Raw genomic sequence first — 55,211 nt, 5'->3', positions numbered from 1 at the left:
TCCCGGGAATTGTTCGCGGAGGACCTGTTCCTCACCGATTCGGATATGTCCTGGTTCGAAGGACATTACGTGCCGAAGGGCACCGATCTGTACAACCCGAAACTCTCCCCGTTGCACGGCGACGTTTCCGGATTACCGCCCGCCTATATCGCGACGGCCGGATTCGACCCGTTGCGCGACGAGGGCGAGGCGTACGCGGAGAAATTGCGGAAGGCCGGGGTGCCGGTGGCGCTCAGCCGCCAGCCGGACCTGATCCACGGGTACCTCAACTTCCTCGGTGTCGGACGGCGGTTCCGCGAGGCGACGGCCGAGGCGGCGGGAGCGTTGCGGGTGGGCCTCGCGCCCCGGTGACGGCCAGAGCCCGAGTGAGGAGAAATGTCCCCACTCGGGCCCCGGCCCCCATTTCGTGGCCCGCCGCCCTGCACGGCGGAACCTGACGACAACTCCCTCGGTCTCCTAGGGCGTGGGAAGTGGTACCGGCGGTACCGGAAGCGGCGGGACGGGAAGTCCGCCGAGCAGGCCGGCGAGGATGCCGGTCACGGCCGTGAGCAGCGCTTTCACCAGGTCGCTGACGATCTTCAGCGGTCCGGGAAGGTCCGGCAGCGACGGGATCGGCACCGGCAGCGGCGGCAGCTGACGCGCCTTGGCGGTCGGGTCGGCCAGCAGCCTGCTGGACTCGACGGAGCGGCCCTGGGCCAGGTCGCCGAGCTTCTGTGTTTCGGTCTGGATCTGGTAGCGCTTGCCCGCGGCGATGTCACCGAGGACGGGGCTCAGCTTGTCCAAGTCCGCCCGCGTCTTGGCGACGTCACCGGCGTAGGCCACCTTGGTGAGGCCGTCCCGCATCTGCAGCACCTGCGCGGCGAGCGCCTGCGTGTTCGACGAACCCTTTCCACCATCGGTACCAGCCGTCGCGGCGCCGGCCGAGGCCACCGCCAACAGACTGCCGGTGGCGACCACGGCAATCATCCGGGCAATGTTGCCTTTCATTCCTTACCTCCTGGCCTCTGGGACCTGACGAGGTAAATCGATACCCGCCGTATCGGCCGAACACCACCCGATCACCGGTTGGAACACTTTTCTAACCCTTACGTGCCGGATTCATTCCCGGGGAAGACCCCCGCAATTGATTAACGTCGAAATCTTGTGCTTCCCCCTGAAGATCATCCTTTTCCCGCCGATTTATGACCACCTGTGACCGATCTCCACCGTGGAGCGGCTCGTTCACCCACAGCGGTGTAAACGGTGATCGTTTGGCTTCATCACTCCGTCGGACAGGCGTGTCGCACTGCTCCACTCGGGGTGTCCCCCACGCACGCCACGCCACCTTCTGGCTTCACATGCGAGTGGGGACATGGGAACGCCCCCGGTGCGGGCACCGGGGGCGTTCCGTGGTGGGAGCAGCCTCTCGAAAGAGGTCCTTCTACTCGCGGAAGGCGTCCGCGACCTTGTCGCCGAGGTCCTTGTCGACGTTCCGCCAGTACTCGAAGACGCGTTCCAGCACCGGCCGGGAGACGTCGTTCGAAGCGTGGCCGATGATGTTGTTCGCCAGCCGCTCGCGCTGCGCGTCGTCCATCACCTCGCGGACGAGAGTGCCTGGCTGGCCGAAGTCGTCGTCCTCGGCGTGGAGCTTGTACGCCGACCGGATGACCTCGTCCTCGACGCCGTAGCCCGAGGCGGTCTCGGAGGCGATCTCCGCGCTCGCGTGCGGGCCGCCGTAGGAGTTCGGCGCGTACACCGGGTCGCCCGGGTTGTTGTAGCGCATCGCACCGTCGCGCGAGTAGCTGTTCACCGGCGACTTCGGCGCGTTGACCGGCAGCTGCGTGTAGTTCGCGCCGATCCGGTAGCGGTGCGCGTCCGGGTACGCGAACAGGCGGCCCTGCAGCATCTTGTCCGGCGACGGGCCGATACCCGGCACCAGGTTGGACGGCTCGAACGCGGCCTGCTCGATCTCCGCGAAGTAGTTCGCCGGATTGCGGTCGAGCACCCAGCGGCCGACCTTGATCAGCGGGTAGTCGCCCTTCGGCCACACCTTGGTCAGGTCGAACGGGTTGAAGCGGTAGTCCGCGGCCTCCGCGTACGGCATCACCTGGACGTACAGCGTCCAGCTCGGGTGGTTGCCCTGCTTGATGTTCTTGAACAGGTCGCGGATGTAGTAGTCGGAGTCTTCGCCCGCGATGCGGTCCGCGTCGGCCTGCGACAGGTAACCGATGCCCTGGTCGGTCTTGAAGTGGTACTTGACCCAGAACTTCTCGCCGCCGGCGTTCTCCCACAGGTAGGTGTGCGAGCCGAAGCCGTCCATCTCCCGCCAGTTCGACGGGATGCCGCGGTCGCCCATCAGCCAGGTGACCTGGTGCGCGGACTCGGGCCGCAACGTCCAGAAGTCCCACTGGATGTCGTGGTCGCGCAGGTGGTTGTCGGCGCGGCGCTTCTGCGAGTGGATGAAGTCGGGGAACTTGATCGGGTCGCGGATGAAGAACACCGGGGTGTTGTTGCCGACGAGGTCGTAGTTGCCCTCGGAGGTGTAGAACTTCACCGCGAAGCCGCGCGGGTCGCGCCACGTGTCGGGCGAGCCGTTCTCGCCGGCGACCGACGAGAAGCGGGCCAGGCTCTCGGTGCGCACGCCGGGCTGGAACAGCGCGGCCTTCGTGAACTGACTGACGTCCTCGGTGACCTCGAGGAAGCCGTGCGCACCGCCGCCCTTGGCGTGGACGACGCGCTCCGGCACGCGTTCACGGTTGAACTGGGCGTTCTTCTCGATCAGGTAGTGGTCCTGGAGCAGGATCGGGCCGTTGGCGCCTACCGTCAGGGAGTCGTTGTCGCTCGCGACGGGGATGCCCACGTTGTTCGTGGTCGGCAGGGTCACGCCGGTGCCTCCTGGTTCGTGGTGGTGAGCGGTCAGTCCCCACCACCCTCTCGTCTAATCTGGAATCAGTCAAGAAAACCCCCCGGACCGGGTGACCCGTACCTCGCGAAAAAAACTTGCACGCGCGTACCAAGTTACGTTCTCATCGGTTCCATGGCCCTCGCTCCGTATCGTCGCGTGTTAGCCGTGCCCGGAGTTCCCAGCTCGATGCTGCTGATGTTCCTGGCCCGGCTCCCGATGACGGCCATGGGCGTGACGATGACGCTGTACGTGGTCAACGACCTCGGCCGCGGTTACGGCGCGGCCGGGCTGATCGGCGCCGCCACCACCCTCGGCAGCGCGATCGGGGCGCCGCTCGTCGGCCGGTACGTCGACCGCTACGGGCTGCGGCCGGTGGTCGCGATCTGCGGGGTGGCCTCGTCGACGTTCTGGATCAGCGCGCCGCATCTGCCGTATCAGGTGCTGCTCGCGGTCGCGCTCCCCGCGGGCGTGCTGTCGGTGCCCGCGGGAACGCTCGCGCGGCTGGTGCTCACCGCGCTCGTGCCGCTGGAACAGCGGCGCGCGGCCTACTCGCTGGACACGATCCTGGTGGAGGCGTCGTTCATGATCGGGCCGTCGGCCGGGATCATGGCGATCACGCAGCTGCCCGCGGTCTACGCGCTCACCGGTATCGGGGTCTGCTTCGCGCTTTCGGCGACGTTGATCTACCGGCAGAACCCGCCGATCCGCGCCGAGGCCGACGCCGAGGTGTTCACCGGGGAGCGGCCGCCCGTGCGGAGCTGGCTCACCGGACGGCTCGTGATGGCGATGTTCATCGCCGCGGGCGCGTTGTTCTGCCTGGTCGGCATGGAGCTCGCCGCCTTGGCGACCCTGCGCGCGAGCGGGGACATCGCCTGGTCGGGGCTGCTGATCACGCTGATGTGCGTCGCGTCCGTGCTCGGCGGGGCGATCCACGGCGCGGTCCGGCGGTCGCTTTCGCAGGGCACGCTGATGGTGCTGCTCGCGGTGCTGACGCTGCCGGTCGGGCTGATCGACCACCCGTGGTGGCTGCTGGCGATCGTGCTCTTCCCGAGCAACGTGCTGTGCGCGCCGACGCTCGCGGCGAGCACGGAGACGGTCAGCGCGGCGGCCCCGCCCCGGGTGCGCGGCGAGGCGATGGGCCTGCTGGACGCGGCCAGCCGGATCGGCTTGGCGATCGGGAGCCCGATCATCGGGTTCGTGATCGACCATTCGACCCCCGGCTGGGGGTTCACGGCCTCGGCCTTGGGCGCGCTGGCGATCGCTTCGGTCGGCCTGTTCTGGCGCCGGTCCCGGACGCCCGCCCGGGTGCCCGCGCTCACCTCCTCCTGATGCGTTTCGTCCTCTGAACGCGGTCGTTGGCATCGCCAACTACCGCATTCAGAGGACGAAATGCGAGAGGGGGCTAGGCGCAGACCTTCCGGAGGGCGTCGAGCCGGTCGAGGTTGCGCTTGGTCCAGTCCGCGATCTTGCCCGCGTCCTGGATGTTCTCCTTCTGCACCTGCAGATACGAGTCGGCCATGCCGGTGAGCGCGCTCGCGACGTTCTGCTCGCCGACGCTGTTCGCCAGCTCACGCAGCCGCTTCTCCTTGTCCGCGGCGCGTTCCTTGATCGTCGCCGGGTCCGGATTGAGGTCGGCGAGGCTGAGCGCCTCGGCGCAGGCACCGACCTTCGTCGCTGCCTTGTTCGTCTGATCGACGGCGTTCGTGACCTCGCTGCAGCCCGCCAGCGCGAGTCCGGCGGCCGCCAGGAGCGCCGCGATTCCCAACCTCTTCATGAAGACCACATTAGCGAGAAACGTGGGTGGTATGTCGGGTTCCCCGGCACACCACCCACGTTTCAGCCCTTCACGCAGACGACCTGCTTGAGGTGCGCGACCACCTCGACGAGATCCGTCTGCGCCTTGATCACCGTTTCGATGTCCTTGTACGCGGCCGGGATCTCGTCCACCACACCGGAGTCCTTGCGGCATTCCACGCCGGCGGTCTGCGCCGCGAGGTCCTCGGCGGTGTACAGCTTCTTGGCCTTGTTCCGCGACATTCGGCGGCCCGCGCCGTGCGACGCGGACTGGAAGGACGACGCGTTCCCGAGGCCGCGCACGATGTACGAACCGGTGCCCATGCTGCCCGGGATGATCCCGAGGTCACCCGAACCCGCGCGGATCGCGCCCTTGCGGGTCACCAGGAGGTCGACGCCGTCGTAGGTCTCCTCGGCGACGTAGTTGTGGTGGCAGCTGATCGCGTCGTCGAACGTCGTCTGCGGCACGACGTCCTTCAGCGCCTGCTTCACGAGCGCGACCATGGTGGCGCGGTTGCGCGCCGCGTAGTCCTGCGCCCAGAACAGGTCGCGCCGGTACGCCTGCATCTCCGGCGTGCCCGCGACGAACACCGCGAGGTCCGGATCCGGCAGATCCGCGTTGTGCGGCAGCTTCCGCGCGACGGCCATGTGCCGTTCCGCGAGTTCCTTGCCGATGTTGCGCGAGCCGGAGTGCAGCATCAGCCACACGCGGCCTTCGTCCTCGCCGCCCTGTTCGAGGCAGACCTCGATGAAGTGGTTGCCGCCGCCGAGGCTCCCGATCTGGCGCGACGCGCGGTCGTGCAGATCCTGGACGCCGGGATGCAGGTCGCCGAAGGACTTCCAGAAGGCGTCCCAGCCACCGACACCGTGCACCTTCGCCGGGTTCACCGGGGTCTTGTGCAGGCCGAACCCGACCGGGACGGCCGATTCGATCCGGCGGCGGAGCTTCAGCAGGTCGTCGGGCAGGTCGGCGGCGGTGAGCGAGGTCCGCACCGCGCTCATCCCGCAGCCGATGTCCACGCCGACGGCGGCCGGGGACACCGCGTCGCGCATCGCGATCACGCTGCCGACGGTCGCGCCCTTGCCGTAGTGGACGTCGGGCATGACCGCGACGCCGTGCACCCACGGCAGGTTGGCGACGTTGTGCAGCTGTCGCATGGCCTGGTCCTCGACCGATGCGGGGTCCGCCCACATCCGGATCGGAACCCGCGAGCCTTCGACCGCCGTGTACATGACTTTCCTTTCGTGGAAAACGTTTTGTCGTCGTCGAGAATGCACCGATCGGGCGAACCGGACAAGGCAATTATCCGCTCCACAATGGACAGTCCACATGCGACGACGCGCGCCGGGGTGATGTTCATCCCGAAGTCTTCGATCGTATTCGAAAAGTGATCGGCCGCGAGAGGCGCTTCGGGCACAATGAGCGCTCGGTGTCGGGGGTACACCAACTCTGGGGAAGGTCCGTTTCACAGTGAAGTCTTTTCGTGGGCTGCTCGCTGCCGTCCTGCTGGCGGGGTTCCCGCTGCTCGTGCTCGCGTTCGTGGGCGGGATCGTGGCGCTCGAAGTGCTGGCTTTGCGGCACAACGTCATCGCGGCGGTGAAGCTCGGCATCATCACCGTGCCGGTCGGCTGGATCCTGCTGAAGACCCTGCTCACCGTCGAGCGGGCGACCGACGACGACGTACCCGGCGTCCAGGTGACGCCGGAGTCCCAACCCGCCCTCTGGGCGCTGGTCCGGGAACTCGCGGCCGAGGCGGGCACCCGCCCGCCGGACGAGATCTACCTCGATCCGGACGTCAACGCCGCGGTCACCGAGCGCACCTCGTGGCTCGGGCTGCGGGTGCTGCGCCGCCGCATGATCATCGGGGTCCCGCTGATCATGGGCCTGCGCCAGGACCAGTTCCGCGCCGTGCTCGCGCACGAACTGGGGCACTACAGCAACAAGGACACCCGCTTCGCCGCGCTGACCTATCGCGGGCGCAAGTCGATCGCGCGGGTGGTCAACGGCCTCGACCGCGACGGCTACTTCGAACGCTTCGTCGGCTGGCTCTTCAAGCAGTACGCGAAGCTGTACTTCGTCGTCTCGATGAGTGTCTGCCGAGCTCAGGAGCTCGCGGCCGACGCCGTTTCGGCACGGCTCGCGGGTACCGACGCGGCGACCTCGGCCCTGCGCGAGATCGAAGCGCTGGCCGTCACCTGGCGGTTCTTCATGAACAACTACGCCGCGATCGGCTGGGAGGCTGGGTATCTCCCGGACCGGTTCGGCGAGGGCTACCGCGCGCTGCTCACGGACCCGACCAGGGCGGAGCAGATGGAGGAGATGCGCCGGAACCCGTCGGAGGACGAGACCTCGCGGTGGGACACGCATCCGGCCACCCGGGACCGGGTCGCGACGCTCGAAGCGGGCACCCGCTTCCCGGTTCGCCCCGGCGGCGAACGTCCGGCGACCGAACTGCTGACCGGTGCCGAGAAGATGCTCGACGAGGCGCTGTTCACCGTCTTCTCCGACGAGGCGCGCACGAAACGGCGGACGGACTGGCAGTCGCTGGTCGCCATCGGCCGTCGTCACGCCGCCGCCGAAGCCGCCGCGGAGATCCTGGGCGAACGCACCCTCGACATGGCGCTGGACCTGCTCGACGCGGGCAGGCACGAGGAACTGGCCGATCCGGACGCGGCGCCACCTGCCGGCGCCGGTCCGCGCGCCCGCCGGGAGTTCGCCGTCGTGTCGGTCCGCCGTCGGCTGGCGGTCGTCGTCCACGCGGCGCTCACCGACGTCGGCGCGGGGCGATGGTCGCTTTCGTGGTCAGGACCGGCGCCGTTCACCGTGGACGAGCCGCTGGAAGACGGGCTGGAGCCCGCGCTCGACCAGGCCACCGCCGCCGAATCCGACACCGCGCCGCTGCGTGCGCTGCTGACAGCCGCCGGGGTGCCCGCCGGCTACCGGCCGACTCTCACCCTTGTTCGTTCTTAAGGAGTTTTCATGCTTTGGCTGCTCAAATCCCGTCAGCGCAAGGCCGTGTTCGCCGTGATGAAGGAGGCGAAGCGGCGCGGCGTCAGCATCGACGAACTCAACAACGTGCTGACGCCCGAAGAGTTCGCCGCACTGCTGCCGCCGGAGAAGCCCAAGTTCAAGGGCAGGATCCCGGACGTCACCCGCTGGGGTCTCCCGGCCGACGGCGAGGTGTCGGCCAAGGAGTACTGGACCGACGGGGAGATCCTCGCCGTGCAGGAGTCGACCGCCCGCGGCGATTGGGAAGGCGCCGCGGCGCTGCTGGCGTCGACCTGGGGGAACTGGGCTCGCCGCGATCAGGTGACCGGCGCGCTCGGCGAGGCCGCCGCGAAGGACGACGAGTGGCTGCGCGCGTGGCGCAAGGCTCGCCCCGGCGACCCGGGCGCGGCGCTCGTCAACGCGGCGTCGCTGGTGGACGTGGCTTGGGAGGTGCGCAGCTCGCTGCAGGCGAAGCATGTCACGCAGGAGCAGTTCGCCGCGTTCTTCCGGGTGCTGGAGCAGGCCGAGGAGGCCGTGCACGAGGCGGCCGGGCTCGCTCCCGAAGACCCGACGCCGTGGGTGACCGCGCTCACGATCGCGATGGGGCGGCAGTACGAGAACGACGAGTACCGGAAGGTCTGGGCGGAACTCGTCGCCCGCGACCCGCGGCACCGCGGCGCGCACTCGCGGGCGTTGCAGTACTGGTGCGCGAAGTGGTTCGGCTCGAACGAGCTGATGTGGGAGTTCGCCGAGACCGCGGCCGCGGAGTCGCCGAACCTGGCGCCGCTGCTGCTGGTCGCGGCGCACGAAGCCGAGTTCCAGGACGTTCCCGCTTGGCGTTCGCCGCGGGTGTCCGGCGCGCTCGACGGGATCCTGGCGTTGCTCGACGGCGAAGACTATCCGGAGAAACGGGGAGACCGGGCGTACCTGGCGAAGGCGCTGGTGGAGAACGGGCGCTTCGACGAGGCCGTCGAGCAGTTCCGGCACTTGGGGACGCGGGCGGACGGCGGGGTGTGGTCCTACAGCGGGGATCCTCGGGGCGAGTTCCTCGCTACGCGGTATGCGGCCTGTGCGGGGGCCACGCGCGTTTAGTCCTCTGAATGCTTAGCCCGCGGCGCGCGGAACCCGATCCCGACCGTCCACAAGGGACACAAAGTCGGCTTGGGTGCCCGATTTGGGTGGTTCACCGAGGGGTCGTGAGTGGCAATGGTCGTTCTAACCCTCTTTAACACTCACGACCCCCGCGGGAACCCGTGCATATGGTGATCAATCGGTCATTTCACCACGCGAAGACGGACCGGCGGATGCAAGGAACGGTCCTTTCCTGGCAAATTTCGCAAGGAAAGGACCGTTCATGGCACGGGTCAGGAGTTCGCGGCGACCAGTTCCGCGATCTGCACGGCGTTGAGCGCCGCGCCCTTCCGCAGGTTGTCGTTCGACAGGAACAGCACCAGGCCGCGACCACCGTCGACACCCGGGTCCGTCCGCAGCCGCCCGACGTACGACGGGTCCTGGCCGGCGGCCTGCAGCGGGGTCGGGATGTCCGACAGTTCGACACCGGGGGCGCCGGTCAGCAGCTCGGTCGCGCGGGCGACGGAAAGCGGCTGCGCGAACTCGGCGTTGATCGAGATCGAGTGCCCCGAGAACACCGGCACCCGCACGCAGGTGCAGGAGACCCGCAGCTCCGGGATGCTCAGGATCTTGCGGCTCTCGTTGCGGAACTTCTTCTCTTCGTCCGTCTCGAACTCGCCATCGTCCACAATGGACCCGGCCAGCGGGAGGACGTTGTGCGCGATGGGCCGCGCGTACTTCTTCGGCTCGGGGAAGGTCACCGCCGCGCCGTCGTGGGTCAGGGCGCCCGCGTTCGCCGCGGCCGCGGCGAGCTGGCCTTCCAGCTCCTCGACGCCGGCGAGCCCGCTACCGGAGACCGCCTGGTAGGTGCTGGCGACCAGCCGCACCAGACCCGCTTCGGCGTGCAGCGGCTTGAGCACCGGCATCGCGGCCATGGTGGTGCAGTTGGGGTTCGCGATGATCCCCTTGCGCGCCTCCTTGACCGCTTCCGGGTTGACCTCGCTGACGATCAGCGGGACGTCCGGGTCCATCCGCCACGCCGACGAGTTGTCGATCACCGTGGCGCCGGCGGCGGCGAACCGTTCCGCCTGGGCTTTGGAGGTCGAGCCACCCGCCGAGAACAGCGCGATGTCCAAACCGGACGGATCCGCGGTCGTCGCGTCCTCGATGACGATTTCCCCGTCACCCCAAGGAAGCTTCGAACCGGCGGACCGCGCCGAAGCGAAGTACCGCATTTCGGCGACCGGGAAACCCCGTTCGGCCAGCAGACGGCGCATGACGCCGCCGACCTGACCGGTCGCCCCGACCACGCCTACCCGCAAACCTTCCGGCATCAGCGACCACTCCCCGCGTAGACGACGGCTTCTTCGTCGCCGCCGAGTTCGAACGCCTCGTGGATCGCGCGCACCGCGTCGTCGAGCTGCGCGTCCCGGATGAGCACCGAGATCCGGATCTCCGAGGTGTTGATGATTTCGATGTTGACGCCCGACTGCGCGAGCGCCTCGCAGAACGTCGCCGTGACACCGGGGTGCGAACGCATCCCCGCGCCGACGAGCGACACCTTGCCGACATGGTCGTCGTAGAGGACCGACTCGAAGCCGATCTCGTCCTTGATCTTCTCCAGCGACTGCACGGCCTTGGCGCCGTTGGCCTTCGACAGGGTGAAGGTGATGTCGGTGCGGCCGGACGAGGTGCTGGACACGTTCTGCAGCACCATGTCGATGTCGATCTCGTTGTCGGCGATCACGCGGAAGATCCGGGCCGCGGCACCGGTGGTGTCGGGTACGCCGGTCACCGTGATCTTGGCTTCGGAGCGGTCGTGCGCCACACCGGTGATCAACGCTTGTTCCACGGGGATCTCCTCGATAGAACCGGTCACCGTGGTGCCCGGCTTGTCACTGTAGGAAGAACGGACTCGGATCGGGACGCCGTAGCGGCGCGCGTACTCCACCGAGCGCAGATGCAGGATCTTCGATCCGCTCGCGGCGAGCTCCAGCATCTCCTCGTAGGCGATGGTGTCGAGCTTGCGGGCGTCGGACACGACCCGGGGATCGGCGGTGTACACACCGTCCACATCGGAATAGATCTCGCAGACGTCGGCGTTCAGTGCCGCGGCCAGCGCGACGGCGGTGGTGTCCGAACCGCCGCGGCCGAGGGTGGTGATGTCCTTGGTGTCCTGCGACACGCCCTGGAAACCGGCCACCAGCGCGATGTAGCCCTGGTCGAGGGCCTCCGTCACGCGGCTGGGGCTGACGTCGATGATCCGCGCGTTGCCGTGCACCGACGTCGTCACCACGCCCGCCTGCGAGCCGGTGAACGACCAGGCTTCCGCGCCGTGGGCCGAAATCGCCATCGCCACCAGCGAGTTGGAGATGCGCTCACCCGCGGTGAGCAGCATGTCCATCTCGCGCTCCGGCGGAGCCGGGTTGACCTGCTGAGCCAGGTCGAGCAGCTCGTCGGTGGTGTCGCCCATGGCGGAGCAGACGACGACCACGTCGTTGCCCGCCTTCTTGGTGGCGACGATGCGTTCCGCGACGCGTTTGATCCGGTCGGCACTTTCCAGCGACGAACCGCCGTACTTCTGGACCACGAGGGCCACGCCCGAACCTCCTCGACGGGCCGGGCGTGCTCCTCGTGGGCACCGAGGAGCCCCCGCGTCCCTTATTTGGGCGAAAGCCTACCGGGGTCGCGCACGCCCGCCACCCTCGTAAGTGGTCCTGACCACCACATAGAGGACTTCCCGAAGTAAATCTTCCTTAACACCAACGAAATAGTCGGAGGGCTTTCACTTTAGTGACGGAGAGCACCCCCTTGTTATGGTCCGGCGGTGCACAAACCCGCCGAGACAAGTACCCCGATCGCGTCGATCCTGGCCAACCGCTGGAGCCCGCGCGCCTACGACGAGGCCGCCACGGTGTCCGAAGACCAGCTCCGCGCGCTGCTCGAAGCGGCTCGCTGGGCGCCGTCGTTCGGCAACACCCAGCCCGCCCGCTACCTGGTCGGCCTGCGCGGAACGCCGTCGTTCGACCGCATCCTCTCGACGCTCAACTCGGGCAACCGCGCGTGGGCGCAGCGCGCCGGGCTGCTGCTGATCGGCGTGATGGTGACCACGAACGAGAAGGGCGACGTCCCGTACGCCGAGTACGGGCTGGGCCTGGCGAGCGAAAACCTCGTGCTCCAGGCCGTCGACCTCGGCCTGATCGCGCACCAGATGGCCGGCTTCTCAGCCGAAGCGGCGAAGGACTTCTTCGGCCTCCCCGACGACGTCGTCCCCAAAGTCGCCATCGCGGTCGGCCACCCCGCGGACCCGGCGGTGCTCGAAGCAGACTGGCGGATCGAGCGCGAGAAAGCGCCGCGCGAGCGGATTCCCCTGGCCGAGTTCGCCTACGCCGACGCCTGGGGCACGAGCGCCTTCTCCGGGTGAGGGAGCCATCGCAGAGCGAGAACCCCTAGCCCGGCGTGCAGCAGGCTGAGCACCGCGACGGCGGTGTGCAGGCCGATGACGAAGGCCTCCTTCGCGTCAAGAGCGGCCGAGGGCGCGATTTCGAGGGTTTCCCCGAGGGTGGGCGCGAGATCCGGTCCTGCCAGGCGGAACACCAGCGCGGCGAGCGAGCCCATCAGCGCGATGCCCAGCGCGTTGCCGATCTCGTTGCTGGTCTCGGCGATCGCGCCCGCGGCTCCCGCGCGTTCGGCGGGTACCGCGCCGACGGCCGTGTCGGCCACCACGCTGAACGAGATGCCGTAGCCGATCCCGGCGACCACCGTCGACGCGACGTACCAGCCAGCGCCGCCCGTGACCCCGGTCATGAGCAGCAGCGCGAGCCCGGCGGCGATGGAGAAATGGCAGGCGACCAGCGCGGTTCGCTTGCCGACGCGGTCGACCAGCGCGGGCGTGACGACGCACGTGATCGTGAGGACGGCCGCGCCGGGCAGCGCCAGCAACGCCGCGTGCAGGACGGGCAGGCCGAGCACGGACTGCAGGTGGATCCCCGACAGGTACGCGGCCGCCGACCACGCGGCCAACGGCACCAGCCCGGTGACGATCGCGATGGTGAAAACACGGTCGCGGAACAGCGAGAACTCGATCAGCGGATGTTCCAGACCGCGCTGCCGCCGGACGAACCACGTCAGCAGCACCGCGCCGACGACCGCGGAAGCGACCGAGAAGACGGAGAGGCCGTCGGCGGCCGCGTGCTTGATCCCGTAGATCGCGAGCAGGAGACCGGTGGCGGAGAGCACCACGCTCGGCACGTCGACCCGGCCCGTCCCGGCGGCCCGCACCTCGCGCAACAGCACCGGCGCGAACGCCAGGAACACCGCGATCACCGGCAGGTTGACCAGGAAGACCGAGCCCCACGGGAAGCGTTCCAGCAGCACCCCGCCGACGACCGGGCCGATCGCGAACCCCGCGGCGAACGCGGCCGCGAAGATCCCGATGGCGCGCGCCCGCCGTCGCGGATCGGGGAAGAGTTCGCTGAGCACGGCCAGCGCGGACGGCAGCAGCGTCGCGCCCGCGAGCCCCATCAGCGCGCGGAAGGCGACGAGCGTTTCCGGATTCGGGGCGAAGGCCGCGCCCGCCGAGCCCAGGCCGAACACGGCGGCGCCGATCATCAGCAGTTTCAGCCGTCCGTACCGGTCGCCGATGGCACCGAACGCGATGAGCAGCGAGCCGACCGCGAAACCGTAGACGTCGAGGATCCACAGCGCCTGATCGGCCGTGGGCGTGAGGGCCTGGCTGATCCTGGGCATCGCGAGGAACAGGATCGAGCCGTCCATCGAGACCAGGAACACCGGGCAGAGGATCACCAGCAGGCCGAACCAGGCCCTGGTGTGCTGTCGTGTCATGCCTTCGACGCTGTACCGGCTTCGCGACCGCAGCCATCCCCGTGCCGTGGGTACACCTCGCGGGTACACCCACGCGGCGGGCGGAGTACTTAGGCTCGGAGTCATGGAAAGCCTCGGCGTGTACCTCAAAAGCCGTCGTGACCGGGTGACCCCCGCCGAGATCGGCCTGCGCACCTACGGCACCTCTCGCCGCGTGCCCGGGCTGCGCCGCGAGGAACTCGCCCAGCTCGCCGGGGTGAGCGCCGGGTACTACACGCGGCTGGAACAAGGACTGGCCGAGACCGCTTCACAACAGGTGCTCGACGCGCTCGCCCGCGCGCTGCGGCTCGACGACGTCGAGACCGCGCACCTGCACAACCTCGCGCGGAGGTCCTCGCTCCCGAAGCTGGCCGATCCCGGACCGGAAGAACCGCATCCCCGGGTGCTCGCGCTGCTGGAGAACCTCGGCGAAACCGTGCCCGCGCTCGTCTTCGGCCGTCGCGGCGACGTGCTCGCGTGGAACCACGGCGGGCACGCGCTCATGGCCGAACACGTCGGCTTCGACGCGCCGAAGAATCCGGACCGGCGGCCGTCGCTGCCCCGGATGTTCTTCCTCGACCCGCTCACCCGCGAGCTGCACCGGAACCGGGCCGAGCTCGCCCGCGTCCACGTCGCCTATCTGCGGTTGACCGCCGGTCGCTACCCCACCGACGCCCGGCTGGCGGCGCTCATCGGCGAATTGACCATGCGCAGCGACGAGTTCGCGACGCTCTGGGCGACCGGCGACGTCGCCGACTGCACGGTCGGCGCCATGTGGTTGCGGCATCCGACGGTCGGCGCGCTCGGCGTCGACTATCAGGTGTGGCTGCAGCCCGACAGCCCCGACCACCGGCTGGAGATCTACACCCCGAAGGACCCGGCATCAGCCGACGCGGTGAAGATTTTGACCCGGTTCGATCGCTAACCTGGGGTTATGGGGGCAGTTCGCGCGTTGATCCGCAACGAGTCACGCACGATGGCCGGGCTCTGGCTGTATCTGACCGGTCGGAAGGACGGCATCGACGGGGACGCCGTCGCGGTGCCGTACGGCTCGGGCGGCAAGCCGATCTTCGTCGTCCTGGCCGTGGTGAGCGTCTTCGAAGCCGGTCTCTTCTGGCTGATCGACTTCGGTCTCGTCGTCGACATCCTGCTGCTCGTCCTCGGCGTGTACTCGGCGCTGCTGGTTTTCGGCGTCTACGCCGGCACCGTCGTCCGGCCGCACGTGATCTCGTCGCGCGAGGTGCGAGTGCGCTACAGCTCGTTCTACGACGTGCGGATCCCGAGGGAGAACATCGTCGCCCTGAGGCACGTGAAGGAAAGCCACGATCCCGCCAAGGCGAAGGCATTCCGCGACGAAACCTGGCTCCGTCACGACAACTTCTACGAGACGAACCTGGTCGCCGAATTGCGTGAGCCGATCACCGTGACCCGGCCGCTCGGGGCGACCGAGACCGTCCGCGTCGTGAAATTCCAGGCGGACGACCCGAAAGCCGCCGTCGAGGCGTACGAAAGGCTCGGTGTCAGCTGAGCGTCGACGTCCGGTTCACGATCGTCCTGGCGACTTCGATGACGCTTTCGTCCTGGGCGTAGGCACGCGCGTGAATGAGGGCGACCGCGTCCGATGAGGTGCAGTCGTGGGTGGCCATGACCATCCCCGTGGCCTGATGCACCACGACCTCGAGGTCCAGGTCACCGAACAACGGATGGACGGGGAGCCCGTCTTCCACGTCGAGCCGGGTGGCCGGATGCAATGCGGTCGCGGTGAGCGCGTCGGCCACCAGTTCCGTCGAACGGGCGATTTCGGCGTCCGGTTCGGGCTCGGACCGATACGCGGTGAGGGTGCCCAGCGGCGCTTCGCGCAACCCCAGCCGGGCCGACACCACCGCCCGGACCCCGAGTTCCCTCGCGGCGGGCCCGAACCGGGGCCACCGGCTCGACAGTTCCCACTCCGCGCACACGCCGGGCATTTCCCGGGAGGGCCCTTCGCCGAAGACGCACTCAAGGTCGTTCGCCCTGGCGGCGACGGGATCGGACACGACGACCGCCGCGGTCCCGGGGCTGCTGAACAAGGTCACCGCGAGGCTCTGGACGCCGGCGTTCTCGGCGACCGCGGCCAGGAACGCCGGCGGGACGCCCGCCCGCCCGGCGGCCCAGTCCCTCACCGCGGCGACATAACCCGCGTGGAGATCGGCCGCCGCCCGGTGCCTGCCCTCGGTGGCGCGATGGAGTTCCGCCATCCTCCGGTGGAACGGCCGCATGGTTGCGACGGCCGTTTCCATGAGGATTTCGTGCCGTGAGGCCACCCCCGCGGCGCGATCCGCACGCCCTCGTTCGGCCTCGACCAGTTCCCGCAGGGCCGACTGGTCGTACCGGCCACCGGTGCCGTCCCACATGAGGCGAGAGTACGCCCGCGACCGCCCCGCGGATGTGACCCGGATGGCTGAGTGAGGCGACTTCCGTGACCGCATCAAGAGGACTAGCGTTGGCTGCCCCCAAGGAAGGCCGATTTTTGATGCGGAATCGCGAAAAATGGGTCGCCGACACGTTGGTGGAGCTGGCGGACACTCTCGTCCCCGCGTTGGATCCGGCGAATTACTGGCTCTGCGTGGCGGATCGGTACACCCAGCTGATCGCTTCGTCGTCGGTGCACCTGACCGCCTCCGGCGACCGCCACGTCGTGGTGGACACCGACGAAAGACTCGAGGCGCCACCGCTCGGCGAACTGTTCGCCGAAGAAGGTCCGGGCGTCGAGAGCGAGGAGAGCGGGACGCCGGTCGTCAACGTGCTCCTCGACGAAGCGACGTCACGCTGGAGCAGATTCGCTCCCGCCGCGCTTTCCCTCGGCTACCGGTCGGTGCACGCGTTCCCGTTCAGCCGCCGCGAAGACGCGCTCGGCGCGGTGACGATCCTGACCACGGAGACGGCGCCGTTGCCACGGACCGAGCTGAGCATCGCGAACGCGCTCGCCGACGTCGCGACGATCGCCATGCTCAACCACCGGACGATCGACGGGCTGACCACGACCTCACGGCAACTGCAGGGCGCGCTGTCGAGCCGGGTGATCATCGAACAGGCCAAGGGGTTGCTGTCCGCCCGGCTGGAAGTCAGCCCGGACGGCGCTTTCCGCGTGCTGCGGCGGTACGCCCGCAGTCACAACATGCGGATCGGCGACCTCTCCGAACGGCTGATGAGCCGCCGTCTGACGGTCGCCGACCTGATCCCCCACGGCGACGACCTCACTTCCGCCGCTTCTCCATCAGCAGCACGACGCCACTTCCCGGCCCGCCCAGCGGCGAACAACTGACGGAGGCGGCGAACGGCCTGCCCTTCCGGTCGACCGCGTCGGTCTCGACCGGGAGCGCGCGGTGTCCGGTCTCGTTGCAGATCTCGACCATGTCGCGGAGCCCGTCCGTCGGCAGGCCGAAGTCGAGCGTGAAGAAATCCGTGCGGTAGACCTCGTCGGCGCGCATCCCCCACAGGTCCTCGGCGCCGCGATTCCAGCTGCGCACCAGGAGATCGCTGTCGAGCACGACCACTCCGGCGGCGACGCTCGACAGCACGCCTTCGAGGAAGGTGCGCGCCTCGTCCAGCTCGGCGGTGCGGATCCGCAGTTCCTCGTTCATCGTTTCGAGTTCTTCGTTGCCCGACTGGAGTTCCTCGTTGGTGGTCTCGAGTTCCTCGTTCGTGGACTGGAGTTCTTCGTTCGTCGTCTCGAGTTCCTCGATGCTCGACTGGAGTTCCTCGTTGACGGTCTCCAGTTCCGCGTTGGTCGACTGGAGTTCCGCGTAGGCGGTGGCGAGGTCCTCCTGCACCCGTTTGACCTCCTGCTGGAGCCGGGTGGCCTCGGTGGTGTCGATGAGGGTGATCGCGACACCGAGATCCTCGCCGTCGGTGGTGAGCAGCGGCTTGACGATGACGTCGAAGTACCGTGTCTCGCCGTCGCTCTTGTCCCATCGCACGGCGTTGACCCGGATGCTCCGGCGCTCACTGTGGGCTCTGTCGACCAAGGCGCCGAGTTCGAGCGGCCGGGAGGAGATCTCCAGCTCACCGAACGGTGTGCCGACCTTGTCCGGGGAAAGCCCGAACTGCAGCCGCGTCGCGCCGTTGATCAACGCGACCATGCCGTCACGGTCGATGACCAGCACCGAATCGGGCGAGGACGCCAAGGCCAGTTCGACCACCTGCCGCCGATTGATCCTTCCCACCTCGGAGGCGGACAGGAAGTCGAGCCGTCCGGGCTTCGCCGTCCCCGCCCCGCCTTGGATCCGGAACACCCGGTTGCGCATGTCGGTGACCTCGAACCGGGATCCGTCGGCGAGCAGCATCTCGGCCTTGCCGAGGAAAAGGTGGCCGCCTTCGTTGAGCGCGAAATGGAACCGTTCGATGATCTTCGTCTGCGCTTCGACGTTGAAATACATCAGGGTGTTGCGGCAGACGAGCAGATCGACCCGTGAGATCGGGGCGTCGCGGGTGATGTCGTGCCTGCCGAAGATCACGCGGCGGCGGAGATCCCGGCGGAAGGCGAACAGGGCGCCGTTCGGTTCGAAGTACTTCGCCTTCACGTCGTCGGGGAGTTTCTCCAGCGCCTTGAGGGAGTACACCCCGGCCCTCGCCTCGCGCAGGGCTTCCTCGTCGACGTCGGTGCCGTAGATCTTGACCCGTTTCGTGCAGGCTTCGATCCCGAGGTGTTCGGCGAAGATGATCGCGAGCGTGTAGGCCTCCTCCCCACTCGAACAGCCGGCGCTCCAGATCCGGATGTCCTGGTCCGGGTCGGCCTTGGCGATCAAGCCGGGGACGACGGCCGTCCGCAGGTAGTCCCACGCCGCCGGGTCGCGGAAGAAGCCGGTGACGTTGATCAGAATGGTGTTGAAGAGTTCCTGGAACTCGTCGGCGTTGCTTTCCAGGAAATCCCGGTAATCCGCGTACCTCTCGAAGTTCACCGTCTGCATCCGCTTACGGATCCGGCGGCCGAGCGACGTCCGCTTGTACCCGGTGAAATCGAAGCCGCGGGAATCGTTGATGAACGTCAGCAGGGATTCGAGCTCTTGCTCGTCTTCGGCCCCGCCGTCATACGCGGTCACAGCGATCTCGTTCCTTCGATCAGGGCCACCAGCGCGGCCGCGATCCCCTCCAGCGGCAGCGTCAGATCGACCGCCACGGCGTTCACCACGGCCTGTGGCATGCCTTTGAATTCCGCGGTACTCGGATCTTCGGCGACCACGGTACCGCCACGCGACGAGACCGCCCTCGCGCCCGCCGAGCCGTCGAAACCGGTCCCGGTCAGCACGCAGACCAGCGCCGCGGCACCGCAGGCCACCGCGACGGATTCGAAGAGCAGATCGGCCGACGGCCGGACGAATCTCACCTTGTCCCGCTCCGACAGCCGGAGTTTTCCGCCGGGCCCGACCAGGAGGTGACGGTCCGGCGGGGCGACATACGCGGCACCGGGCTCGGCCACTTCGCCGTCCTCGGCCAGCTTGACCCGCAGGCGCGACCGCCGGTCCAGAAGCTCGGCGAGCACCGTGTCGTGGTGGGGATCGAGGTGCTGGACGATGACCACGGGCACCGGGAAGTCGCCGGGCAAGGCCTTGAGCACCGTGAGCAGTGCCTTGACTCCGCCCGCCGAGGCCCCGATCGCGACGATCTCGTAGGGCACCGCCCGCGCGAACATCTTCCGAGCGTAGTGCTCCGAGGCTAAGCGGAACCGCCCACGCGCCGGATGATCTTCGCGAGGATCCCGGTGACGACCATCCAGAAGATCGCGGCGATGCCGTAGTTGATCAGCACGCGCAGCTTGGCGTCTTCGGGCATGAAGAGATCCTTGAAGCCCAGCAGCAGCCCGTCGGCCCAGCCGCGGACGAAGGACACGATGCCGTTGTCCGGGTTCGCCTCGCCGATCACGAAGACGACGTGCAGCACGAGGATGGCCGCGAAGATCAGGCCGACCCAGCGGACGACGCTCGCCAGGATCCCGGCCGCGCGGCTGCCGCCCGCTCGCCAGTCGACCTTGCGCCTGGTCGCCTGATCAGCGGTTTCCTTCTCTTCTGCGTGCTCGCCCATGCCGGGCAGTGTGGCACGTCGCCTGGTCCGATTGCTACCCGCGAGTAACCCGAATGGGCGCCACTGTGGTCACGGTTCGATCGCGGCCCGGGTTTCCCTTCGGGAGATCGCGCGGTTAAGGTGGCGTCGTGGCTCGAGCTCTCCTGCTTCGCTGCCGCGACGGGGCCTGATCGGACCGGCTCCCCGTCGCGGGGCTTCGTGGTGCCGGTCGTCGCACCCGATTCTTCAGGAGAACCGTCCCCTCATGAGCATTCGCAAGCCCACCCGTCCTGCGCCTTCCGAGCAGGCTTCGTGGAACACCCAGCGCGGCACTTCGATGCCCGTACACCGCTATCGCCCCTGGTACGACTTGGTCGAGGACATCTCGCTGCCCGACCGCACCTGGCCGGACAAGCGGATCGAGCGCGCGCCGCTGTGGTGCGCCGTCGACCTGCGTGACGGCAACCAGGCCCTGATCGACCCGATGTCGCCCGCGCGGAAGCGCAAGTTCTTCGACCTGCTGGTCCGCATGGGCTACAAGGAGATCGAGGTCGGTTTCCCGGCGGCGTCGCAGACGGACTTCGACTTCGTCCGCGAGATCATCGACGAGGGCGCCATCCCGGACGACGTCAGCATCCAGGTGCTGACCCAGTGCCGCCCGGAGCTGATCGAGCGCACCTTCAAGGCGCTCGAAGGCGCGCCGCGCGCGATCGTCCACATCTACAACTCGACCTCGATCCTGCAGCGTCGTGTCGTGTTCCGCGAAGAGCGCATCGGCATCACGAAGATCGCTTCGCAGGCCGCCGAGCTGGTCGTCGACTACGCGGCGAAGCAGCCGGACACCGACTTCCGCTTCCAGTACTCGCCGGAGTCCTACACCGGCACCGAGCTGTCGTACGCGCTCGAGGTCTGCAACACCATCACGGAGATCTGGCAGCCGACGCCGGAGAAACCGGTGATCCTGAACCTGCCCGCGACCGTCGAGATGGCGTCGCCGAACGTCTACGCCGACTCGATCGAGTGGATGCACCGCAACCTGGACCGCCGCGACTCGGTGATCCTGTCGCTGCACCCGCACAACGACCGCGGCACCGGTATCGCCGCCGCCGAACTGGGCTTCCAGGCCGGCGCGGACCGGATCGAAGGCTGCCTGTTCGGCAACGGCGAGCGCACCGGCAACGTCGACCTCGTCGCGCTGGGCATGAACCTGTACAGCCAGGGCGTCGACCCGCAGATCGACTTCTCCGACATGGACGAGATCAAGCGGACCGTCGAATACTGCAACCAGCTGCCGGTGCACGAACGCAGCCCGTGGGCGGGCGACCTGGTGTTCACCGCCTTCTCCGGCAGCCACCAGGACGCGATCAACAAGGGCCTCGACGCGCTGAAGGCCGCCGCCGACAAGGTCGGGACGCCGGTCGACGAGCACCCGTGGGAGGTCCCGTACCTGCCGATCGACCCGAAGGACATCGGCCGCAACTACGAGGCCGTGATCCGGGTGAACTCGCAGTCCGGCAAGGGCGGCGTCGCCTACATCATGAAGGCCGAGCACCAGCTCGACCTGCCGCGGCGCCTGCAGATCGAGTTCTCGAAGGTCGTCCAGCGCCACACCGACACCGAGGGCGGCGAGGTCGACCCGGCCACGATGTGGAACGCGTTCTCGGCCGAGTACCTGGAGCTGAAGACGCCGCTGGAGCTGGTGCGCCAGCACGTCCGGGACAACGGCGACGGTGAGTACGACATCACCGCGACCGTGCGGGTCGAAGGCGACGAGCACGAGGTCACCGGGCGCGGGAACGGCCCGATCGCGGCGTTCTTCGACGCGCTGTCGACCGTCGGGTTCGACCTGCGGCTGCTGGACTACAGCGAGCACACGCTCTCGCCGGGCGACGACGCGCGGGCGGCGTCGTACATCGAGTGCGCGATCTCCGACCGGGTGTACTGGGGCATCGGGATCGACCCGTCGATCGTGACCGCTTCGCTGCGGGCCGTCGTGTCGGCCGTGAACCGCGCTAACCGGTAAAACCGCTTTGCGCGTGAAGGCCTCCTTCCCTCGGCTGAGCCGAGGGAAGGAGGCCTTCACGCGCTTCTACAGGGCTTTCACCGCGGCCAGGACGTCGGCCGGGTCGGTGCGCGTGGTGTAGTCCGGGTGCACGTCGATGTACCGGATGACGCCTTCGCCGTCCACGACCAGGACGGTCGGATACGGCAGCTCCCATTCCGCCGCCCCGTTGATCTTCTCGACGTCACCGATGAGCGTGTCGAACGCCGGTTTCGTCTCCGGGGCCAGCCGGAACGTGATGCCGAGCGCACGCCCGAGCTCGTTGTCCACATCGGACAGGACGGCGAACTCCAGATCCTTTGTGGACAGTGAGCCGTCCGGCAGCTGTGGGCTGACCGCGACCAGCTTCACGCCCAGCTTCTCCAGCTCCGGCACCAGCTCCTGCTGATACGTGCGCAGCGCCAGGTTGCAGTACGGACACCACGCGCCGCGATAGAACACCACGACCGCGGGCCCGTCCGCGACCCGCACCCGATCGCCACCGGCGTCCGGCAGCGCGAGATCCGGCATCGGCGTCCCCGGTTTCGCGGCCGCCTCGGCGACCACCCCGACGAACGTCGCGCGGTCGGCCTTGAGCACCTCGGCGACCTCCGCCGGAACATGGCTCGCGACGGATTCCCGCAGCTCGGCGAGTTCGGTGTTGAGATCCCCCATGGTCGGCTCCTTCGGTTGTACTGATCGGTACAGTGGCGCCGACTGTACTATTCGGTACATGAGCGGTCAACCGGCGAAGACCCCGCAGGGGCGGATGACGAGGGACGCCATCGTCGACGCGGCGGCGGAGCTGATGTACGTCCACGGCGTCGCCGGGACGAGCGTCGACAAGGTCCTCGCGGCCAGCGGGGCCGGGAAATCGCAGATGTACCACTACTTCAAGAACAAGGATCAGCTCGTCGAAGCGGTCATCGCCCGCTTCCTCGAAAACATCCTCGGCAACCAGCCGACCATCTTCGAGCTGCACGACTGGGCCGATTTCGACCAGTGGGCCAGGGAGATCCTGGCCATCCAGACCACGCCCAAAGGGCCGATCGCCTGCCCGCTGGGCAATCTCACCGGCGAACTCGGGGACGACCCCAAAATGGCGCCGCTGCTGGACAAGGCTTACCGCGAATGGGAATCACATCTCCAGCGCGGCCTGGAATCGTTGCGGGAACAGGGAAAACTGGTCGAAGGCGCAGACCCGGCGAGGCTCGCGCAGGCCGCGCTGACCTGTGTGCAGGGCGGCCTGCTGATGGCCCACCTGCGCCACGACGTCACGCCGATCGCCGACGCGCTCAAGATCGCCTTGGACCACCTGAAGAGTCACGCTCGCCCGTGAGCGCGCCGACCTCGTCGGCGAGCGCGTCGAGCACCTTCGCCACCGCGGGCCGCGAGGACGCACCGAGCCGGTAGACCGCCTCCACGTGCCGGGCCGCCTTGATCCCGGCGAGCGGACGGCAGACCAGACCGCTGCCGCGCCGGGTGTCCATGGTGTACCGGGGAAGGAGCGCGATCCCGTGCCCGGCGGCGACGAGCCGTTCGGTGATGCGGAAGTCGTTGATGCGCTGGACCACCTGCGGCCGCACCCCGGTGCGGATGATCAGCGACTGGAGGATGTCGTCCACCGGGAAGCCGGCGTTGACGCTGATCCAGCGTTCGTCGGCCAGTTCGGCGAGTTCGATGCGGCGGCGCTTCGCGAGCCGGTGCCCGGCGGGGAGCGCGACATCGAGCGGTTCCCGCAGCAGATGCCGGGTCTCCAGCCGGTCCGAGCCGAGCGACGGCGCGTGCTCGTCCCGGTGCGCCACCACGATGTCGTAATCCGCGACGAGCCCGGGGACCTCCGGCGGGGTCATGTCGACGTCACGCACGATGACGTCCAGCCCGTCGAACTCCGCCGTCCGGTGCAGCAGCCCGGGCAACAGCATCAGCCCGGCGGACTGGAAGATCGCCACCCGGACCCGGCCGCGCGGGGCGCTGCGGTAAGTGTCCAATTCGGACTCCGCCCGCTCCAGCGCGGCGAGTACGTCGTCCGCGCGGGCGACCAGCGCGCGGCCCGCGTCGGTCAGCCGCAGGCCGCGTCCGGCCGGTTCCGTCAGCGCGAGACCGACGTCACTCTGCAAGGCGCGCAGCTGCTGGGAGACCGCGGACGGCGTGCAGTGCAACGCTTTCGCGGCCGCCGTCACGCTGCCGCGATCGGCGAACTCCCGCAGGGTGCGCAACCGGCCGATGTCCATACCGCCAGCATATGTGAAGCCGAACTGAACGATCGCTGCAAATATTCTCGCTGGTCCTAAATGGTCGTTCCACGTAAGAGTGAAGACATGCCCGCCCGCGATCGTCTGCTCGCCCTGTTCGTCGCCGTCCTCTGGGGCTGCAACTTCCTCGCCATCCACGCCACCCTCGGCCAGTTCCCGCCCGTCTTCGCCGGCGGGCTGCGCTTCGCGGTCATCGCGATCCCGACGATCCTGTTCGTCCCGTGGCCGAAGGTGAAGATCCGCCACCTGCTCGGCTACGGGCTGGGCTTCGGCACCGGGCAGTTCGTGTTCCTCTTCATCGCGATGGACACCGGTATGCCGACCGGTCTCGCGTCGCTCGTGCTGCAGGCGTCGGCCCCGTTCACCGTGCTGCTCGGCGCCGTCTTCCTGCGCGAACGCGTGTCCGGACGGCAGCTCGCCGGGATCCTGCTCGCCGTCGCCGGGATGGCGACGATCGCCTGGCAGCAGGCCGGGAACGCCGCCCTGCTGCCGGTGATCCTGACCCTGCTCGGCGCGCTGAGCTGGGCGTTCGGCAACCTCAGCACCCGGCAGGCGGCACCGGACAACCCGCTGAATTTCGTCCTCTGGATGTCCGTGGTGCCGCCGCTGCCGATGTTCGCGCTGTCGCTGGTCATGGAGGGCCCCGCCGAGATCGGGCACTCGCTGAGCACGCTCGGCACCACGACCGGGCTGATCGGACTCGGCGGCCTCGCCTACGTCGTGCTGTTCGGCACGATCGTCGGCTCCGGGATCTGGACGTCGCTCATGCGCCGCAACCCGGCGGGTGTGGTCGCGCCGTTCTCCCTGCTGGTGCCGGTGGTCGGGCTGTCGATGGCGTTCCTGGTCCTCGACGAGCGGCCTTCGCCGGTGGAGATCGTCGCGGCGGCCGTCGTCATCGGCGGCGTCCTGTTCGGCTCGACGAAACGCCGCGTGCGCGAGCCGGATTTCCTCGCCGAAGCCGAAACGCCTCAGCCCACTGGCGTGCGGTGAGCCGTTTGGGCACGACGTCCTGGCCGGGCCTGGTGAACACCTGCCGCACGAAGTCCTGGTAGCGCGCACGATCCGCGTCGTCGACGAGCGGCCGTTCACGCCGGGTCATGGTGAGCAGACCGCCGTCGACGCCGGGCCTGGGGCGGAACGCCGCCGCGGGCACCCGGCCCGCCAGCCGGAAGTCGAACCACGGCCACCACTGCGCGGTCATCATGGTCGCGCCACCGACCCCGGCCCGGCGGCGCGCAACCTCCCACTGCATGAGCAGGACGGCGTCCGTCCAGCCGGGAGCGGCGAGGACGTGGCGCAGGGTCGCGGTGGTCAGGTGGAACGGCAGGTTCCCGACCAGCACATGGGGTGTCTTCGGCAACGGGAACCGCAGGAAGTCCGCGGTGACGATCTTCGTCGGCGGCTGGACGCGGCCCGCCAGCCGGGCGGTGCGGCGGTCGTCGATCTCGACGCCGGTCAGTGGCCTGCCGAGCCGTTCCAGCGGCAGGGTCAGGGCGCCGTCGCCCGTGCCGAACTCGATGATCGGCCCGGTCGTGCCGTCGACGAGCTTCACGACGGTTTCGATGATGTTCCGGTCGATGAGGAAGTTCTGGCCGAGTTCATGACGGCCAGGACGCTGTGTGCGCAAGGGATCTCCGCGGCTTCGAGGTGAGCCGGGCAGCACGAGGCCCGCCCGGCGATGACTCGCTCGGGCGGCGGTTCCTTGCCGAAAGCCGGGAATCCGCCGCTAGGCGCGGCGGATCCGGGTGAACGCGGGGGCACACATGGCGGCGAAGCTACCTCGGAGCGGCAGCCTCCCGCCAACGGTTTTCTACGCGCCGATCCGGCTGGTGCCGAGATGCTCGACCGGACCGGACAGCGCGGCCTTGACCCGGCGGGTGAGGTCGTCGGTGAGCACCTCGGTCTCGCCCTTTTCGAGACCGTCGACGACCTGGCGGGCGACGTCGCGCGGGTCGTTCTTGGGGATGTCGAGGCCCTGGGTCATGTCGGTTTCGGTGTAGCCGAGGTGCACGCCGACCACCTGGGTGCCCTGCTCGGCGAACTCGATGCGGAGCGAATTGGTGAGCGACCAGAACGCCGCCTTCGAGGCGCCGTAGGACCCCGAGCCCGCCGCCCACGACAGGACCGAGTGCACGTTGACCAGCGCACCACCGTCCTTGAGCTGCGGCGCAAACGCTTGCGCGACGCGCAGCGCACCGAAGACGTTCGTCTCGAAGACCGGACGGTGCGCGTCGACGCCGTCGCCCAACAGCGAGCCGAGCCCGAGGACGCCGGCGTTGTTGAAGACGATCGTCACGTCTCCCGCCTTCTCGGCCAGCGCGCGGACGGATTCCGGGTCGGTGACGTCGAGCGGAAGCGGGACGATCCGCGGATCGGTCTCCTCGCGCGGCGACCTGGCGGTCGCGTAGACCTTGGCGGCGCCGCGGTCGAGCAGTTCGGCGACGAACGCCTTGCCGAGCCCGCGCTGCCCGCCGGTGACCAGGACGACGGCGCCTTCGATGGAGGTCATGACTTGCTCCCTTGACAGAAGTGTTCGGCTTTTACCTCTGTCGTCAGGATGGCGACACGACTCGACAGAGTCAAGTACGCTTGACCTATGTCATGGACCGCGACGGACCGGTACCGGTTACGCACCGCCCCCTCGGGGCTGGCGCTCGTTCAGGACTTCCTCAACACCAAGGCGATCAAGACCTACGGCCTCGACCTGCTGAGCGACGCCGATCTGGCACGGCCTTGGGCCGCCGAGGCGCTGGCGGAATGGTCGCGAGCCCGGGACTCCGAGGCACCCGACATCTCGCTGGGTCCGGGTGACCTTCGCGCTCTTCGCGAACTTCGCGCGTCGTTCGTTTCACTCGTGGACGGCGGCGAAACGGACCTCGGCAAGCCGATCAAGGCGGACCTCGACCTGCGCGACGGCGTCGTCCGGCTGTTTCCCTCCGGCACCGGGCGGCAGTGGCTCGCTTCGGCGCTGTGGACGGAGACGCTGCTCGCGCAGCAGGCCGGGATCTGGTCGCGGCTGAAACTGTGCCGGCTCGACGGCTGCCGTTCGGCCTTCTACGACGTCTCGCGCAACAACAGCGGCGTCTGGCACGACGTGCGCACCTGCGGGAACGTCGCGAACCTGCGGGCCGCGCGGGAGCGGAAGAAGGCGCTCAGCCCAACGACGCCAGCGCCGACGGAATAGGGATCTCCCCGCCGATGACGTCGAAACCCTGATTCTCGGCGAGCGGCTCTTCCAGCGTGGCGACCAGAACGGCGGCGACGTCCGCGCGGGAGACGCGGCCCGGTTCGAGGTGACCGGCGATCTTGACGTGGCCGGTGGGCTGGTCGTCGGTGAGCGTGCCGGGCCGGACGATCGTCCAGTTCAGGCTGGAACGGCGCAGGACGCTGTCGGAGATCTGCTTCGCCATCAGGATCGACCGCACCAGGCGATCACCCTGATCCGGCGAATCCGCGAACTGCGCGGAAAGCTGCACGAACCGCGCGACGCCCGCCTTCTCCGCCGCGCGGATCGCGGTGATCACGCCGTCGCGGTCGACGAGGTCGACCGAGGCCTGATCCGGATCGGGCGCGCCGATCGCGCTGATCACCACTTCGGATCCGGCGAGCGCCTCGACGAGGTCGTCCGCGTCGGCGGTGACGTCCGCGACCACGGTCTCGGCGCCGAGCCCGGCGACCTGCTCGGCGCGGCGGCGGCTGCGCAGGCCCGCCCGCACCTGATGACCCCGCCCCCGCAGGAGCCGGACCACGTGGATCCCCGTCCGCCCCGACGCTCCCAGCACTGTGACCCGCATGACACCGAGTCTGCCTGATGGCCGTACTCCCCGCATTTAGTCCTCTGAATGCGGACGGCTTCGCGCCCTCGCCGACTGCACGCATTCAGAGGACTAAATGCGGGGAGCGCGTGAAGGCCCCCTTCCCACGGCTGAGCCGAGGGAAGGGGGCCTTCACGCGCGTTTCGGGACTAGAGGATCTCCGCCGCCGAGCCGACGTCCGGCAGTCCGCCGACGTCCGGGTTCAGCTCCCCGGCCTCGACGAGTTCCGCCTTGACCTCGTGCGGTTTGATCCGCCCGTCGCGGATGTCCTCCGCGTAGTGGCACGCGACCCGGTGCCCGGTGCCGATCTCCCGCAGCTGCGGGCGGTCGGTGTCGCACAGGCTCTGCTGCTTCCACGGGCACCGCGTGTGGAACCGGCAGCCGGACGGCGGCCGCGCCGGCGAGGGCAGGTCACCGGCGAGCAGGATCTGCTCACGGGTGTCCTCCACCGTCGGGTCCGGCACGGGGATCGCCGACAGCAGCGCCCGCGTGTACGGGTGCAGCGGGTTCTCGTACAGCGTGTCCGCGTCGGCCTCTTCGACCAGCGAGCCGAGGTACATCACGCCGATGCGGTCGGAGATGTGGCGCACCACCGCGAGGTCGTGCGCGATCACCAGGTACGTCAGCCCGAGCTTCTCCTGCAGATCCTCCAGGAGGTTGACCACCTGCGCCTGCACCGAGACGTCCAGCGCGGACACCGGTTCGTCGGCGACGATCAGGTCCGGCTCGACCGCCAGAGCCCGCGCGATGCCGATGCGCTGACGCTGACCGCCCGAGAACTCGTGCGGGTACTTCCGCAGCGCGGACTCGGGAAGTCCCACGGCGGCAAGGAGTTCGCGCAGCCGCTTGGCCGTCGCCTCCTTGTCCTTGTCGAGGCCGTGCGCCTTCATCCCTTCGGTCAGGATGGATTCCACCGACTGCCGAGGGTCCAAAGAGGACATCGGGTCCTGGAACACCATCTGCATCCGGCGGCGGGCCTTGCGCAGTTCCTCGCCCTTGAGCCCGGCCACGTCGGTGCCGTCGAAGACGACCTTGCCGTCGGTCAGCTCGGTCAGCCGGAGGATCGCCCTGCCCAAAGTGGACTTCCCGCAGCCGGATTCCCCGACCAGGCCGTAGGTCTCACCCCGGCGGATGGCCAGATCGACGCCGTCGACGGCGAACACGTGCCCGACCGTGCGGTCGACCACGATGCCGCGTTTGATCGGGAAGTGCACCTTGAGATCGTCGACCTCCAGGAGCACGTCCTGCGGCGGTACCGTGTGGGTCATCGGGCCCCTCCTCGTGCGGCCACGGCCGGGATCACCGGGTTGTGGCAGCGCAGCAGCCCGTTGCGATCCGGGGTCAGCTGCGGTGAAACCTCCCGGCACACGCCGAGAGCGTTCGGGCAGCGGGGCGCGAACGCGCAGCCGCCGTCCCACGGGATGTTGTCGGCGACGGATCCCTTGATGGGGATCAGTTTCTCGCCACGGCCCGCGTCGAGACGCGGGATCGAGGCGAGCAGGCCGTGCGTGTAGGGATGCCGCGGCTCGGCGAACAACGCGTGCCGCTCCGCCCGCTCGACGATCTTGCCGCCGTAGAGCACGTTGACCTGGTCGCAGAGACCGGCGACCACACCGAGGTCGTGCGTGATCATGATCAGCGCGGTCCCGGTGTCCTGCACCAGTTCCCGCAGCAGCGCGAGGATCTGCGCCTGGATCGTCACGTCGAGCGCGGTGGTCGGCTCGTCGGCGATGAGCAGCCGCGGACGGCACGCCAGCGCGATCGCGATCAGCGCGCGCTGCCGCATCCCGCCGGAAAGCTGGTGCGGGTACTCGGAAAGCCGCCGTGTCGGGTCGGGGATGCCGACCTTGTCCAGCAGTTCCGCCGCCTCCACCGACGCCGCCTTGCGCGCCATCCCGCGGTGCCGCTCCAGCACCTCGGTGATCTGCAGCCCGATCGGGATGACCGGGTTCAGCGAGGACAGCGGGTCCTGGAACACCATGCCGAGGTCGCGCCCCCGGCGGTCCCGCATTTCCTTGTCCGACAGGCGAAGCAGATCCGTGCCTTCGAACGACACGGAACCGCTGACCTGGTTGCCGCGCTTCGCGAGCAGCCGCATGATCGCCAGCGAGGTCACGGACTTGCCGCAACCGGACTCACCGACGAGACCGACCGTCTGGCCGGGTTCGACATCGAAACTGACCTCGTCCACCGCGGTGAACGGCTTCTCGCCGCGTCGGGAGAAAACGACCTTGAGGTCACGTACTTCAAGGAGAGCCATGAAAGATCACCGCCTGTTCTTCGGATCGAGGGCTTCCCGCAAGGACTCGCCGAGCAGGGTGAACCCGAGCGCGACGATGATGATCGCGATGGCCGGGTAGTACGCCAGCTCGGGACGGATGTCGAGGAACTGCCGAGCGCTGCGGCTCAGCATGATGCCCCATTCCGCCCGGTTCGGGTCCGGGTCGCCGAGACCGAGGAACGACAGCGCCGCCGCCTCGAGGATCGCGGTGGCCAGGGTCAGCGTGGCCTGCACGATGACCGGGCCGAGCGAGTTGGGCAGCATGTGCCGCAACACGATCGCCCCGCGTTTGACGCCGAGCGACGTCGCCGCGAGCACATGGTCGCTGTTTCTCTGCGCGAGCATCGAACCGCGCAGCAACCGCGCGAAGATCGGCACGCCGACCATCGACACGGCCACGATCACGGTCCACTGGCTCGGCTTCTGGAACAGCGCGGCGACCGAGATCGCCAGCAGCAGCGACGGCACGGACAGCATGACGTCGACGAGGCGCATCAGCACCGTGTCGACCCAGCCGCCGAAGGCACCGGCGAGACCGCCGATGATCATGCCGACCACGACGCCGATGACCGTCGCGAGCACACCGACCAGCAGCGTGTTCTGCGCGCCGACCAGCAGCCGCGAAAGGTAGTCGCGACCGAAGTCGTCGACACCCAGCGGGAAACCGGCCTGTGCGCCGGGGATGATGCCCTGGCCGAGGATGACCTCGCTCTGCAGGTATCGCTCGTACGGGTCCTTCGGCGCGATGAACGGCGCCAGGATCGCCAGCAGCAGGAACAGCAGGGTGATCACGCCACCGGTGATCGCGACCGGGCTCCGCAGCATGCGGCGGACCGCCTCGCCACCGAGGCTGTGCCCCTTCGCCGACGTCGCGGCGAGCTTGTCGATCGGTTCCTTCTTCTTGTTCAGCAATGTGTTCATCGGACACGCACCCTCGGGTCGATGAGCCCGTACGAGATGTCGACCAGCGTGTTCACTAGCACGTAGACCAGCGCGCCGAACAGCAGCAGCGCCTGCAGACGCGGGTAGTCACGTCGTTCGATGCCCTCGGCGAGCAGGAAGCCCAGGCCGCGGAAGTTGAACACGCGCTCGGTCAGCACGGCGCCACCGAGCAGCGCGCCGGTCTGCAGGCCGATGACGGTGACCACCGGCAGGAGCCCGTTGCGGAGCACGTGACGACGCCGGACGATCGGCTGGGTCAGGCCCTTCGAGTTGGCCGTGCGGATGAAGTCCTCGTTCAGCACGTCCAGCACCGACGCACGGGTGATCCGGACGATCACCGCGAGCGGGATGGTGGCGAGCGCGAACGCGGGAAGGATCAGGTGGGTGATCGCGTCCCAGGCGGCGTCCCATTCCTGGGTGATGATGCCGTCGAAGACCGCGAAGCCGGTGACGGTGGTGGCGTCGAGCCCCGCCATCTGACGGCCCTGCGACGGAAGTCCGAGCGGAGCGGCCAGCGCGTCCTGCATCATGTAGCCGAGGAAGAACACCGGCACCGCGACCCCGACCAGCGAGAGCACGATGATGATGTTGTCGACGGCACCGCCGCGGAAACGGGCGGACAGGTAGCCGAACGGGATGCCGAGCCCCACCGCGATGAGCATCGCGCAGAAGCCGAGCTCGAGGGTGGCGGGGAGGAAGTTCCCGATCTCCGACATGACCGGCTGGGCGGAGACCAGCGAGTTGCCGAAATCGCCGGTGATCGCCCGGCCGAGGAACTTGAAGTACTGGACGAAGATCGGATCGTCGAGGCCGAGAAGCTTGTTCAGATCGGCGATCTTCTCCGGGGTCGCCTTGTCACCCAGGAGGGCGCCGGCGGGGCCACCGGGCAAGGACCGGAGCCAGGCGAAGATCAAAATGGACAGGATCAAGAGCGTCGGTATCGCTTGTAGCAGCCGACGCACGAGAAAACGGAGCACGTGCGTTCCTTTGTTGCCAGCCCGGGATGGACTTCAGGGGGTGGGCGCGGTAGCACCCACCCCCTGAGCCACTAGTGGTGGAGGATCAGTTGACCGTGACGGTGTAGAAGCGCTCGTCGGTCAGCGGGCTGGCCACCAGACCCTTCACCTTCGGGCCGACGACGATCGCCGGGGGGCCGTAGGAGATGGGGATGGCGGGCAGGTACTCCATGATCTTCTGGTTCACTTCCTGGTACGCCTTGGTGTGCGCCTCACCGGCGGGCGCGGCGTCCGCGGCCGAGATGGCCGAGAAGAGCTCCGGGTTGTTGAAGCCGAACTCCGGCTTCTCGCGACCGAAGAAGGTGCCGACGAAGTTACCGGCGTCGTTGTAGTCACCGGTCCAGCCGAGCAGGTGCACGTCCTGCTTGCCCGCCTTCTGGACGTCGTCCTTGTAGCCACCGTTCCACGGCTTGGCGATCGGCTCGACCTTGATGCCCATGGCCTTCATGTCCTCGGACAGCGAGGTGAAGATGTCCGCCGGGTTCGGCATGTACGGCCGGGTGACCTCGGTCGGGTAGTAGAACTTCAGGGTCATGCCCTCGGCACCGGCTTCCTTCAGCAGGTCTTTCGCCTTCTGAAGGTTGTAGTCGTACTTGGTGACGTTCTCGTTGTAGCCGTCGATCGCCTTCGGCACGAACTGGGTCGCGGTCTCGGCACCCTCGGGAAGCTTCGACTTCACGAACTGGGCGCGGTTGAGACCGTAGGCCAGCGCCTGGCGGACCTTGAGGTCCTTCAGCTTCGGGTTGTTCTTCTGGTTGATGCCCAGGTACAGGATGTTGAACGACGGGCGGATGAGCACCTGCTCGCCGTCGTTGCGCAGCAGGCCGTAGTCCGCGGGCGACGGGTAGTCGTAGCCCTGGATGTCGCCGGCCTTGAGCGCCTGCTTGCGGGCGTTCTCGTCCGGGATGACCTTGAAGACCAGCTTGTCGAGCTTGGCCGTCTGGGTCGGCGAGTCGGTGGCCTTGGAGAGCGTGATCTCACCCTTGGCCTGGTCCCAGCTCTCGAACTTGAACGGGCCGGTGCCGGTCGGGTGCTTCAGCGCGTACTCGGGGTACTGGAACGAGTCACCGCTCTGGGTGACCTGGTCCGCGTTGTACTTCTTCAGCGCGTCCGGGCTCTGGATCGAGAACGACGGCAGCGTGAAGGCGGCCGGGAAGGCACCCTTGGCCTTGTTCAGGTTCAGGACGGCGGTCGACTCGTCCTTGACCTGGCAGTCCTTGAACACCGGGGCGCCGGAGGCGTCACCCTCGTTCTTGGCGAAGCCCTCGAAGACGTCGCCGTAGTAGATCATCTGGCTCTGGGCGGCGGCGCCCTTCATGTTGAACATGCGGTTGAAGTTGAAGCAGACCGCTTCGGCGTTGAACGGGGTGCCGTCGTGGAACTTCACGCCCTTCTTCAGGCTGAAGGTCCAGGTCTTGCCGTCGTTGCTGCCTTCCCACTTCTCCGCCAGGCCGGGCTCGAGGTCCGCGGTCCCCGGCTTGTTCATGATCAGGGTGTCCATCATCTGGCGGATGATGCGGAAGGTCTCACCGTCGTCGTTGAAGAGCGGGTCGAAAGTCTTCGGGTTACCGGCGGCGCCGAAGACCATGGTGCCTCCCGAGCCACCCCCTGCGCCTTCTTCACGCTTCGATTCGGCACAGGCGGAAATGGAGACCGCGAGTGCGCCGGCAAGCCCGATCAGGGCCACACGGCGTGCTCGGGTCACCCGCAGTTGCTGCATCTGGCACCCCTTGAGGAGATTTTCGGTGTTTAGGCACCGTCCGGTCGGTCGGTAACTCGAACTCCACGGACGATCGGTGTGCCCGCCGACACTAGCGGGAACTCAGCCCGCACTTAAGCACGCGAGGTTACGATCGCGCTACACGACGGCCAATACGACCGCAAAGTGTCCGCAATTCCGGACGGAGTGTAATCAATTCCCGACCACTAACGCGCAGAGTGCCGGGTCACTGACTCAAATGGGTGTCCACCACTACAACCAATGGGTGCCGGAGGAAACAGGACATCGGCAGGACATTGGGTCCCGGTTCTCGCGTGATTGAAGGCGGAACTCGCGTGATCAGGGGCGGAACACGCGAGTGCGGCGTCCAAGCACGCGAGTCACGTCCCTGATCACGCCGCGCCTGGGTGCCGAACGGCGGTTTCGCGTGACTCGGCGGACGACACGCGTGACGGGATGGACGACACGCGTGATTGGACGGACGACTCGCGGCGGAGCTTGGCCGGGCTCGTGTCGTCCGTCCACGCACGCGTGTCGTCCGTCGGATCACGTGTGTCGTCCGTTCAGTCACGCGAAACCGCCGTCCTCACCACTCGCGAGAGGTGACCACACGATCCGCCGCGGCCCTGGTCCCGTCGACGGCGAACCACCCGCGCTCGAACAGCTGCCAGCGCCGCAGTTCCGCCCTGGATCCCTCGCCGTCCCGCGCGGCGGCGCGGTCGAGACGTTCGACCTCGCTGCCGCCATCGAGCCAGGTCAGCAGGGACAACGAAGGCCGCATCCGCGCGCGCCCACTGGACACGCCTTCCAGCACCAGGACCTCGGGGACCGGGATCTCGACCTCTTCACCCGGCAGTGGGACGCCAGTGGACCAGTCCACTCGCCGGTAACGGCCGGCCCTGCCCGCGCGCAGCGGTTCCAGCACGCCGGACTCCAGCCGCGGCCACCACGAAACGGGTTCGTCCCAGGTGGCGAACTCGTCGGTGCTCACCAGCGCCACCCGGGCACCGCGACCGGCGAGTTCGGCCACGATCTTCCCGGCCAGCGTGGACTTCCCGGAGCCGGAAGGACCGTCGACGGCGAGCACGCGGACGGCGCCCAACCTCGGCGGGGCGGCGAAAAGGGCGTCGATCAGCGTGCGCGCGCGGGGCTCACTTCGGGGAGCCCTTTGACGTTGTCGGGCGTGGCCGTCCGTGCTTCGAGCGCGGCGACGCGTTCTTCCAGGTCACGCTGGGCGTCGGCGAGCTCGCAACGGAGCAGCGCGATCTCCTCGACGGAGGTCCGGACCTCTTCTTCGAGGTGACCGACCTCGGTCGACAGATGCAACGCGACCAGTGCCAGCACGACACCGGCCAAGAGGAATACGAAGTTCGACGGCGTCTGCACGCCGGTTATCCGCGCCATGAAGTCCGCGGCCTGCGGAACGAGGGCGAGCACGACCACACCGACGGCGAGGACGAGCCAAACACCCGCGTACTTTTCCCGCAGTTTCCGCCGCCGCATCATCTCGAGGACGACGAACAGCACCAGACAGGCGACGACGATGCTGAGAATGCGCCAGCCAGCCATAATCAGCTCCTTTTACGCCGAATCCGACGAGTCGACGGCGGGACGGCGGCGCACGAGCGCCAGCAGCAGGGCGAGTCCGGCGCGGCCGAGGTAGACGGCCGATTTCACCGGCGAATGGCTCGGTGTGCCACCGGCCCGTTCCCGCATGATCACCGGGATTTCCTTGATCTTCAGTTCGGCGCGGATCGCCATCACCAGCGATTCGACCGTGTCGCCGAGGTATTCGGCCGGGTAGTACGCGGCGAACAGTTTGATCGCGCGCGGGCCCATCGCCTTGAACCCGGAGGTCACGTCGGTGAGCTTGGTCTTCCCGAGCCGGGAGAAAACGACCGAGAGCACGACCATCGCGTATTTCCGCGGGCCGCTGGCCTTGTACGAACCCTTGCCGGCGAACCGCGAACCGATCGCGATGTCGGCGTCGTCGAGCGCGTCCAGCAGGGCGGCGACCTCGTTCGGGTCGTGCTGGCCGTCCGCGTCCACCTGCACGACGACGTCGTAGCCGCGGGCGGCCGCGTACCGGAAGCCGGTGCGCATCGCCCCGCCGACGCCGAGGTTCACCGACAGGCGGGCCACCTCCGCGCCCGCCGCGCGGGCGAGCTTGGCCGTGTCGTCGGACGAGCCGTCGTCGACCACCAGCACGTCCATGCCCGGCAAGGACTGCTTGACCTGGGAAATGACCGCGCCGACACTGGCCTGCTCGTTCAAGGCAGGCATCACGATGAGTACGCGGCGGGTGGTCACGGACGTACTGGACACTGGATCACTCTATCTTCTTACTGGCCGTGAGCGGTGTCGGACCCGGCGGGGGCGCCGGCGGCGACCACACCTTGCTGACCTTCGATTTCGTAAACCGACGCGTCGAGGTTGTGGAAGACGCGCTTGAAACCCGGAGTGATGTCGAGCCGCTGGAGACCCACCGCGGACTGCGCGTTGGGGGCCACCTTGCCCTTGCCGACCAGCACGTAGCGCACCTTGAGGTCGGTGAGCGCCTCGCGCACGCGCGGCTCGCGGTTGATGTCGTTGAGGAACACGCTGAGCCAGCCCGCCTTGGTGGTGAACTCGGCGCCGTAGTTGGTCCACTCGACCGGCTGGACCCCGGCGAGCGCGTACATCCACACCGAGCCGTCGGCCTTGTCGTTCATCACGCGCTCGCCCGGCACGACGTGCTTCCCGAGCCAGGCGTAGGCCTCTTCCTCGCCCTTGCTGACCGAGGGACCTTCCGTGCCGTAGTTCATCGCGAGCCGCGCGGAGTTGCGGCCGATGTAGCCGCCCCGGCTCAGCACCGTGACGACGAGACCGACCACGAGCGCGCCCGCGATGGCCGCGGTGAACGGGTTCAGGTTCGGTTTGCGCTCGCCGATCTTCTCGGCGAACTTGCCCGACGCGGTGTGCACGAACTCGCCGAACGCGACGGCGCCGGCCAGCGGCACGAGCGCCCCGATCCGCCAGTGGTCGTTGTAGAACACGCCGGTCAGGGTGTGGATGAGCGGGGTCTCCAGCGAGATCGTCGCGGCGAACAGGCCGCCGAGCACCACGTACGCGCCGACCATCCAGAGCATCCGCCGGTGCTTCACCAGGAGGAATACGCCGATGATCGCCGGGATGCCGATCCACCACTGCGGGAACGACGCCATCGGCGAGAACGTGATCGTCTGCCCGAGCGCGCCGGACACGCTGGTCTCCGAGGCCCAGAACGCGCTCGTCACGCCGCCGGCGTTGTAGAGCGCGGGAAGGACCTGTGGCACGCCGAGCACGACCGCCATCACGATCGTCGCGATCAGCGAGGCTGCGCTGCGGCGCCAGCCGATCTTCTCGAAGCGGAACAGCACCGCGAGCAGGATCAGCAGGAAGTAGACCATGATCACGAAGATCAGGCTGGTGTGCAGGCCGGCCAGCCCGGCGACGCCGACGCCGATCGCGAGCGGTCCGGCGACGCCGTTCGGCTTGAGCAGCAGGCGGGCGAGCGCGAGCATCGCGGGCACGAGCGCCACGCCGGCGACGTACGGCCACAGCGGGCCGCGCCACAGCGAGTCGTACGGGAACGCGGTGAACCAGGTGGACACGGCCGCCGCGGCCGCGGTCGCGAGCACCGGCATCCGCCAGGCGCGGCACATCGCCGCGACACCGACCGGGACGGTCAGCACGACCATGAGCGCCGCCAGGTTCAGCGTCGGCATCATCGTCAGGCCGCCCTTGCCGAAGACCAGGGCGAGCAGCGCGTGGTAGGTGTCCGGGTAGAAGTAGTCGGTCTGGTTCGGCAGGTTCGCGATGGTGCCGACGGTCGACGCGCGCGCGTCACCGTGTTCGGCGATCCAGCGCACCAGGTTGCCGTGGAAGGGGGCGTCCCAGCCCTGCTGGACGTTCTCCAGGCTGTGCGAGCCGCGCAGGAAGGTCACCGTGCCGACGCCGAGACCGACCAGGACACCGGCACCGATCAGCAGGTGGTCGCGCAGGGAACGCTTCGAATCGTCGTCGTCTTCGTCCTCGGCCCAGTCCGGGTGACGCTTCGCGGTGAAGCGGAGCACGAGGAAAGAGAGCGCGAAACCGACGACGGACAGCAGGAGCACCCAAAGGCCGACGTTCAGCATCGTCCAGCGGATGCCGAAGCGGCCGAGGATCGGGATGCCGATGGCGACGAGGCCGAAGGTCAGCAGCGGGGCCGCGGCGGCGAGGGTCCAGCCGCGCAGCCGGATCGCGGCACCGAAGACGAGCCCCGGCAGCCAGAACGCCAGCAAGACCAAAAGAACGTTCATCGAATTCGCTGTCCAACCCTATTCGGCGTCAAGACGCCACCCGCTCGCGGCGCGCGATGGCGCGGCCACACTATCGAGACGTTTCGGACGGTCGCGCGTTGCCCGGCTCGGGCGTGCCCCTCACCACGAACGCCATCACGACCAGCAGGCCGACGGTGGGTCCGGCGGCGAGCCCGACGACGGCGCGCACGACCGTGTCGCCGGGGAAGAACAGCAGGACCAGCGCGGTCGCGACGACGACGGCTGCCCAGGTGATCAGCACCTTCGTCGCTTTGGCCTGCGCGACCAGGACGGCGGCGAGTAACTGCATCGCGGCCAGCAGCACCGACGACCAGACCAGCCCGGCCATCCACCAGGCCTCGGGATCGTTCTTGGCGCCGTAGACCAGGCGCACCACCCACGGGCCGATGAGCCAGCCGATCAGCGCGCCGAGCGCCGCGAGCGCCAGCGCGCCCGCCGAACCGAGCGCGAGGAGCTTCCGCAGCCGGTGCTTGCCCTCCTCGGTGCTGGACAGGCGCACCACGGTCGGGACCGCGAGGGCCTGGACCGGCGCCATCAGCGTGAGCGGCGTCCTCGCCACGAACAGGGCGAGGAAGAGCACGCCGAGCGCGTCCTTGTCACCGCCGGGCGCGAGCAGGCTGACCAGTGCCGGGTAGCCGGTGATGACGCTCGCGGTGAGCCCCGCGCCCGCCAGCAGCATCAGCATGTTCGTGACGATCGGCCGCGCGGGCTCGTCGGCGTCCAGCTTCGGGTCGACCAGTTTGGCGGCGCCGCGGGCGAACAGCAGCCAGGCGAACGAGCCGGTCGCGGCGGCGATGGCGAACCAGTACAGCTGGGTGAGCCCGGCGACCACCAGCGCGGCGACCACGAGGATCCGCACGGCGGCCTCGACCAGGATCAGCCACGAGTAGGACCGGACGTGGTCCTGGCCGATCAGCAGACCGCGCGCGGCGAACTGGAAGGCGAACGACAGCCCGCCCGCGAGCACGATCACGGCGAGCGCGAACTGGCCGCCGTAGACCTTGTCGGTCACCGCCGGGATCAGCGTGAACAGGGCCGCGACGGCGACCGCGACCAGGCTGGTGACGAAGGCGAGCACCGCCGGACGGCCCGCCTTGCGGCCTTCGAGCGCGGCGTGCGCGGACTGGCGCGAGATCTCCTGTTCGAGCGGGGACAGGGCCGCGCCCAGCCCCATCAACATGCCCCAGAAGGAGAGCAGGACCGCGTTGTCGGCAGGCGACAGCGTCCGGCCCCAGACGACGGTGAGGACGTAGCCGAGCGCGATGGCGATCAGCAGGTAGACACCGATGCGACCGGCGGATTTCCCGGTGTCCTTCGCCAGTTTTTCGCTGCTCACCGCGCTGCTCATTTACGGAGCCGCGCCCGCAGCGCCATGAAGAGGCCTCGGAGTGCCCCGGCGCCGAAGCCGGCGGCGAAGACCGGGGTGAGCTGGGCGACGGCCTTGGCCTCGGCCTTGGTCGCGCCGAACTTCGTCACCGCGAACCCGGCGGCCGTCGACCCCGCGGCGGCCAGCGCGACGGCGGTCTTCGGGCGCTTCGCGGCGACACCGAGACCGAGCACGCCGACGGCCATCGCGGCGAACAGGCCGTTGCGCGCGGGCCCGGGCGACGCGAGATACGAATCGACGAACGTGGTGCCGCGGAAATACGACTGCCCGACGAACTTCTTGAACGAATCGCGGCCGTGGTAAGTCGCGGAGAAGTCCGGGGCGAGGAAGATGCGGTGGCGTTCCGCGATCCAGCGCAGAACACCCGTGTCGTCACTGGCGAAACGGACGTCTTCGAAGAGCGACTCGAACGCGTTGGACGAATCCTCGAGAACGTCCTTCGGCGCGGAAAAGAATCCGGTGCCTTTCGGGAAGACGTCGAACTCCTCGATACCGAACGACATCAACCGCGGGTTCGCGCAATAACGGCGCCACGGGATCTTGACCAGCCCGGCCATGAATCCCGCGTACGGATTGTGTTCGGACGCGACGTTGATGTGACCGTTCCACACCGTGCGCTCGGGGTGGTCGACGAGCTGGTCGCGGAGGAAGGTGAGCGAACCCGGGTCGACGATCACGCGGCTGTCGAGCAGCAGGATCTGCCGCCCCGACGCCTTCGCGATGCCCGCGCGGCGCGCCTCGAACCGGCCGCTGTTCGGCTGGGTGAGCACGGTGATGCCGTACAGCTCCTGCAGCTTGGCGAGCTTGCCGCCGGTGCCGTCGGTGCTGCCGTCGTCGACCACGACGACCTCGACCGGCCAGTTCGCCACCTGTGCCGACGCGATCAGCGCGCCGACACTGCGGTCGATCCAGTCCTGCTCGTTGTAGACCGGGATCACGACGGACAGGGCCGGGAGGAGCGAATTCGCACTCACCCCGGCGAGGCTACCTTGCGCGGCCCACCAGTATCCTTCGGGCACCGCAGACCCCGACAGAATGGCTCTTCCGGTGATTTCCTTCATTCTCGGCACCACGGCGGAACTGATCAAAATCGCGCCGGTCTACCACGGCATCCTCGAACGCGGGGTCCGGCCGAAGATCTGGTTCACCGCCCAGCACGTCGACGAGGTCTCGGACGTTCTCGCCGACCTGGACCTGCCCGAGCCCGACGTCTGGCTCGTGCCGAAGGAGAAGGCGCACAACCTGGAGTCGCCCGCGCAGGTGCCGGGCTGGGCCGCGCAGGTGCTGCGGACCGCGTGGGGCCGCCGGGCCGAGCTGAAGGCCGCGCTGGTCGAGGACGGGCGTCCGCCGCTGGTGCTGGTGCACGGCGACACCTTCACCACGCCGTACGGCTCGCTCATCGGGAAGCGGATCCTCAAGTCGCGGGTCGGGCACGTCGAGGCGGGTGCGCGGTCGGGCAGCATCATGTCGCCGCTGCCGGAGGAGCTGAACCGGAAGATCGCCGCGAAGATCGTCGACATGCACTTCGCGCCCAGCGCGCGTGAGGTGAACAACCTCCGCAACGCCCGCGGCGTCGTCGTCGACACCGAGGCGAACACCGCGATCGACGCGATGCGGATGGCCATCAACGGGCCGCTGGACGTCGAGGGCCTGCCGGAGAAGTTCGGCCTCGCCACCCTGCACCGCTTCGAACTGGTCTCGCGCGCGGACAAGTACCGCGAGGCGCTGGAGATCCTGCGCGAGCAGAGCAAGCAGATGCCGATCCTCTACATGGCGGGCGCGCCCGAGCGCGAGAAGATCCGCGCGCTCGGCCTGGCGAACCTGTTCGACGAGAAGAACTTCATCATCCAGCCGAAGATGCGGTACCTGAAGTTCCTGCCGCTGGTCGCGCGGGCCGAGTACGTCGTCACCGACTCGGGCGGCCTTTCGGCCGAGTGCTACTACCTCGGCCTGCCGTGCGCCGTGCACCGCGAGCGCACCGAGACGCCGCAGCACCTCGGCGAGACCGTCGTGCTGACCGAGATGCGCGGGGACAAGCTGCAGAACTTCCTCGACACCTACCAGAACCGCCGCGGCGAGTCCTGGGTCGACAAGTTCCACCCGTCGGAGATCATCGTCGACACGCTGGCGCGGCTGGGCTACTGCTGACGCTTCGCGCTCGCTCTCGGATGTCATGAAAGGGCCGTTCAGGACGTTTTTCGTCCTGAACGGCCCTTTCATGACATCTGGAGCTAGAAGCTAAAGAGCTCGCCGTCCCGAGAGCGCCCGGCCCAGCGTCAGCTCGTCCGCGAACTCCAGGTCACCGCCCATCGGCAGACCCGACGCCAGCCGCGTCACGGTCAGCCCGGGGAAGTCGCGAAGCATCCGCACGAGATACGTCGCGGTCGCCTCGCCTTCGGTGTTCGGGTCGGTCGCGATGATGATCTCGCTGATCTCCGCGCCACCGATCCGCGCGAGCAGTTCACGCATGCGCAACTGCTCGGGTCCGATACCGGACAACGGGTCCAGCGCGCCGCCGAGCACGTGGTAGCGGCCCTTGAACTCGCGCGTCCGCTCGACCGCGAGGACGTCCTTCGGCTCCTCGACCACGCAGATGACCGTGAGGTCGCGGCGGGTGTCGCGGCAGATCCGGCAGGTCTCCTGCTCCGAGACGTTGCCGCAGACCTCGCAGAACTGCACGCCTTCCTTGACCTTGCCGAGTACTTCCTGCAAGCGCGCGATATCCGCGGGATCGGCCGCCAGCAGGTGGAAGGCGATCCGCTGCGCGCTCTTGGGACCGACGCCGGGCAGCCGCCCGAGCTCGTCGATCAGATCCTGGACGACACCCTCGTACAAGCTAGCCGCCGAGCCCGGGGAAGCCGCCGAGGTCCGGCATCCCGCCGCCGAGGCCGCCGGCGAGCGGGCCGAGCTTCTGCTCGGTGAGCTTCTGCGCGTTGGCCGAAGCGTCGCGGACGGCCGCGACGACCAGGTCGGACAGGGTCTCGACGTCGTCGGGGTCGACCACCTTGGGGTCGATGGACAGCGACTTGAGCTGGCTGTCGCCGGACACGGTCGCGGTGACCAGGCCGCCGCCGGAAGTGCCGGTCACCTCCGTGTTGGCCAGCTCTTCCTGGGCCTCGACCAGCTTCTGCTGCATCTGCTGTGCCTGCTGCATGATCTGCGACAGGTCGAAGCCGCCACCGGGTTGCACCATGATCCGATCGGTCCTCTCCTGGAAAATCCCGTGCCGCCTACCAGCCTAGCCGCCACCCGTGTGGCACCGTGGGCGCCGTGCGACGACGGATGGGCCTGGTGCTGGCGATCGGATTGACGCTGTTCACGGCGTGCGGGGTGGACACCCCCGCGTCTTCGCCGTCGAGTCCGCCGCCGCCCGGCACCACCACGGTGTTCACCACCCTTCCGCGACCGAGCTCCACGACGAGCGCTCCGCCTTCGAGCGCGCCTCAGCCGCCTCCGAGCAGCCAGCAGCCGCCGAAAACCGGCAAGGTCGTCGTGCTGGATCCCGGTCACAACGGCGGCAACTCCGGCAAGCCCGGCGAGATCAACAAGCAGGTCCCGGCGGGGCGCGGCAAGACGAAACCGTGCAACACCACCGGAACCTCGACGAATTCCGGCTACACCGAGCACGCGTTCACCTGGGACGTCTCGCAGCGGATCTCGCAGGCGTTGGTGGCCAAGGGAATCCGCGTCATCCTCACCCGGCAGAACGACACCGGCGTCGGGCCGTGCGTCAACGAACGCGCCGCGATCGGGAACGACGCCGGGGCGGACGCGGTCGTCTCGATCCACGCGGACGGCTCGAATTCCGCCGGGGCGCACGGTTTCCACGTCGCCTACTCGGCGCCGCCGCTGAACGCCCAGCAGGGCGAGCCGTCGATGAGGCTCGCGACCGCGTTGCGGGACGGTCTCCGCACGGGCGGCTTCCCGACCTCGACGTACCTCGGTGCGAACGGGCTCGCCCCGCGCGCCGACCTCGGCGGGCTCAACCTCTCGACCCGTCCCGCCGCGCTCGTCGAATGCGGGAACATGCGCAACGCCGCCGAGGCCGCCGCGATGGCGAGCGAAGAGGGACGGCAGCAGTACGCGGCCGTCATCGCGAAGGCGATCGAGGACTACCTCGCGGCGTCGTGATGGAGTCGGCGGTGCGAGCGGGCTCGCCACCGGGGCCTGGCCTGCCTCTCAGACTGTCCAAAAGGGACACTTTTCGAGATTAAGACGTCCGATGCGGGCACTTGCGCGGTATGACCCTGGGGTCGTGCATCACGACATCAATCGGGCACCCGGACCGGTGACACTCCTCGGCCGGACCCGCGCCGAAGGCCTCGGCGCGCTGCGTGTCCCGCGTACGACCAGCAAGCCGGGCTCGTCACCAGCGTCCGGCAGGGCAGTGACCCGCTCACCCCCGCGTTTCGTCCTCTGGATGCGGTACTTGCGTGTGCAACTACCGCATTCAGAGGACTACTTGCGTTCGTCGAGGGGGCGGGCGTTGAGGTGGTCGGCGAGCAGCTTCCGGGCGATCTCTTCCGGATCCTGCTCGGGCGGGAGCGGCGGAGGCGGCGGCGCGGGGCTCGCGTCCTCGTTGTAGAGGTCCTCGTCCTCCTCGACCGGCTCGGGCGGGAGCGGGATGTCCGGCTCGCTCGTCGTCACCTTGGGCCGCTGAGGCTCCGGCTTCGGCGCCGGGGCCGCCGGAGGGGCGCTGGGCGCCTCGGCGGACCGGCGGGTGAAGGAACGCTCGGGCGCGGGTGGCGGCGGCGCGGCCTTCGGCGCGGCGGCCTGCCTGGCCGGTGCGGCGCCGTGGACGCAGCGCACCTGCCAGTCGCCGCCGAAGACCTCCTTCAGCGCGGCCGCGACCCGCTCCGCGTTGTGCGGCTCGGAAAGCCGCCGGGCCAGCGGCTCCGCGCTGTGCGTGAGGGTGACGGCGCGCCCCTCGACGCTCACGACGCTCGCCTGCGTGAGCATCGCTTCGGTGCTGCGGCCGCCCGGCACCTTGCGGATCGCGGCGAGCACCTGCGGCCAGCGGCCGCGGATCCCGTCCGCGTCGGTCGCATCGCCCGAAGCCGCGGCCGGGGCTGGCGCGGGTGCGGCGGGCGGCGGGGTCGGCGCGGAAGGACGTTGCGGGGCAGGCCGTTCGGCGACCGGCTCGGGCCGGCGGGCGGGCTGGGCGGCCTGTTGCACCGGAGCCTGCTGCGGAGCGGGCGCGGCGGCGGCTCGTTGCGACGGCCGCTGGAACTCGCGGACGGGCTCCCCCGAGGGCGGAGCGGCCGGGGCGGGCGCGGACTGCGCCACCGGAGCGGCTTGCGCCGGAGCAGCGGCGACGGGTGCCGGGGCCGAAGCGGCGCGGCGCTCGAGCCGTTCGAGGCGGGCGAGCAACGCGTCGGTGCTCTCCGCGACCGACGGCAGCAGCATCCGCGCCGTCAGCAGCTCCAGCACAAGCCGCGGCGAGGTCGCGCCCCGCATCTCCAGGAGTCCATTGTGGACGATGTCGGCGTAACGCGAGAGCGTGGCGGGCTCCAGTTTGCCCGCCTGCTCCTTCATCTTCTTGAGCTCGTCGTCCGGCGCGGAGACGAGGCCGCGTTCCCCCGCGTCCGGCACCGAACGCAGCATCACCAGGTCGCGCAGGCGGTCGAGCAGGTCGGTGGCGAACCGGCGCGGGTCGTGCCCGGCCTCCGCGAGCCGCTCGACGGTGCCGAACACGGCGGCCGCGTCGTCCGCGGCCAGCGCGTCGACCATGCCGTCGATGAGCGCGACGTCGGTGACGCCCAGCAGCGACACCGCGCGCGAGTAGTCGACGCCGTCCGGCCCGGCGCCGGCCAGCAGCTGGTCGAGCACAGACTGCGTGTCCCGCGCCGAACCCCCGCCCGCGCGGATGACCAGCGGATACACCGCGGGCTCGACCGTCGCGCCCTCGGCGGCGACGTTGCGTTCCAGCAGTTCGCGCATGGAGCTGGGTGGGATCAGCCGGAAGGGGTAGTGGTGCGTCCGCGACCGGATGGTGGGGAGCACCTTGTCCGGTTCGGTGGTCGCGAAGATGAAGATCAGGTGCTCGGGCGGCTCTTCCACGATCTTCAGCAGGGCGTTGAAGCCCTGCGTGGTGACCATGTGCGCCTCGTCGATGATGAAGACGCGGTAGCGCGAGTCGGCCGGGGCGTAGAACGCCCTGTCCCGCAGCTCGCGGGCGTCGTCGACACCACCGTGGCTGGCCGCGTCGAGCTCGGTGACGTCGACGCTGCCGGGGCCTTCGGGCGCGAGGTTGCGGCACGAGTTGCACTCGCCGCACGGATCCGGCGTCGGGCCCTTCGCGCAGTTCAACGACCGCGCCATGATGCGGGCGCTGGACGTCTTGCCGCAGCCGCGCGGGCCGGAGAAGAGGTAGGCGTGGTTGATGCGACCGGCGGCCAGCGCGGTGCGCAGCGGATCGGTCACATGCTCCTGCCCGACGACCTCGGCGAAGGTAGCCGGACGGTACTTTCGGTATAGAGCTAGAGCCACGCGGCGAGACTACCGGGAGGGCCCGACAGGTGAGACCGGCACCGACCCCCGGCAGGTATCCGGTGCGCTTCGGCATCGCCGAACTGCTCCAGGACGCCGACCGTCCCAACGCCCGGATGATCTCGGTCGACGGCGTCGCCCAATCGCACGTCAACCTCGACGACCCTTTGGACCTCGAGTTCGACTACATCCGCCGGATCGCCGACGTCGTCGACTGCCTCGGCGAAGGCCCGCTCGACGTGCTGCACGTCGGCGGGGCGGCCTGCACGCTGCCCCGCTACCTCGCGGCGGCGCGGCCGCGATCACGGCAGCTGGTCTTCGACGCCGACGGTGAGCTCGTCGCGCTCGTCCGCGAGCAGCTGGGCCTGAAGGGGCTGAAGGTCCGTGTCGGCGACGGCCGCGAAGGCGTCTCCGGCAGGTACGACGCTTCGGCCGACTTGGTCATCGTGGACGCTTTCGAACGCGGGATCCTGGCCGGCGGGCTCGCGACCGTCGAGTTCACGAACGAGATCGCGCGGGTCCTCCGCCCGGGCGGAACCTACGTCGCCAACGTGTCGGACGGGCCGAACCTGCCGTTCCTTCGCCGGTTCTTGGCGACGCTGGCGGATTCCTTCCCCCACCTGGCGATCCTGGCCGAGCCGGGCGTCCTCCGGGGACGCCGGTTCGGGAACATCGTGGTCGCCGCTTCCCGCGTCGAGCTCCCGGTCGCGGACCTGACCCGCCGCGCCGCTTCGTCGGCGTACCCGGCGCGCTGCGTCGCGGGAGAGGACCTACGGCAGCTCCAGGGCAAGGCGAAACCCATCACGGACGCGGAAGCCCTGCCGTCGCCCGTGCCGCCGAAGGATGTGTTCGGGATCTTCTAGCCCCAAAAAAAAGGGGATCCCGCGCACCCGTCAGAGCTTGCTTATCCTTGCTGCCTTCCGGCCCTGGGGAGGTTCACAAGATGGACGCCGCGCGGGATCCGGGGACCAGTGTAGTCACTCCCGTCCCGGCATGGAGGACAGTGGGGGGTATGAGTACTCCGACCTGGGAAGATGTCCTCAAGGCCGCCGAAGCCGTTCATCCGTTCGTGCGGCGCACGCCGGTGTTGCGCGCCGAGGTCGACGGGCGGCCGCTGGTCCTCAAACTGGAGCATCTGCAGCGGAGCGGATCGTTCAAACTGCGGGGCGCGGTGAACGCGCTGGTGAGCGGCCCGTTGCCGGAACGGGTGCTGACGGCGTCCGGCGGCAACCACGGGCTGGGCGTGGCGACGGCGGCTTCGCTGCTGAATCTGCCTGCGACGGTGTACGTGCCGGAGTCGGCTCCGCAGGCGAAGACGGTCCGGATCGAGGCCACGGGCGCGAAGCTCATCCGTCACGGAGCGACGTACGCCGAGGCGGCCGCGAAGGCACTCGAAGCCGCCGCTGAGCCGGGTACGCGGTATCTGCACGCGTACGACGATCCTGCCGTCGTCGCCGGTCAGGGCACCGTCGCGGCTGAAGTGGTCCAGGACGCGCCGGACGTCGACGCGTTCCTGGTCGCGGTCGGCGGTGGCGGGCTGGTCGCGGGGACGTCGCTGGCCGGGTTGCCGACGTTCGCCGTCGAGCCGGAGCGGTGCCGCGCGCTGGGCGCCGCGCTGGAGGCGGGCGAGCCGGTGGACGTGGAGATCGACTCGGTGGCCGCGTCCGCGCTGGGCGCGACCAGGGTCGGGGACGTCCCGTTCGCCGTGCTCCGGGACCGGGTGACGTCCGTGCTGGTCAGCGACGAGGAACTGCTCGCCGCGCGGGACCGGCTCTGGGAGGAGTTCCGCCTCGCCGTCGAACCGGCCGCCGCGGTGCCGTTCGCCGCGTGGCTGGCCGGACGCACCGAAGGCGATCTGCCCTGCGTCATCCTCTGCGGCGCTAACAGTGAGTGGCGGCCCTGAGCACCACCCGGAACTCCGTGCGCCCCGGACGGCTGGCGACGCCGACCTGCCCGCCGTGCGCGGCGACGACGGCCGCGACGATGGCCAGCCCGAGCCCGGTGCTGCCCGCCGCCCGCGATCGTGAGTCGTCGCCGCGGGCGAAACGTTCGAAGACCTCCGGGAGGATCTGCGGCGGAATCCCCGGCCCACCGTCGACAATGGACAGTGTCACCGTCGAGTCCACTATGGACAGCGACGTGGTGACCTCGGTGCCGTCCGGGGTGTGCGTGCGCGCGTTGCCGAGCAGGTTGATCACCACCTGATGCAGCTGATCCGCGTCGCCGAGGACGGTGATCGGCTCCGGCGGCACCTCCAGCAGCCATTTGTGCTCCGGCCCGGCGACGTGCGCGTCGGCGACGGCGTCCGCGACCAGGCGCGAGAGGTCCACCGGCTGGTGCACCACCGGGCGGCCGGAGTCGAGCCGCGCGAGCAGCAGCAGATCCTCGACCAGGCCCGTCATCCGCGTCGATTCCGACTCCACGCGGCCCATCGCGAACGCGATGTCCGGCGGCACCTCGGAACCGGAGCGCCGGGTGAGTTCCGCGTAGCCGCGGATGGCCGCGAGCGGCGTCCGCAGTTCGTGGCTGGCGTCCGCGACGAACCGGCGCACCCGGCTTTCGCTGGCCTGCCGGGCGGAAAGCGCGTTCGAGATGTGGCCGAGCATGCGGTTGAGCGCGAACCCGACCTTCCCGACCTCGGTCCGCGGATCCGTGTCCACTTCGGACACTCGCTCGGACAACGCGACCTCGCCGCGATCCAGCGGGAGTTCGGCGACCCTGGTCGCGGTGGCGGCCAGGCGGTCGAGGGGTTTCATGGTGCGCCGCACGGTCACCGCGCCGAGCGCGCCCGCCAGCAGGATGCCGCCGACGGCGACCCCGCCGAAGATGAAACCGAGGCTCCACAACGTATCCGTGACGTCCTTGGTGGGCAGCCCGGTGATCGCGACGCCGCCGCCCGCCGTCTTCTTCGCCACGACGCGGTATTCCCCGAGCGACCCGAGGTTCACGTCGGTCGGTTTGTCACCCGTCGCCGACCGCATCAGGGTGGCGATCTGGGTGGGGCTGATCTCGTCGTGCGGGAACGGATCGGTGACCTTCGCGTCGTAGCTGGACCGCAGCACCGCCGCGAGCACGCGTCCGTCCGGGAACACGTTCACGAACAACGAACCGGTGCTCTGCCCATACGCGCGAAGGCCCTCGGGAACCCTTTCCCCGCCGGGACGGCCAGGTGGCGGCGGACGGCTCGCGCGTTCGCTGGTCTCGGCGAGGCGGGCATCGAGCTGGTCGATCAGGAAACTCCGCAACGCCAGTTCGGTGACCACGCCGACCACCAGGCAGACGAGCGCGAGCAGGCCCGCGACCTGTGCGATCAGCCGCCGCCGCAGGGACCACGGCCGCCTACCCCGCGGGTTTGAGGACATACCCGGCGCCGCGCATCGTGTGGATCATCGGTTCCCTGTCGGCGTCGATCTTCTTGCGGAGATAGGAGATGTAGAGCTCGACGATATTGGCCTGGCCGCCGAAGTCGTAGCTCCACACCCGGTCCAGGATCTGCGCCTTGGACAGCACACGCTTCGGATTGCGCATGAGATAACGCAGCAGTTCGAACTCGGTCGCGGTCAACGGCACCAGATCGCCGCCGCGGTGCACCTCGCGACTGTCCTCGTCCAGGGTCAGGTCGCCGACGACGAGCGTCGACCCGCTCGGCCCGGCGACCCCGCCCGCGCGGCGGAGCAGCGCGCGCAACCGCAGCGCGACCTCCTCCAGGCTGAACGGTTTGGTGACGTAGTCGTCGCCGCCCGCGGTGAGCCCGGCGATCCGGTCCTCCACCGCGTCCTTCGCGGTCAGGAACAGCACCGGCAGGTTCGGCACCTCGGAACGCAGGCGGCGCAGGACCTCCAGGCCGCTCATATCCGGCAGCATGACGTCCAGCACCACCGCGTCCGGCCGGAATTCCCGCGCGACGCGGACGGCCTCGGTGCCGTCGGCGGCGGTGCGGATGTCCCAACCCTCCATGCGCAGCGCCATCGACACGAGTTCGGACAAGGTCGCCTCGTCGTCGACGACCAGCACCCGCACGGGGCTGCCGTCGGCACGGCGCAGGCCGGCCTTCGCGGAACCGGACGAAGGGACGTTCACACTGGTCATGGTGCCATCCTGGGCGGCGCCGATGAGGCTTCTCTGTGTGCCGCCTGTGCGTTTCCTGTGAACGATCACCCTGCCGGGTGCGAGTCACAGCGCGTGCCCACCGGCGGCACAGCTCCCGCACAGCGACGGCGCCGACCATGGCCGCAACCGAGTACAGGGAGGCGTCCAGATGACCGAACCGACCGAACCCGCCGAATGGGGTGCGCCCGCCCCGGAAGGCGAACCGAAGAAGACCTGGTCGGGGCGCAAAACCGCGATCGCGGCCGGGGCGGCGGTGGTGATCGCCGCCGGCGGCGGTGCCGCGATCTGGGCCGGGACCGCCGCGAACGGCGCCGAACGGGGCACGATGACGGGCGGTCCTGGCGGCGGCCGGGTGCTCATGGGCCCCGGCGGGGGCATGCCTCGCGACACGCTGCACGGCGACTTCGTCGTCTCCGACGGCAAAGGCGGCTACAGCACCGAGCGGACGCAGACCGGGGAGGTCACCGAGGTCAGCGCGACCTCCGTCAGCCTGACCAGCAAGGACGGCTACAAGCAGGTCTACACGATCGACGCGTCGACCATGAAGACCGGCGAACCCAAGGTCGGCGAGACGGTGATGGTGACCGCAAAGGTCACCGGGAACACCGCGACGGCGACGACCATCGGCAAACCAGGACAGAACCAGCGCGGTGGGCCGCCCGGACAGGGCCAGGACGGTCAGCGGCGCTACTGAGCCACCACCGCGAACAACGCGGCGGCCGTTTCGGCGGGTTCCTGCCCTGAGGTGTCGAGGACGACACGGTCGCCGCCGGATGCACGCATCCGGGCCGCTTCGGCGACCGCGCGGGCGGCCACCCGGTCACGCACACCGGGTGGCGCGCCGCGAAGTTCGTCGCCCGCCAGCAAGGCGGACTCGCCTTCGGCCCGGCGCCGGACTCGCTCGGTGAGCGTGGCGTCGTCCGCGTCGAGGTGCACGACGCTGACGGCGTCGAAGACCCGCCGATGCTCCGGGCGGAATTCCCGGGCCACGACGATCAGCCGCTTCGCCCCCGCGTCGCGATAGCCGCTCCAGACGGCCGAAAGGAGCGCCGCTTCCCGTGCCGGATCCGGGCCGGGGTGCGCGAAGCCGAGTTGCGCGAGATCGACGTAGGCCACGGGTATCCCGCGCTCCCAGAGATCCCGGAGCGCGCCGAACGCGGCGGTCGACTTGCCGACCGCCGTCGGGCCGGTCACCACGGTCACCGGTCCGGGCTGCGGCTGTCCCGCGTCCGGCGGGCGAACGGTTCCAGTGTCCAAGGTGCAGCGGTGGAACAGCGTTTCGACGGTCTGCTCGGGCCGCTGGCCGGTCGTGTCCATCGCCTCGCCGAAACCGGCGCGGTCGTAGACGTCCGCCACCGCGAAGAGGTCGGGCAAGGCCGCGGCGGGTGAGCCACGGCCGAGGAAGCGGCTCCGGAGCTCGTCGCGATCGCATGTCAGCCGGATGAGCGTGAGGTCGAAGCCCGGGTCTTCGATGTACGGCTTCGCCGGGTCCACCACCCCGGACACGACGATCTGCGCGGTGCCTCGCAGGACTTCCAGCACGCGCAGCAGATTGGCCGCCTTGATCGCGTGCGCGGCGTCCCCGCCGCCGGGCGGCGGGCCGATCAGCCCGAGCTGGTCGATGTCGACATACGCGACGCTGCCGCCCGCTCGCGTCAGGCGGGTGTACAAACCCCAGGCGGTGGTCGATTTCCCGGTTCCCGGTGCCCCGGTCGTCCAGAGCACGGGTGTCTTCGCTGCCCCCATGGGTTTCGATCTTAGGAACCCCTGTCCAGCGAAATAGGGCAGAGTTGAGCCCGTGCGGGACATCAGCGGTTCGTTGGCGAGGCAGGCGTGCGCGGTCGCGGCCGTCTGCCTGATCGCCGACGCCGGGCTGTTCCTCATCGCCGGTCCGCCACTCTCACTGGGCTGGCAGGCTTGGGTTCTCCTGATCGGCGGCATCCTCGCCAACGCCGCGCTCGCCGGACCTTCGCGGTACTCCGGCTGGGTTTCCGCCGCGCACGGCGCGTTGCTGGCCGCCGCGCCGCTCCTGCTGTTCCCGTACGACCATTACCTGCAGGCCACCAACGCCGGCGTGCTGATCGCGGGCTACCGCGCGGGCGCCTGGCTCGCGACCAAACCCGCGGTGGCCGCCCTGGTGACGATGCTCGCCGGGCTCGTCGCCTGCAATCTCATCCCGGTCGACCGCGGCGACCGGGACTGGCGCCTGCTGGTCATCGACGTCGGCGTGAGCGGTTTGCTGCCGTGGATGGTCGGCCGCTACACGACCGCGCGGCGCGCGTACATCGCCGATCTCCAGCGCGCGGAAGAACAACGGCAGCAGCACGAAGCCGAGGCCGTCCGCCGTGCCGTCGTCGAAGAACGCACGACGATCGCCCGCGATCTGCACGACGTGATCTCCCACCACGTCAGCGCGATCGGCGTGCACGCCGGCGCCGCGCGGCTCGGCCTGCCCGAAGGCGAACCCGCCGTCCGGCGTTCGCTCTCGGCGGTCGAATCGTCGAGCCGGGCCGCGATGGCCGATCTGCGGCGTCTGCTGGATCTGTTGCACGGCAAGGAGAACGGCGACGTCCAGCGGCAGCCGGGGCTGGACAACCTCGACGAGCTGCTCGACAACCTCCGCACCGCCGGGCTGCCCGCGCGGCTGACCAGCCACGGCGGGCCGCGCGAACTCCCCGGTTCGGTGGACATCGCGTTGTACCGCATCGCGCAGGAGGCGCTGACGAACGCGCTCCGGCACGGGGCCGGCGGAATCGTCGAGATCGACCTCGCCTACCGGCAGACGGAAGTACTCCTCACGATCACCAACGAGATCGGCCGTCCGAACGCGTCGGCCGAGTCGACGAAACGCGGTCTCGCCGGGATCAGGCAGCGGGTCGCGTTGTTCGGCGGACAAGCCGAATGCGGACCGCTCGACGACGGGCGGCACTGGCGGGTTCGAGTCGGTTTTCCTTTGGAGGCACAGTGATCCGGGTTCTGCTGGCCGACGACCACGCGATGTTCCGGTCCGGGATGCGCGCGGTGCTCGACACCCAGGCGGACTTCGAATGCGTCGGCGAGGCGGCGGACGGACGCGAGGCCGTCGCGCAGGCGGCCTCGCTGCGCCCGGACGTCGCCGTCCTCGACGTCCGGATGCCCAAATTGGACGGTCTGGCCGCGACCGAGGCCATCATGTCCGCGCCCGGCAACGACACCCGGGTCCTCGTGCTGACGACGTATGACTCCGACGAGTACGTGTATCGCGCGCTTCGCGCCGGTGCGAGCGGGTTCCTGCTGAAGAGCCTCGCGCCCGAAGAACTCGTCTCGGCCATGCGGGTGGCCGCGCGCGGCGACGCGCTGATCGACCCGTCGGTGACCCGGCGGCTGGTGTCGACCTTCGCCACCAGCATCGAACCCGCGGCCGCCGAACCGGCCGAACTCGAACGGCTCACCTCACGCGAACGCGAAGTCCTCCTGCTCGTCGCCGACGCCTCCAGCAACGCGGAGATCGCCGCGCATCTGCACGTCGGCGAGGAGACGGTGAAGACCCACGTCTCCCGGATCCTGGCGAAGCTCGGGCTGCGGGACAGGGTGCACGCCGTCGTCTACGCCTACCGCAACGGATTGGTGGGGAACTGACCCCGCCGGCTTGATCGGTTCGCCGGGCGGGGCGCCCGGTGCCAGAATCGCCACAGGGCACGTCGACGCTTGGAGCCGTGGATGAAACGCTGGGTCACGCTCACGATCGGGCTGGTCTTCCTGCTGGTCGGCGGCGTCTGGGTGCTGCAGGGCGCCGGCGTGCTGACCGGCAGTTTCATGACCGGGCAGAAGCTGTGGTTCCTGATCGGGCTCGTCGCGTTCCTGGTCGGGGTGGTGCTGGTGGCAGCCACCGCCCGCCGCACACGGCAGACCTCCGGTGAGGACCGGGCCGACTAGCCACGGTCGTTATCGCCGGACACGCGTGATCAGAGGCGTAACTCGCGTGATTGAGTGGCGAACACGCGTGATTGGACGGCGAACTCTCGGCATCAGGCGATCTTGAAGATCGGGTAGCCGGGCGCGATCTCCAGCAGCTTCTCGTCCGACGCCTTCGCGTCGACACCGTCGAAGAAGACACCGACCTCGAACTTCCAGCGCTTGAGGTACGCACGCAGGATTTCGGGCTTCTCGTGGTCGGCGAGTTCGGTGTAGGTGAACGTCTCGGTGCGGCGTCCGACGCTGAGCTGCCCCTCGCCGGCGACGCGCAGGTTCCGCACCCACTGCGTGACACCGCGCGGAGCGACCAGGTAGCGCTCGCCGCCCAGCTTCAGCAGGTTGACCGGGACGGAGCGCAGTTCGCCGCTCTTGCGGCCCCGGACCGAGAGCACCCGGCTGCCCAGGACGCTGACGCCGAGCTTCGTCAGCTTGAGCACGAACTCGTTGAACGCGTTGGTCGCCTTGGCCGGTTTGACGTAACGGCTCGCGGCAGTAGCGGTGGTGGCGGCGGCGTTGGTGGTCATTTCGTCTCCTCGAAGCCTGCGAGAGCGGTGCTCTCTGTTAAGAGCAGTGAACACTAGAGCAGTGCGCCATGTCAAGAGCAGTGCTCTCTTTTTGGTGCAATGCTCTACAGTGAGAGCATGGCCGCCACTCAGACCGCGCGCGAACGTGCCCGCGCCGAGCTCACCCGTGAGATCAAGGACGAAGCCCGCCGCCAGCTCGCCGAAGTCGGCGCGCTCGGCCTCTCGCTCCGCGCGGTCGCGCGAGAGCTGGGCATGGTGTCGTCCGCGCTCTACCGGTACTTCTCCAGCCGCGAGGAGCTGCTGACCGCCCTGATCGTCGACGCCTACAACGCCGTCGGAGAAGCCGCGGAGGCCGCCGACGACCCGAAGAAGAGCCCGCTGGAACGCTGGGACTCGATTTGGCACGCGGTTCGCGCCTGGGCGAAGGCACATCCGCACGAGTACGCGCTGATCTACGGTTCGCCGATCCCCGGCTACCAGGCCCCGCAGGACACCGTCGCCCCCGCCGGCCGGGTGGCCTTCGCGCTGGTCGCTGTCCTGCGCGACGCGAACCTCCGCGTCGAGACCGAGGTCGGCGAGATGCCGGTCGAGCTGCTGCACCAGCTCGACGCGCTCACCGAAATCCTCAAGGTCAACCTCGGCCCCGAAACCGCCTCCCGGCTGATCATGGCCTGGACCCAGCTGTTCGGGATGA

At 69.0% G+C, this 55,211-nt stretch carries 55 protein-coding genes and 1 other RNA gene (2 of these 56 cut by a window edge); 21 read left to right on the top strand and 35 right to left on the bottom strand.

The features are described from left to right. On the top strand, positions 1-351 hold the end of the coding sequence (locus ED92_RS08585; RefSeq protein ID WP_037335000.1) for an alpha/beta hydrolase. Its footprint begins 696 nt before the window's first position; only the last 351 of its 1,047 coding nucleotides appear in the window; the start codon falls outside the window, past its left edge; the stop codon is at positions 349-351. Positions 352-456: 105 nt separating this feature from the next. On the opposite strand, the gene ED92_RS08580 is transcribed toward ED92_RS08585, so the two are convergent. Continuing rightward, entirely contained in the window at positions 457-987 is a 531-nt protein-coding gene (locus tag ED92_RS08580) for a hypothetical protein (protein WP_037334998.1), read from the bottom strand. Between the two features lie 433 nt (positions 988-1,420). Continuing rightward, positions 1,421-2,863, bottom strand: coding sequence for a catalase (locus ED92_RS08575; protein WP_037334996.1), 1,443 nt, complete (start codon positions 2,861-2,863; stop codon positions 1,421-1,423). Between the two features lie 207 nt (positions 2,864-3,070). Between ED92_RS08575 and ED92_RS08570 the strand changes: the two genes are divergently transcribed. Next, on the top strand, positions 3,071-4,213 hold the full coding sequence (locus ED92_RS08570; RefSeq protein WP_037334994.1) for an MFS transporter: 1,143 nt from the start codon (positions 3,071-3,073) through the stop codon (positions 4,211-4,213). A gap of 73 nt (positions 4,214-4,286) precedes the next feature. On the opposite strand, the gene ED92_RS08565 is transcribed toward ED92_RS08570, so the two are convergent. Both ED92_RS08565 and ED92_RS08560 read right to left on the bottom strand, forming a co-directional pair. Continuing rightward, the gene (locus ED92_RS08565; protein ID WP_037336230.1) at positions 4,287-4,658 is read right to left on the bottom strand and encodes a hypothetical protein; all 372 of its coding nucleotides are present in this window, start codon (positions 4,656-4,658) and stop codon (positions 4,287-4,289) included. A 62-nt stretch (positions 4,659-4,720) separates the two neighbouring features. Beyond that, positions 4,721-5,911 carry an RtcB family protein gene (locus ED92_RS08560; RefSeq protein ID WP_037334992.1) on the bottom strand — a complete coding sequence of 397 codons (1,191 nt, stop codon included), beginning with the start codon at positions 5,909-5,911 and terminating at the stop codon, positions 4,721-4,723. Positions 5,912-6,149: 238 nt separating this feature from the next. Here ED92_RS08560 and ED92_RS08555 point away from each other — a divergent pair, with 238 nt between their 5' ends. Beyond that, positions 6,150-7,649: a M48 family metallopeptidase gene (locus ED92_RS08555; RefSeq protein ID WP_037334990.1), complete on the top strand. Its 1,500-nt coding sequence runs from the start codon at positions 6,150-6,152 to the stop codon at positions 7,647-7,649. A 9-nt stretch (positions 7,650-7,658) separates the two neighbouring features. Further along, positions 7,659-8,759 carry a DUF4034 domain-containing protein gene (locus tag ED92_RS08550; RefSeq protein ID WP_037334988.1) on the top strand — a complete coding sequence of 367 codons (1,101 nt, stop codon included), beginning with the start codon at positions 7,659-7,661 and terminating at the stop codon, positions 8,757-8,759. Between the two features lie 272 nt (positions 8,760-9,031). Here ED92_RS08550 and ED92_RS08545 read toward each other — a convergent pair whose 3' ends face one another. Together ED92_RS08545 and ED92_RS08540 are read right to left on the bottom strand one after the other, a co-directional pair. After that, positions 9,032-10,072 (bottom strand): aspartate-semialdehyde dehydrogenase, encoded by a 1,041-nt coding sequence (locus ED92_RS08545; protein WP_037334986.1) that lies wholly within the window; start codon positions 10,070-10,072, stop codon positions 9,032-9,034. Next, entirely contained in the window at positions 10,072-11,337 is a 1,266-nt protein-coding gene (locus ED92_RS08540; protein ID WP_037334984.1) for an aspartate kinase, read from the bottom strand. Before ED92_RS08540 ends, ED92_RS08545 begins: the two co-directional genes overlap by 1 nt. 228 nt (positions 11,338-11,565) lie before the next feature. On the opposite strand from ED92_RS08540, the gene ED92_RS08535 reads away from it, so the two are divergent. Beyond that, positions 11,566-12,162, top strand: coding sequence for a nitroreductase family protein (locus tag ED92_RS08535; protein ID WP_037334982.1), 597 nt, complete (start codon positions 11,566-11,568; stop codon positions 12,160-12,162). Here the strand turns inward: ED92_RS08535 and ED92_RS08530 are convergent. Next, positions 12,123-13,583, bottom strand: coding sequence for an MFS transporter (locus tag ED92_RS08530; RefSeq protein ID WP_037334981.1), 1,461 nt, complete (start codon positions 13,581-13,583; stop codon positions 12,123-12,125). The genes ED92_RS08535 and ED92_RS08530 overlap by 40 nt on opposite strands. 103 nt (positions 13,584-13,686) lie before the next feature. Between ED92_RS08530 and ED92_RS08525 the strand changes: the two genes are divergently transcribed. Both ED92_RS08525 and ED92_RS08520 read left to right on the top strand, forming a co-directional pair. Beyond that, positions 13,687-14,526 carry a helix-turn-helix transcriptional regulator gene (locus ED92_RS08525; protein WP_037334979.1) on the top strand — a complete coding sequence of 280 codons (840 nt, stop codon included), beginning with the start codon at positions 13,687-13,689 and terminating at the stop codon, positions 14,524-14,526. Positions 14,527-14,535: 9 nt separating this feature from the next. After that, positions 14,536-15,129: a hypothetical protein gene (locus ED92_RS08520; RefSeq protein WP_235213217.1), complete on the top strand. Its 594-nt coding sequence runs from the start codon at positions 14,536-14,538 to the stop codon at positions 15,127-15,129. Here ED92_RS08520 and ED92_RS08515 read toward each other — a convergent pair. Then, the gene (locus tag ED92_RS08515; protein ID WP_037334975.1) at positions 15,122-15,994 is read right to left on the bottom strand and encodes an ANTAR domain-containing protein; all 873 of its coding nucleotides are present in this window, start codon (positions 15,992-15,994) and stop codon (positions 15,122-15,124) included. The genes ED92_RS08520 and ED92_RS08515 overlap by 8 nt on opposite strands. 119 nt (positions 15,995-16,113) lie before the next feature. Between ED92_RS08515 and ED92_RS08510 the strand changes: the two genes are divergently transcribed. Further along, positions 16,114-16,905 carry an ANTAR domain-containing protein gene (locus tag ED92_RS08510; RefSeq protein ID WP_052120320.1) on the top strand — a complete coding sequence of 264 codons (792 nt, stop codon included), beginning with the start codon at positions 16,114-16,116 and terminating at the stop codon, positions 16,903-16,905. Here ED92_RS08510 and ED92_RS08505 read toward each other — a convergent pair. Genes ED92_RS08505 through ED92_RS08495 form a run of 3 tightly spaced genes read right to left on the bottom strand, consistent with a single transcriptional unit; the run spans position 16,838 to position 19,661 of the window. Then, positions 16,838-18,682: a CheR family methyltransferase gene (locus ED92_RS08505; protein WP_037334973.1), complete on the bottom strand. Its 1,845-nt coding sequence runs from the start codon at positions 18,680-18,682 to the stop codon at positions 16,838-16,840. The two genes, ED92_RS08510 and ED92_RS08505, sit on opposite strands and share 68 nt — an antisense overlap. After that, positions 18,679-19,272, bottom strand: coding sequence for a chemotaxis protein CheB (locus tag ED92_RS08500; protein WP_037334971.1), 594 nt, complete (start codon positions 19,270-19,272; stop codon positions 18,679-18,681). The genes ED92_RS08505 and ED92_RS08500 overlap by 4 nt, the downstream gene beginning before the upstream one ends. Positions 19,273-19,295: 23 nt before the next feature. Then, positions 19,296-19,661, bottom strand: a complete 366-nt coding sequence (locus tag ED92_RS08495) for a hypothetical protein (protein ID WP_016337921.1) — start codon at positions 19,659-19,661, stop codon at positions 19,296-19,298. Positions 19,662-19,905: 244 nt separating this feature from the next. Here ED92_RS08495 and leuA point away from each other — a divergent pair, with 244 nt between their 5' ends. Then, the gene (gene leuA, locus ED92_RS08490; protein WP_037334969.1) at positions 19,906-21,663 is read left to right on the top strand and encodes a 2-isopropylmalate synthase; all 1,758 of its coding nucleotides are present in this window, start codon (positions 19,906-19,908) and stop codon (positions 21,661-21,663) included. 66 nt (positions 21,664-21,729) lie between these two features. Here leuA and ED92_RS08485 read toward each other — a convergent pair whose 3' ends face one another. Next, positions 21,730-22,356, bottom strand: coding sequence for a peroxiredoxin-like family protein (locus ED92_RS08485; protein ID WP_037334967.1), 627 nt, complete (start codon positions 22,354-22,356; stop codon positions 21,730-21,732). Positions 22,357-22,414: 58 nt separating this feature from the next. On the opposite strand from ED92_RS08485, the gene ED92_RS08480 reads away from it, so the two are divergent. Further along, a complete protein-coding gene (locus ED92_RS08480) occupies positions 22,415-23,020 on the top strand; it encodes a TetR/AcrR family transcriptional regulator (RefSeq protein ID WP_037334965.1) in 606 nt (201 codons plus the stop codon). Here ED92_RS08480 and ED92_RS08475 read toward each other — a convergent pair. Continuing rightward, a complete protein-coding gene (locus tag ED92_RS08475) occupies positions 22,977-23,915 on the bottom strand; it encodes a LysR family transcriptional regulator (protein ID WP_037334963.1) in 939 nt (312 codons plus the stop codon). The genes ED92_RS08480 and ED92_RS08475 overlap by 44 nt on opposite strands. A gap of 87 nt (positions 23,916-24,002) precedes the next feature. On the opposite strand from ED92_RS08475, the gene ED92_RS08470 reads away from it, so the two are divergent. Continuing rightward, the gene (locus ED92_RS08470) at positions 24,003-24,926 is read left to right on the top strand and encodes an EamA family transporter (RefSeq protein WP_037334961.1); all 924 of its coding nucleotides are present in this window, start codon (positions 24,003-24,005) and stop codon (positions 24,924-24,926) included. Here ED92_RS08470 and erm read toward each other — a convergent pair. Together erm and ED92_RS08460 are read right to left on the bottom strand one after the other, a co-directional pair. Beyond that, positions 24,829-25,563, bottom strand: coding sequence for a 23S ribosomal RNA methyltransferase Erm (erm, locus tag ED92_RS08465; RefSeq protein WP_037334959.1), 735 nt, complete (start codon positions 25,561-25,563; stop codon positions 24,829-24,831). The two genes, ED92_RS08470 and erm, sit on opposite strands and share 98 nt — an antisense overlap. Before the next feature lie 183 nt (positions 25,564-25,746). After that, on the bottom strand, positions 25,747-26,445 hold the full coding sequence (locus tag ED92_RS08460) for an SDR family oxidoreductase (RefSeq protein ID WP_037334957.1): 699 nt from the start codon (positions 26,443-26,445) through the stop codon (positions 25,747-25,749). An 87-nt stretch (positions 26,446-26,532) separates the two neighbouring features. Here ED92_RS08460 and ED92_RS08455 point away from each other — a divergent pair, with 87 nt between their 5' ends. After that, the gene (locus ED92_RS08455) at positions 26,533-27,120 is read left to right on the top strand and encodes a CGNR zinc finger domain-containing protein (protein WP_037334954.1); all 588 of its coding nucleotides are present in this window, start codon (positions 26,533-26,535) and stop codon (positions 27,118-27,120) included. Here ED92_RS08455 and ED92_RS08450 read toward each other — a convergent pair. From ED92_RS08450 to ED92_RS08395, 12 genes are all read right to left on the bottom strand, one after another. Next, the gene (locus tag ED92_RS08450) at positions 27,089-27,730 is read right to left on the bottom strand and encodes an SDR family oxidoreductase (RefSeq protein ID WP_037334951.1); all 642 of its coding nucleotides are present in this window, start codon (positions 27,728-27,730) and stop codon (positions 27,089-27,091) included. The genes ED92_RS08455 and ED92_RS08450 overlap by 32 nt on opposite strands. Positions 27,731-27,900: 170 nt before the next feature. Then, positions 27,901-29,019 (bottom strand): ABC transporter ATP-binding protein, encoded by a 1,119-nt coding sequence (locus tag ED92_RS08445; RefSeq protein ID WP_037334948.1) that lies wholly within the window; start codon positions 29,017-29,019, stop codon positions 27,901-27,903. Then, positions 29,016-30,011, bottom strand: a complete 996-nt coding sequence (locus ED92_RS08440; RefSeq protein ID WP_037334946.1) for an ABC transporter ATP-binding protein — start codon at positions 30,009-30,011, stop codon at positions 29,016-29,018. The genes ED92_RS08445 and ED92_RS08440 overlap by 4 nt, the downstream gene beginning before the upstream one ends. Before the next feature lie 6 nt (positions 30,012-30,017). Further along, positions 30,018-30,953: an ABC transporter permease gene (locus ED92_RS08435; RefSeq protein WP_037334943.1), complete on the bottom strand. Its 936-nt coding sequence runs from the start codon at positions 30,951-30,953 to the stop codon at positions 30,018-30,020. Next, positions 30,950-31,951 (bottom strand): ABC transporter permease, encoded by a 1,002-nt coding sequence (locus ED92_RS08430; RefSeq protein ID WP_037334940.1) that lies wholly within the window; start codon positions 31,949-31,951, stop codon positions 30,950-30,952. The genes ED92_RS08435 and ED92_RS08430 overlap by 4 nt, the downstream gene beginning before the upstream one ends. Before the next feature lie 85 nt (positions 31,952-32,036). After that, a complete protein-coding gene (locus ED92_RS08425) occupies positions 32,037-33,578 on the bottom strand; it encodes an ABC transporter substrate-binding protein (protein ID WP_081975726.1) in 1,542 nt (513 codons plus the stop codon). 718 nt (positions 33,579-34,296) lie between these two features. After that, the gene (locus ED92_RS08420) at positions 34,297-34,845 is read right to left on the bottom strand and encodes a uridine kinase (protein ID WP_037334934.1); all 549 of its coding nucleotides are present in this window, start codon (positions 34,843-34,845) and stop codon (positions 34,297-34,299) included. Beyond that, on the bottom strand, positions 34,842-35,279 hold the full coding sequence (locus tag ED92_RS08415; protein WP_016337936.1) for a DUF2304 domain-containing protein: 438 nt from the start codon (positions 35,277-35,279) through the stop codon (positions 34,842-34,844). The genes ED92_RS08420 and ED92_RS08415 overlap by 4 nt, the downstream gene beginning before the upstream one ends. Positions 35,280-35,291: 12 nt before the next feature. Further along, on the bottom strand, positions 35,292-36,035 hold the full coding sequence (locus ED92_RS08410; protein WP_016337937.1) for a glycosyltransferase family 2 protein: 744 nt from the start codon (positions 36,033-36,035) through the stop codon (positions 35,292-35,294). A 17-nt stretch (positions 36,036-36,052) separates the two neighbouring features. Continuing rightward, complete coding sequence (locus tag ED92_RS08405) at positions 36,053-38,032, bottom strand: DUF6541 family protein (protein ID WP_037334932.1); 1,980 nt, start codon at positions 38,030-38,032, stop codon at positions 36,053-36,055. 70 nt (positions 38,033-38,102) lie between these two features. Continuing rightward, positions 38,103-39,401 (bottom strand): hypothetical protein, encoded by a 1,299-nt coding sequence (locus ED92_RS08400; RefSeq protein WP_037334929.1) that lies wholly within the window; start codon positions 39,399-39,401, stop codon positions 38,103-38,105. Beyond that, entirely contained in the window at positions 39,398-40,414 is a 1,017-nt protein-coding gene (locus ED92_RS08395) for a glycosyltransferase family 2 protein (RefSeq protein ID WP_037334926.1), read from the bottom strand. Before ED92_RS08395 ends, ED92_RS08400 begins: the two co-directional genes overlap by 4 nt. A gap of 61 nt (positions 40,415-40,475) precedes the next feature. Here ED92_RS08395 and ED92_RS08390 point away from each other — a divergent pair, with 61 nt between their 5' ends. Further along, on the top strand, positions 40,476-41,588 hold the full coding sequence (locus ED92_RS08390) for a UDP-N-acetylglucosamine 2-epimerase (protein ID WP_037334923.1): 1,113 nt from the start codon (positions 40,476-40,478) through the stop codon (positions 41,586-41,588). A gap of 90 nt (positions 41,589-41,678) precedes the next feature. Here ED92_RS08390 and recR read toward each other — a convergent pair whose 3' ends face one another. Next, positions 41,679-42,275, bottom strand: coding sequence for a recombination mediator RecR (gene recR, locus ED92_RS08385; protein ID WP_005166260.1), 597 nt, complete (start codon positions 42,273-42,275; stop codon positions 41,679-41,681). 1 nt (position 42,276) lies between these two features. Next, positions 42,277-42,633: a YbaB/EbfC family nucleoid-associated protein gene (locus ED92_RS08380; protein ID WP_007035126.1), complete on the bottom strand. Its 357-nt coding sequence runs from the start codon at positions 42,631-42,633 to the stop codon at positions 42,277-42,279. An 89-nt stretch (positions 42,634-42,722) separates the two neighbouring features. Here ED92_RS08380 and ED92_RS08375 point away from each other — a divergent pair, with 89 nt between their 5' ends. Next, entirely contained in the window at positions 42,723-43,571 is an 849-nt protein-coding gene (locus ED92_RS08375; RefSeq protein ID WP_081975725.1) for an N-acetylmuramoyl-L-alanine amidase, read from the top strand. Positions 43,572-43,898: 327 nt separating this feature from the next. Here the strand turns inward: ED92_RS08375 and ED92_RS08370 are convergent, their stop codons facing one another. Beyond that, entirely contained in the window at positions 43,899-45,929 is a 2,031-nt protein-coding gene (locus tag ED92_RS08370; RefSeq protein ID WP_037334920.1) for a DNA polymerase III subunit gamma and tau, read from the bottom strand. A 29-nt stretch (positions 45,930-45,958) separates the two neighbouring features. Here ED92_RS08370 and ED92_RS08365 point away from each other — a divergent pair, with 29 nt between their 5' ends. After that, positions 45,959-46,792 carry a spermidine synthase gene (locus ED92_RS08365; protein ID WP_037334918.1) on the top strand — a complete coding sequence of 278 codons (834 nt, stop codon included), beginning with the start codon at positions 45,959-45,961 and terminating at the stop codon, positions 46,790-46,792. Between the two features lie 8 nt (positions 46,793-46,800). On the opposite strand, the gene ffs is transcribed toward ED92_RS08365, so the two are convergent. Continuing rightward, positions 46,801-46,895: signal recognition particle sRNA small type (gene ffs, locus ED92_RS41625), an RNA gene on the bottom strand. 46 nt (positions 46,896-46,941) lie between these two features. Here ffs and ED92_RS08360 point away from each other — a divergent pair. After that, complete coding sequence (locus tag ED92_RS08360; RefSeq protein ID WP_037334916.1) at positions 46,942-47,832, top strand: serine/threonine dehydratase; 891 nt, start codon at positions 46,942-46,944, stop codon at positions 47,830-47,832. Here ED92_RS08360 and ED92_RS08355 read toward each other — a convergent pair. Together ED92_RS08355 and ED92_RS08350 are read right to left on the bottom strand one after the other, a co-directional pair. Beyond that, positions 47,810-49,291: a cell wall metabolism sensor histidine kinase WalK gene (locus ED92_RS08355; RefSeq protein WP_037334913.1), complete on the bottom strand. Its 1,482-nt coding sequence runs from the start codon at positions 49,289-49,291 to the stop codon at positions 47,810-47,812. The two genes, ED92_RS08360 and ED92_RS08355, sit on opposite strands and share 23 nt — an antisense overlap. Continuing rightward, positions 49,269-50,018, bottom strand: a complete 750-nt coding sequence (locus ED92_RS08350) for a response regulator transcription factor (protein ID WP_037334910.1) — start codon at positions 50,016-50,018, stop codon at positions 49,269-49,271. The genes ED92_RS08355 and ED92_RS08350 overlap by 23 nt, the downstream gene beginning before the upstream one ends. Before the next feature lie 169 nt (positions 50,019-50,187). Here ED92_RS08350 and ED92_RS08345 point away from each other — a divergent pair, with 169 nt between their 5' ends. Further along, the gene (locus tag ED92_RS08345) at positions 50,188-50,733 is read left to right on the top strand and encodes a hypothetical protein (protein WP_037334908.1); all 546 of its coding nucleotides are present in this window, start codon (positions 50,188-50,190) and stop codon (positions 50,731-50,733) included. Here ED92_RS08345 and ED92_RS08340 read toward each other — a convergent pair. Further along, positions 50,727-51,785 (bottom strand): hypothetical protein, encoded by a 1,059-nt coding sequence (locus ED92_RS08340; RefSeq protein ID WP_037334905.1) that lies wholly within the window; start codon positions 51,783-51,785, stop codon positions 50,727-50,729. The two genes, ED92_RS08345 and ED92_RS08340, sit on opposite strands and share 7 nt — an antisense overlap. Positions 51,786-51,837: 52 nt before the next feature. Here ED92_RS08340 and ED92_RS08335 point away from each other — a divergent pair, with 52 nt between their 5' ends. The 3 genes from ED92_RS08335 (at position 51,838) to ED92_RS08325 (ending at position 53,954) form a co-directional block, all read left to right on the top strand. Beyond that, positions 51,838-53,007 (top strand): sensor histidine kinase, encoded by a 1,170-nt coding sequence (locus tag ED92_RS08335; RefSeq protein ID WP_037334902.1) that lies wholly within the window; start codon positions 51,838-51,840, stop codon positions 53,005-53,007. Then, positions 53,004-53,657: a response regulator transcription factor gene (locus ED92_RS08330; RefSeq protein ID WP_037334899.1), complete on the top strand. Its 654-nt coding sequence runs from the start codon at positions 53,004-53,006 to the stop codon at positions 53,655-53,657. The genes ED92_RS08335 and ED92_RS08330 overlap by 4 nt, the downstream gene beginning before the upstream one ends. An 81-nt stretch (positions 53,658-53,738) precedes the next feature. After that, positions 53,739-53,954: a hypothetical protein gene (locus ED92_RS08325; RefSeq protein ID WP_016337955.1), complete on the top strand. Its 216-nt coding sequence runs from the start codon at positions 53,739-53,741 to the stop codon at positions 53,952-53,954. A gap of 92 nt (positions 53,955-54,046) precedes the next feature. Here the strand turns inward: ED92_RS08325 and ED92_RS08320 are convergent, their stop codons facing one another. Continuing rightward, positions 54,047-54,517, bottom strand: a complete 471-nt coding sequence (locus ED92_RS08320; protein WP_037334897.1) for a nitroreductase/quinone reductase family protein — start codon at positions 54,515-54,517, stop codon at positions 54,047-54,049. Between the two features lie 117 nt (positions 54,518-54,634). On the opposite strand from ED92_RS08320, the gene ED92_RS08315 reads away from it, so the two are divergent. Continuing rightward, positions 54,635-55,211: the 5' portion of a TetR/AcrR family transcriptional regulator gene (locus ED92_RS08315; RefSeq protein WP_037334894.1), read on the top strand. It continues 113 nt past the right edge of the window; 577 of the gene's 690 nt are visible here — the first part of the coding sequence; it begins with the start codon at positions 54,635-54,637; its stop codon lies off the right edge, out of view.

Origin of the sequence: Amycolatopsis sp. MJM2582 (assembly GCF_000754115.1) — a bacterium.
GTDB lineage: Bacteria > Actinomycetota > Actinomycetes > Mycobacteriales > Pseudonocardiaceae > Amycolatopsis > Amycolatopsis japonica.
The sequence above is the reverse complement of the archived record's forward strand: the minus strand, read 5'-3'. Positions and strand labels throughout refer to the sequence as shown.

Coding starts and splice junctions, on each gene's coding strand:
- ED92_RS08515 (WP_037334975.1), bottom strand. CDS start 15,994: ATGTGGGACGGCACCGGTGGCCGGTACGACCAGTCGGCCCTGCGGGAA.
- ED92_RS08360 (WP_037334916.1), top strand. CDS start 46,942: ATGAGTACTCCGACCTGGGAAGATGTCCTCAAGGCCGCCGAAGCCGTT.
- ED92_RS08510 (WP_052120320.1), top strand. CDS start 16,114: ATGCGGAATCGCGAAAAATGGGTCGCCGACACGTTGGTGGAGCTGGCG.
- ED92_RS08560 (WP_037334992.1), bottom strand. CDS start 5,911: ATGTACACGGCGGTCGAAGGCTCGCGGGTTCCGATCCGGATGTGGGCG.
- ED92_RS08570 (WP_037334994.1), top strand. CDS start 3,071: ATGCTGCTGATGTTCCTGGCCCGGCTCCCGATGACGGCCATGGGCGTG.
- ED92_RS08565 (WP_037336230.1), bottom strand. CDS start 4,658: ATGAAGAGGTTGGGAATCGCGGCGCTCCTGGCGGCCGCCGGACTCGCG.
- ED92_RS08545 (WP_037334986.1), bottom strand. CDS start 10,072: ATGCCGGAAGGTTTGCGGGTAGGCGTGGTCGGGGCGACCGGTCAGGTC.
- ED92_RS08440 (WP_037334946.1), bottom strand. CDS start 30,011: ATGGCTCTCCTTGAAGTACGTGACCTCAAGGTCGTTTTCTCCCGACGC.
- ED92_RS08475 (WP_037334963.1), bottom strand. CDS start 23,915: ATGGACATCGGCCGGTTGCGCACCCTGCGGGAGTTCGCCGATCGCGGC.
- ED92_RS08445 (WP_037334948.1), bottom strand. CDS start 29,019: ATGACCCACACGGTACCGCCGCAGGACGTGCTCCTGGAGGTCGACGAT.
- ED92_RS08450 (WP_037334951.1), bottom strand. CDS start 27,730: ATGCGGGTCACAGTGCTGGGAGCGTCGGGGCGGACGGGGATCCACGTG.
- ED92_RS08405 (WP_037334932.1), bottom strand. CDS start 38,032: ATGAACGTTCTTTTGGTCTTGCTGGCGTTCTGGCTGCCGGGGCTCGTC.
- ED92_RS08325 (WP_016337955.1), top strand. CDS start 53,739: ATGAAACGCTGGGTCACGCTCACGATCGGGCTGGTCTTCCTGCTGGTC.
- ED92_RS08435 (WP_037334943.1), bottom strand. CDS start 30,953: ATGAACACATTGCTGAACAAGAAGAAGGAACCGATCGACAAGCTCGCC.
- ED92_RS08320 (WP_037334897.1), bottom strand. CDS start 54,517: ATGACCACCAACGCCGCCGCCACCACCGCTACTGCCGCGAGCCGTTAC.
- ED92_RS08375 (WP_081975725.1), top strand. CDS start 42,723: ATGGGCCTGGTGCTGGCGATCGGATTGACGCTGTTCACGGCGTGCGGG.
- ED92_RS08580 (WP_037334998.1), bottom strand. CDS start 987: ATGAAAGGCAACATTGCCCGGATGATTGCCGTGGTCGCCACCGGCAGT.
- ED92_RS08390 (WP_037334923.1), top strand. CDS start 40,476: ATGGCTCTTCCGGTGATTTCCTTCATTCTCGGCACCACGGCGGAACTG.
- ED92_RS08380 (WP_007035126.1), bottom strand. CDS start 42,633: ATGGTGCAACCCGGTGGCGGCTTCGACCTGTCGCAGATCATGCAGCAG.
- ED92_RS08550 (WP_037334988.1), top strand. CDS start 7,659: ATGCTTTGGCTGCTCAAATCCCGTCAGCGCAAGGCCGTGTTCGCCGTG.
- ED92_RS08500 (WP_037334971.1), bottom strand. CDS start 19,272: ATGTTCGCGCGGGCGGTGCCCTACGAGATCGTCGCGATCGGGGCCTCG.
- ED92_RS08525 (WP_037334979.1), top strand. CDS start 13,687: ATGGAAAGCCTCGGCGTGTACCTCAAAAGCCGTCGTGACCGGGTGACC.
- ED92_RS08520 (WP_235213217.1), top strand. CDS start 14,536: ATGGGGGCAGTTCGCGCGTTGATCCGCAACGAGTCACGCACGATGGCC.
- ED92_RS08455 (WP_037334954.1), top strand. CDS start 26,533: ATGTCATGGACCGCGACGGACCGGTACCGGTTACGCACCGCCCCCTCG.
- leuA (WP_037334969.1), top strand. CDS start 19,906: ATGAGCATTCGCAAGCCCACCCGTCCTGCGCCTTCCGAGCAGGCTTCG.
- ED92_RS08350 (WP_037334910.1), bottom strand. CDS start 50,018: ATGACCAGTGTGAACGTCCCTTCGTCCGGTTCCGCGAAGGCCGGCCTG.
- ED92_RS08345 (WP_037334908.1), top strand. CDS start 50,188: ATGACCGAACCGACCGAACCCGCCGAATGGGGTGCGCCCGCCCCGGAA.
- ED92_RS08485 (WP_037334967.1), bottom strand. CDS start 22,356: ATGGGGGATCTCAACACCGAACTCGCCGAGCTGCGGGAATCCGTCGCG.
- ED92_RS08415 (WP_016337936.1), bottom strand. CDS start 35,279: ATGGCTGGCTGGCGCATTCTCAGCATCGTCGTCGCCTGTCTGGTGCTG.
- ED92_RS08425 (WP_081975726.1), bottom strand. CDS start 33,578: ATGGTCTTCGGCGCCGCCGGTAACCCGAAGACTTTCGACCCGCTCTTC.
- ED92_RS08400 (WP_037334929.1), bottom strand. CDS start 39,401: ATGAGCAGCGCGGTGAGCAGCGAAAAACTGGCGAAGGACACCGGGAAA.
- ED92_RS08495 (WP_016337921.1), bottom strand. CDS start 19,661: ATGGGCGAGCACGCAGAAGAGAAGGAAACCGCTGATCAGGCGACCAGG.
- ED92_RS08460 (WP_037334957.1), bottom strand. CDS start 26,445: ATGACCTCCATCGAAGGCGCCGTCGTCCTGGTCACCGGCGGGCAGCGC.
- ED92_RS08530 (WP_037334981.1), bottom strand. CDS start 13,583: ATGACACGACAGCACACCAGGGCCTGGTTCGGCCTGCTGGTGATCCTC.
- ED92_RS08480 (WP_037334965.1), top strand. CDS start 22,415: ATGAGCGGTCAACCGGCGAAGACCCCGCAGGGGCGGATGACGAGGGAC.
- ED92_RS08470 (WP_037334961.1), top strand. CDS start 24,003: ATGCCCGCCCGCGATCGTCTGCTCGCCCTGTTCGTCGCCGTCCTCTGG.
- ED92_RS08355 (WP_037334913.1), bottom strand. CDS start 49,291: ATGTCCTCAAACCCGCGGGGTAGGCGGCCGTGGTCCCTGCGGCGGCGG.
- ED92_RS08340 (WP_037334905.1), bottom strand. CDS start 51,785: ATGGGGGCAGCGAAGACACCCGTGCTCTGGACGACCGGGGCACCGGGA.